At 63.1% G+C, this 53,936-nt stretch carries 61 protein-coding genes (2 of these 61 cut by a window edge); 12 read left to right on the forward strand and 49 right to left on the reverse strand.

Annotated elements, in window-relative coordinates:
- The 9 genes from O7A05_RS08795 to O7A05_RS08835 form a co-directional block, all read right to left on the reverse strand.
- Positions 1 to 21: the 5' end (the start) of an SDR family NAD(P)-dependent oxidoreductase gene (locus tag O7A05_RS08795; RefSeq protein WP_337092597.1), read on the reverse strand. 753 nt of this gene lie to the left of the window's left edge; the window shows 21 of its 774 coding nt (coding positions 1-21); the start codon lies at positions 19 to 21; its stop codon lies beyond the left edge, outside the window.
- The gene (locus tag O7A05_RS08800) at positions 18 to 2,312 is read right to left on the reverse strand and encodes a bifunctional salicylyl-CoA 5-hydroxylase/oxidoreductase (RefSeq protein WP_337092598.1); all 2,295 of its coding nucleotides are present in this window, start codon (positions 2,310 to 2,312) and stop codon (positions 18 to 20) included. Before O7A05_RS08800 ends, O7A05_RS08795 begins: the two co-directional genes overlap by 4 nt.
- A 193-nt stretch (positions 2,313 to 2,505) precedes the next feature.
- Entirely contained in the window at positions 2,506 to 3,105 is a 600-nt protein-coding gene (locus O7A05_RS08805; protein WP_337092599.1) for a VOC family protein, read from the reverse strand.
- Positions 3,106 to 3,180: 75 nt separating this feature from the next.
- On the reverse strand, positions 3,181 to 4,011 hold the full coding sequence (locus tag O7A05_RS08810) for an ATP-binding cassette domain-containing protein (RefSeq protein ID WP_337092600.1): 831 nt from the start codon (positions 4,009 to 4,011) through the stop codon (positions 3,181 to 3,183).
- A complete protein-coding gene (locus O7A05_RS08815) occupies positions 4,004 to 4,882 on the reverse strand; it encodes an ABC transporter ATP-binding protein (protein WP_337092601.1) in 879 nt (292 codons plus the stop codon). The genes O7A05_RS08810 and O7A05_RS08815 overlap by 8 nt, the downstream gene beginning before the upstream one ends.
- Positions 4,879 to 5,727, reverse strand: coding sequence for an ABC transporter permease (locus O7A05_RS08820; protein WP_337092602.1), 849 nt, complete (start codon positions 5,725 to 5,727; stop codon positions 4,879 to 4,881). Before O7A05_RS08820 ends, O7A05_RS08815 begins: the two co-directional genes overlap by 4 nt.
- Complete coding sequence (locus O7A05_RS08825) at positions 5,720 to 6,727, reverse strand: ABC transporter permease (protein WP_337092603.1); 1,008 nt, start codon at positions 6,725 to 6,727, stop codon at positions 5,720 to 5,722. The genes O7A05_RS08820 and O7A05_RS08825 overlap by 8 nt, the downstream gene beginning before the upstream one ends.
- 68 nt (positions 6,728 to 6,795) lie before the next feature.
- The gene (locus O7A05_RS08830; RefSeq protein ID WP_337092605.1) at positions 6,796 to 8,325 is read right to left on the reverse strand and encodes an ABC transporter substrate-binding protein; all 1,530 of its coding nucleotides are present in this window, start codon (positions 8,323 to 8,325) and stop codon (positions 6,796 to 6,798) included.
- A 91-nt stretch (positions 8,326 to 8,416) separates the two neighbouring features.
- Positions 8,417 to 9,991, reverse strand: coding sequence for a phytoene desaturase family protein (locus O7A05_RS08835; RefSeq protein ID WP_337092606.1), 1,575 nt, complete (start codon positions 9,989 to 9,991; stop codon positions 8,417 to 8,419).
- A 120-nt stretch (positions 9,992 to 10,111) separates the two neighbouring features.
- Here O7A05_RS08835 and O7A05_RS08840 point away from each other — a divergent pair, with 120 nt between their 5' ends.
- The 6 genes from O7A05_RS08840 (at position 10,112) to O7A05_RS08865 (ending at position 17,100) form a co-directional block, all read left to right on the forward strand.
- Positions 10,112 to 10,903: a cyclase family protein gene (locus tag O7A05_RS08840; protein ID WP_337092607.1), complete on the forward strand. Its 792-nt coding sequence runs from the start codon at positions 10,112 to 10,114 to the stop codon at positions 10,901 to 10,903.
- A 16-nt stretch (positions 10,904 to 10,919) separates the two neighbouring features.
- Positions 10,920 to 12,491: a phytoene desaturase family protein gene (locus O7A05_RS08845; protein WP_337092608.1), complete on the forward strand. Its 1,572-nt coding sequence runs from the start codon at positions 10,920 to 10,922 to the stop codon at positions 12,489 to 12,491.
- Positions 12,491 to 12,973 carry a MarR family winged helix-turn-helix transcriptional regulator gene (locus O7A05_RS08850; protein WP_224514196.1) on the forward strand — a complete coding sequence of 161 codons (483 nt, stop codon included), beginning with the start codon at positions 12,491 to 12,493 and terminating at the stop codon, positions 12,971 to 12,973. The genes O7A05_RS08845 and O7A05_RS08850 overlap by 1 nt, the downstream gene beginning before the upstream one ends.
- A gap of 48 nt (positions 12,974 to 13,021) precedes the next feature.
- A complete protein-coding gene (locus O7A05_RS08855) occupies positions 13,022 to 15,175 on the forward strand; it encodes an indolepyruvate ferredoxin oxidoreductase subunit alpha (RefSeq protein ID WP_337092609.1) in 2,154 nt (717 codons plus the stop codon).
- The gene (locus O7A05_RS08860; protein WP_337092610.1) at positions 15,168 to 16,751 is read left to right on the forward strand and encodes an indolepyruvate oxidoreductase subunit beta family protein; all 1,584 of its coding nucleotides are present in this window, start codon (positions 15,168 to 15,170) and stop codon (positions 16,749 to 16,751) included. The genes O7A05_RS08855 and O7A05_RS08860 overlap by 8 nt, the downstream gene beginning before the upstream one ends.
- 82 nt (positions 16,752 to 16,833) lie before the next feature.
- Positions 16,834 to 17,100, forward strand: a complete 267-nt coding sequence (locus O7A05_RS08865) for a GCG_CRPN prefix-to-repeats domain-containing protein (RefSeq protein ID WP_337092611.1) — start codon at positions 16,834 to 16,836, stop codon at positions 17,098 to 17,100.
- A 56-nt stretch (positions 17,101 to 17,156) separates the two neighbouring features.
- Here O7A05_RS08865 and O7A05_RS08870 read toward each other — a convergent pair whose 3' ends face one another.
- The 9 genes from O7A05_RS08870 to O7A05_RS08910 form a co-directional block, all read right to left on the reverse strand.
- Positions 17,157 to 18,395, reverse strand: coding sequence for a DUF1501 domain-containing protein (locus O7A05_RS08870; RefSeq protein WP_337092612.1), 1,239 nt, complete (start codon positions 18,393 to 18,395; stop codon positions 17,157 to 17,159).
- Positions 18,396 to 18,429: 34 nt separating this feature from the next.
- Positions 18,430 to 19,938: a DUF1800 domain-containing protein gene (locus O7A05_RS08875; protein WP_415926986.1), complete on the reverse strand. Its 1,509-nt coding sequence runs from the start codon at positions 19,936 to 19,938 to the stop codon at positions 18,430 to 18,432.
- Between the two features lie 51 nt (positions 19,939 to 19,989).
- Positions 19,990 to 20,277, reverse strand: a complete 288-nt coding sequence (locus O7A05_RS08880) for a GCG_CRPN prefix-to-repeats domain-containing protein (protein WP_337092614.1) — start codon at positions 20,275 to 20,277, stop codon at positions 19,990 to 19,992.
- Between the two features lie 112 nt (positions 20,278 to 20,389).
- Positions 20,390 to 20,833, reverse strand: a complete 444-nt coding sequence (locus O7A05_RS08885) for a periplasmic heavy metal sensor (protein WP_337092615.1) — start codon at positions 20,831 to 20,833, stop codon at positions 20,390 to 20,392.
- Positions 20,830 to 21,279: a hypothetical protein gene (locus O7A05_RS08890; RefSeq protein WP_337092616.1), complete on the reverse strand. Its 450-nt coding sequence runs from the start codon at positions 21,277 to 21,279 to the stop codon at positions 20,830 to 20,832. The genes O7A05_RS08885 and O7A05_RS08890 overlap by 4 nt, the downstream gene beginning before the upstream one ends.
- A gap of 74 nt (positions 21,280 to 21,353) precedes the next feature.
- Complete coding sequence (locus O7A05_RS08895; protein ID WP_337092800.1) at positions 21,354 to 21,896, reverse strand: RNA polymerase sigma factor; 543 nt, start codon at positions 21,894 to 21,896, stop codon at positions 21,354 to 21,356.
- Positions 21,897 to 21,941: 45 nt separating this feature from the next.
- Positions 21,942 to 22,385 (reverse strand): EF-hand domain-containing protein, encoded by a 444-nt coding sequence (locus O7A05_RS08900; protein ID WP_337092617.1) that lies wholly within the window; start codon positions 22,383 to 22,385, stop codon positions 21,942 to 21,944.
- 156 nt (positions 22,386 to 22,541) lie between these two features.
- Positions 22,542 to 22,730, reverse strand: coding sequence for a YodC family protein (locus O7A05_RS08905; RefSeq protein WP_095766010.1), 189 nt, complete (start codon positions 22,728 to 22,730; stop codon positions 22,542 to 22,544).
- A 199-nt stretch (positions 22,731 to 22,929) separates the two neighbouring features.
- On the reverse strand, positions 22,930 to 23,142 hold the full coding sequence (locus tag O7A05_RS08910) for a hypothetical protein (protein WP_337092618.1): 213 nt from the start codon (positions 23,140 to 23,142) through the stop codon (positions 22,930 to 22,932).
- Positions 23,143 to 23,704: 562 nt separating this feature from the next.
- On the opposite strand from O7A05_RS08910, the gene O7A05_RS08915 reads away from it, so the two are divergent.
- The 3 genes from O7A05_RS08915 to O7A05_RS08925 all read left to right on the forward strand — a co-directional run bounded on the left by O7A05_RS08915 (position 23,705) and on the right by O7A05_RS08925 (position 25,660).
- Entirely contained in the window at positions 23,705 to 24,913 is a 1,209-nt protein-coding gene (locus tag O7A05_RS08915; RefSeq protein ID WP_337092619.1) for a site-specific integrase, read from the forward strand.
- A 31-nt stretch (positions 24,914 to 24,944) separates the two neighbouring features.
- Positions 24,945 to 25,196: a hypothetical protein gene (locus tag O7A05_RS08920; protein ID WP_337092620.1), complete on the forward strand. Its 252-nt coding sequence runs from the start codon at positions 24,945 to 24,947 to the stop codon at positions 25,194 to 25,196.
- Between the two features lie 176 nt (positions 25,197 to 25,372).
- Entirely contained in the window at positions 25,373 to 25,660 is a 288-nt protein-coding gene (locus O7A05_RS08925; protein ID WP_337092621.1) for a hypothetical protein, read from the forward strand.
- A 68-nt stretch (positions 25,661 to 25,728) separates the two neighbouring features.
- On the opposite strand, the gene O7A05_RS08930 is transcribed toward O7A05_RS08925, so the two are convergent.
- The 30 genes from O7A05_RS08930 to O7A05_RS09070 all read right to left on the reverse strand — a co-directional run bounded on the left by O7A05_RS08930 (position 25,729) and on the right by O7A05_RS09070 (position 51,855).
- Positions 25,729 to 26,052, reverse strand: a complete 324-nt coding sequence (locus tag O7A05_RS08930) for a helix-turn-helix domain-containing protein (RefSeq protein WP_337092622.1) — start codon at positions 26,050 to 26,052, stop codon at positions 25,729 to 25,731.
- 887 nt (positions 26,053 to 26,939) lie between these two features.
- Positions 26,940 to 27,290, reverse strand: a complete 351-nt coding sequence (locus O7A05_RS08935; RefSeq protein ID WP_337092623.1) for a DUF1515 family protein — start codon at positions 27,288 to 27,290, stop codon at positions 26,940 to 26,942.
- Between the two features lie 4 nt (positions 27,291 to 27,294).
- Positions 27,295 to 27,564 (reverse strand): Rz1-like lysis system protein LysC, encoded by a 270-nt coding sequence (lysC, locus tag O7A05_RS08940; RefSeq protein ID WP_337092624.1) that lies wholly within the window; start codon positions 27,562 to 27,564, stop codon positions 27,295 to 27,297.
- Positions 27,497 to 27,865: a hypothetical protein gene (locus O7A05_RS08945; protein WP_337092625.1), complete on the reverse strand. Its 369-nt coding sequence runs from the start codon at positions 27,863 to 27,865 to the stop codon at positions 27,497 to 27,499. Before O7A05_RS08945 ends, lysC begins: the two co-directional genes overlap by 68 nt.
- Positions 27,866 to 27,971: 106 nt before the next feature.
- Complete coding sequence (locus tag O7A05_RS08950; protein ID WP_463150752.1) at positions 27,972 to 28,559, reverse strand: glycoside hydrolase family protein; 588 nt, start codon at positions 28,557 to 28,559, stop codon at positions 27,972 to 27,974.
- Positions 28,484 to 28,843, reverse strand: coding sequence for a DUF7940 domain-containing protein (locus O7A05_RS34590; protein WP_463150754.1), 360 nt, complete (start codon positions 28,841 to 28,843; stop codon positions 28,484 to 28,486). The genes O7A05_RS08950 and O7A05_RS34590 overlap by 76 nt, the downstream gene beginning before the upstream one ends.
- Complete coding sequence (locus O7A05_RS08955; RefSeq protein WP_337092627.1) at positions 28,840 to 30,120, reverse strand: contractile injection system protein, VgrG/Pvc8 family; 1,281 nt, start codon at positions 30,118 to 30,120, stop codon at positions 28,840 to 28,842. Before O7A05_RS08955 ends, O7A05_RS34590 begins: the two co-directional genes overlap by 4 nt.
- A 2-nt stretch (positions 30,121 to 30,122) precedes the next feature.
- Positions 30,123 to 30,335, reverse strand: coding sequence for a tail protein X (locus O7A05_RS08960; protein WP_292291152.1), 213 nt, complete (start codon positions 30,333 to 30,335; stop codon positions 30,123 to 30,125).
- 65 nt (positions 30,336 to 30,400) lie between these two features.
- Positions 30,401 to 30,799, reverse strand: coding sequence for a phage tail protein (locus O7A05_RS08965; RefSeq protein ID WP_337092629.1), 399 nt, complete (start codon positions 30,797 to 30,799; stop codon positions 30,401 to 30,403).
- A gap of 3 nt (positions 30,800 to 30,802) precedes the next feature.
- Positions 30,803 to 32,686 (reverse strand): phage tail tape measure protein, encoded by a 1,884-nt coding sequence (locus O7A05_RS08970; RefSeq protein ID WP_337092630.1) that lies wholly within the window; start codon positions 32,684 to 32,686, stop codon positions 30,803 to 30,805.
- Entirely contained in the window at positions 32,687 to 32,806 is a 120-nt protein-coding gene (locus O7A05_RS08975; RefSeq protein ID WP_292541842.1) for a GpE family phage tail protein, read from the reverse strand. It abuts the gene before it with no gap.
- Between the two features lie 23 nt (positions 32,807 to 32,829).
- Positions 32,830 to 33,105: a phage tail assembly protein gene (locus tag O7A05_RS08980; RefSeq protein ID WP_292291162.1), complete on the reverse strand. Its 276-nt coding sequence runs from the start codon at positions 33,103 to 33,105 to the stop codon at positions 32,830 to 32,832.
- Between the two features lie 12 nt (positions 33,106 to 33,117).
- Positions 33,118 to 33,630 (reverse strand): phage major tail tube protein, encoded by a 513-nt coding sequence (locus O7A05_RS08985; RefSeq protein WP_337092631.1) that lies wholly within the window; start codon positions 33,628 to 33,630, stop codon positions 33,118 to 33,120.
- Positions 33,627 to 35,024, reverse strand: coding sequence for a phage tail sheath subtilisin-like domain-containing protein (locus O7A05_RS08990; protein WP_337092632.1), 1,398 nt, complete (start codon positions 35,022 to 35,024; stop codon positions 33,627 to 33,629). The genes O7A05_RS08985 and O7A05_RS08990 overlap by 4 nt, the downstream gene beginning before the upstream one ends.
- A gap of 90 nt (positions 35,025 to 35,114) precedes the next feature.
- Complete coding sequence (locus tag O7A05_RS08995) at positions 35,115 to 35,741, reverse strand: DUF4376 domain-containing protein (protein WP_337092633.1); 627 nt, start codon at positions 35,739 to 35,741, stop codon at positions 35,115 to 35,117.
- Between the two features lie 773 nt (positions 35,742 to 36,514).
- Positions 36,515 to 37,432, reverse strand: coding sequence for a hypothetical protein (locus O7A05_RS09000; RefSeq protein ID WP_337092634.1), 918 nt, complete (start codon positions 37,430 to 37,432; stop codon positions 36,515 to 36,517).
- Between the two features lie 9 nt (positions 37,433 to 37,441).
- Positions 37,442 to 40,666 carry a DUF4815 domain-containing protein gene (locus tag O7A05_RS09005; protein ID WP_337092635.1) on the reverse strand — a complete coding sequence of 1,075 codons (3,225 nt, stop codon included), beginning with the start codon at positions 40,664 to 40,666 and terminating at the stop codon, positions 37,442 to 37,444.
- A gap of 2 nt (positions 40,667 to 40,668) precedes the next feature.
- Positions 40,669 to 41,763, reverse strand: coding sequence for a phage tail protein (locus O7A05_RS09010; protein ID WP_337092636.1), 1,095 nt, complete (start codon positions 41,761 to 41,763; stop codon positions 40,669 to 40,671).
- Positions 41,760 to 42,608, reverse strand: coding sequence for a baseplate assembly protein (locus O7A05_RS09015; RefSeq protein WP_337092637.1), 849 nt, complete (start codon positions 42,606 to 42,608; stop codon positions 41,760 to 41,762). The genes O7A05_RS09010 and O7A05_RS09015 overlap by 4 nt, the downstream gene beginning before the upstream one ends.
- Positions 42,605 to 42,934: a GPW/gp25 family protein gene (locus O7A05_RS09020; protein WP_337092638.1), complete on the reverse strand. Its 330-nt coding sequence runs from the start codon at positions 42,932 to 42,934 to the stop codon at positions 42,605 to 42,607. The genes O7A05_RS09015 and O7A05_RS09020 overlap by 4 nt, the downstream gene beginning before the upstream one ends.
- 20 nt (positions 42,935 to 42,954) lie before the next feature.
- Complete coding sequence (locus tag O7A05_RS09025) at positions 42,955 to 43,524, reverse strand: phage baseplate assembly protein V (RefSeq protein WP_337092639.1); 570 nt, start codon at positions 43,522 to 43,524, stop codon at positions 42,955 to 42,957.
- A complete protein-coding gene (locus O7A05_RS09030; protein WP_337092640.1) occupies positions 43,517 to 44,083 on the reverse strand; it encodes a hypothetical protein in 567 nt (188 codons plus the stop codon). The genes O7A05_RS09025 and O7A05_RS09030 overlap by 8 nt, the downstream gene beginning before the upstream one ends.
- A 3-nt stretch (positions 44,084 to 44,086) precedes the next feature.
- Positions 44,087 to 44,416, reverse strand: coding sequence for a head-tail joining protein (locus O7A05_RS09035; protein WP_463150760.1), 330 nt, complete (start codon positions 44,414 to 44,416; stop codon positions 44,087 to 44,089).
- Between the two features lie 20 nt (positions 44,417 to 44,436).
- Positions 44,437 to 45,519, reverse strand: coding sequence for a major capsid protein (locus O7A05_RS09040; RefSeq protein ID WP_337092642.1), 1,083 nt, complete (start codon positions 45,517 to 45,519; stop codon positions 44,437 to 44,439).
- A 33-nt stretch (positions 45,520 to 45,552) separates the two neighbouring features.
- Positions 45,553 to 46,197 carry a head decoration protein gene (locus O7A05_RS09045; RefSeq protein ID WP_337092643.1) on the reverse strand — a complete coding sequence of 215 codons (645 nt, stop codon included), beginning with the start codon at positions 46,195 to 46,197 and terminating at the stop codon, positions 45,553 to 45,555.
- A 24-nt stretch (positions 46,198 to 46,221) separates the two neighbouring features.
- Positions 46,222 to 47,562, reverse strand: coding sequence for a S49 family peptidase (locus O7A05_RS09050; protein ID WP_337092644.1), 1,341 nt, complete (start codon positions 47,560 to 47,562; stop codon positions 46,222 to 46,224).
- Positions 47,552 to 49,087 (reverse strand): phage portal protein, encoded by a 1,536-nt coding sequence (locus O7A05_RS09055; protein WP_337092645.1) that lies wholly within the window; start codon positions 49,085 to 49,087, stop codon positions 47,552 to 47,554. Before O7A05_RS09055 ends, O7A05_RS09050 begins: the two co-directional genes overlap by 11 nt.
- Positions 49,087 to 49,302 (reverse strand): phage head-tail joining protein, encoded by a 216-nt coding sequence (locus tag O7A05_RS09060; RefSeq protein ID WP_337092646.1) that lies wholly within the window; start codon positions 49,300 to 49,302, stop codon positions 49,087 to 49,089. Before O7A05_RS09060 ends, O7A05_RS09055 begins: the two co-directional genes overlap by 1 nt.
- Before the next feature lie 4 nt (positions 49,303 to 49,306).
- Positions 49,307 to 51,298, reverse strand: coding sequence for a phage terminase large subunit family protein (locus O7A05_RS09065; protein WP_337092648.1), 1,992 nt, complete (start codon positions 51,296 to 51,298; stop codon positions 49,307 to 49,309).
- Positions 51,292 to 51,855, reverse strand: coding sequence for a hypothetical protein (locus O7A05_RS09070; protein ID WP_337092650.1), 564 nt, complete (start codon positions 51,853 to 51,855; stop codon positions 51,292 to 51,294). Before O7A05_RS09070 ends, O7A05_RS09065 begins: the two co-directional genes overlap by 7 nt.
- A gap of 90 nt (positions 51,856 to 51,945) precedes the next feature.
- Here O7A05_RS09070 and O7A05_RS09075 point away from each other — a divergent pair, with 90 nt between their 5' ends.
- Complete coding sequence (locus O7A05_RS09075; RefSeq protein WP_337092652.1) at positions 51,946 to 52,692, forward strand: DUF3489 domain-containing protein; 747 nt, start codon at positions 51,946 to 51,948, stop codon at positions 52,690 to 52,692.
- 59 nt (positions 52,693 to 52,751) lie between these two features.
- Here O7A05_RS09075 and O7A05_RS09080 read toward each other — a convergent pair whose 3' ends face one another.
- Positions 52,752 to 53,234 carry a DUF2127 domain-containing protein gene (locus O7A05_RS09080; protein WP_337092653.1) on the reverse strand — a complete coding sequence of 161 codons (483 nt, stop codon included), beginning with the start codon at positions 53,232 to 53,234 and terminating at the stop codon, positions 52,752 to 52,754.
- Between the two features lie 39 nt (positions 53,235 to 53,273).
- Here O7A05_RS09080 and O7A05_RS09085 point away from each other — a divergent pair, with 39 nt between their 5' ends.
- Complete coding sequence (locus tag O7A05_RS09085; protein WP_337092654.1) at positions 53,274 to 53,816, forward strand: phosphatase PAP2 family protein; 543 nt, start codon at positions 53,274 to 53,276, stop codon at positions 53,814 to 53,816.
- A 69-nt stretch (positions 53,817 to 53,885) separates the two neighbouring features.
- On the forward strand, positions 53,886 to 53,936 hold the 5' portion of the coding sequence (locus O7A05_RS34375; RefSeq protein WP_415926981.1) for a DUF6894 family protein. Its footprint extends 186 nt past the window's final position; only the first 51 of its 237 coding nucleotides appear in the window; the start codon lies at positions 53,886 to 53,888; the stop codon falls past the right edge of the window.

Raw genomic sequence — 53,936 nt, forward strand, 5'->3', positions numbered from 1 at the left:
AATCTCGCGCGCAGCGCTCATACCTTCAGCCCCGCCGCTGCTTCGCGCTCCGCCAACCGGTAGATCTGGTCGCGTCCCCGCAGATAAGGATCCGGCCATTTGACGCCGCGGTCGCCAAGCGTCACCGCCGCATGCAGGGTCCAGTAGGGATCGGTGAGATGCGGCCTGGCCAGTGCCACCAGGTCAGCGCGGCCGGCCATTAGGATCGAGTTGGCATGGTCCGGCTCATAGATGTTGCCGACCGCCATGGTCGCCATGCCGACCTCGTTGCGGATACGGTCGGAGAACGGCGTCTGGAACATGCGGCCGTAGACCGGCTTGGCGGCGATGGTAGTCTGCCCGGCCGAGACGTCGCAGAGGTCGACGCCGGCCTGACGCAGCAACCTGGCGATCTCGACCGCGTCGGCCGGGGTCACACCTTCGATGCCGACCCAGTCATTGGCCGAAATGCGCATCGAGATTGGCTTCTCGGCCGGCCACACGGCGCGCACCGCGTGGAAGATCTCCAGCGGATAGCGCATGCGGTTCGCAAGCGAGCCGCCATACTCGTCGGTGCGCCGGTTGGTCAACGGCGTGATGAAGGCCGACAGCAGGTAGCCATGCGCGGCATGGATCTCCAGCATGTCGAAGCCGCAGCGCTCGGCCATCTCCGCCGAGGCGACGAACTGGTCGCGCACCATGTCCATGTCGGCGCGGTCCATCGCCTTCGGCACCTGGTTCTTCGGCGACCACGGCACGGCCGACGGCGCCATCACAGGCCAGTTGCCGGAAGGCAGCGGCTCGTCCGTTCCTTCCCAGCCGAGGCGGGTCGAACCCTTGGCGCCGGAATGGCCGATCTGGGCGCAGATCTTTGCCTCGGTCTCGGCATGGACAAAATCGACCAGCCGCTTCCAGGCAATCTCGTGTTCAGGCTTGTAGAAACCGGTGCATCCAGGCGTGATGCGCCCTTCCGGGCTGACGCAGGTCATCTCGACATAGACGAGCCCCGCGCCGCCCTTGGCGCGCTCGGCATAGTGGGCGAAATGCCAGTCGGTCGGGCAGCCGTCGACCGCCTTGTACTGCGCCATCGGCGAGACGACGATGCGGTTGGTGAGTGCCATGTCGCGCAGCTTGAACGGCGCGAACATCGGCGCGCGGCGCAGCATGTTGCCGCCGGCGCCGGCCTTGCGCTGGAACCATTCCTCGGCGCCCGCCAGCCATTCGGCATCGCGCAGGCGAAGGTTCTCGTGGCTGATGCGCTGCGAGCGGGTCAGCAGCGAATAGTTGAACTGAACTGGATCCAACCCGAGATATCGTTCGACTTCCTCGAACCATTCCAGCGAATTGCGCGCCGCCGATTGCAGCTTCAGCACCTCGGTGCGCCGCGCATCCTCATATTTGCGGAAGGCTGCCTCGAGGTCCGGCTCGGAGTCGATGTAGTCGGCGAGCGCCACCGCGCTTTCCAGCGCGAGCTTGGTGCCGGAGCCGATCGAGAAATGCGCTGAAGCCGCAGCGTCGCCCATCAGCGCCAGGTTCTTGTACGACCAGCGCTCACATAGCACCCGCGGGAAATTGATCCAGGCCGAACCTCTGATGTGGTTGGCGTTCGTCATCAGCGGATTACCGCCGAGATGCTTTGCAAAAATGCGCTCGCAGACCGCGATCGATTCCTGCTGCGTCATCTGGCCGAAGCCGAATGCAGCCCAGGTCTGCTCGCTGCATTCGACGATGAAGGTCGCGGTCTCGCTGTCGAACTGGTAGGCATGCGCCCACACCCAGCCATGCTCCGTCTTCTCGAAGATGAAGGTGAAGGCGTCGTCGAATTTCTGCGTGGTGCCGAGCCACACGAACTTGCATTTGCGGGTGTCGATATCGGGCTTGAATACATCGGCGAAGGCGGCCCGGGATTTCGAGTTCAGCCCATCGGCCGCAACCACCAGGTCATGCGTTTCCATGAACGGTTTGGGATCGGATATCTCAGTCTCGAACATCATCTTGATGCCGAGCTCGCGCGCGCGGCGCTGCAGCAGGACCAAGAGCCGCTTGCGGCCGATGCCGCAGAAGCCGTGGCCGGAGGATACGGTGCGCACGGCGTCATGGATAACGGCGATGTCGTCCCAATAGGCGAAATGCTTCTTGATCCAGACGGCGCTGACCGGATCGTTCCTGGTCAGGTTTTCCAGCGTCTCCGCCGACAGCACCACGCCCCAGCCGAACGTGTCGTCCGGTCGGTTGCGTTCATAGACCGTCACCTCATGCGCGGCGTCGCGCAGCTTGAACGAAATGGCAAAATAGAGCCCGGCTGGTCCGCCGCCGAGAACCGCAACCTTCATGTCTTGCGATCTCCTCTAGAGCAATTCCAGGAAAAGTGCGTAGCGGTTTTCCGTCCGGAATTGCGTGAACGCTCTAAGGCATTGGGAACCGCCGGCAAGGCAGGCGATTCCAAAAGTCACTATCGCGCTGCCGGGCAACTATTTCAAGCTTAAAGTTTCACAATTGAACGATCGCCCGTTCGCGAGCATCGGCTCACTTGCTCGGATCCTTCGGACTCCATAGCACCGTCTCGGCACCCTTCTCATACGCCATGCCTTCGGGGTAGCTGATGGCCTCGAGCTGCAGGCCCCAGGGCGCCTGGAAATAGAGGATAGTCTGGCCCGCGGCCGGCCCTTCGTTGACCGGCAGCGGCCCCATGCGTGTCTTCACACCCTTGCCCTCGAGATAGGTCTTCGCCGCGGCGACGTCGTCGACATAGAAGGCGATGTGGAAGCCGCCGATATCGCTGTTCTTCGGCGTCAAATCCTTCTGGTCGGGCGCCGTGTATTTGAACAGCTCGATGTTCGATCCATAGCCGCAGCGCACCAAGGTGATCTCCTCGATCACCGCCTTCGGATCGACGCCAAGCAGATCCTGCATGAAGGTGCCCTTGTCGTCGGCGAACGGCCCGAAGGACATCGCCTTCTTGCAGCCGACGACATTGGTGAAGAAATCGACGGCCTGCTTCATGTCCGGCACGGTGATGCCGGTGTGATCGTGGCCGCGCATGCCGGGGATCGAATCCGCGGAAGCCACTCCCATTGCGCCGAACAAAGAGGCCGCGAGGATCGCCGCCTGGATTGCGTATTTCATGTCACCCTCCGTTGGCGGGCTGACTTGTTCTTGCGCACATCCGAGGCCCGCTGGTCGGCGTGCGAATGGATCATTTCACTCGGGCGCCTTTGCTGCCGGCCGCAGCCAGTCCGGATCGATTTCCGGCAGCGGAATGGCGGCGAGCAGGTCGCGCGTGTAAGTCTCCTTCGGATTGTCGAACAGGGCGTCGGTGACGCTGGCCTCGACGATCCTGCCCTCGCGCATGACGATGACCTGCCGGCAGAGCCGCCGGATCACCGACAGGTCATGGCTGATGAAGGCGACCGTCAGCCCCATCTCGGCCGCCAGCTTTTCCAGCAGCGTCAGGATCTGCGCCTGCGTCGAGACGTCGAGGCCGGAGACGATCTCGTCGGCCAGCACGAATTTCGGCGACAGCGCCAGTGCTCGTGCGATGCCGACGCGCTGCCGCTGTCCGCCTGATAATTCGTGACGATAGCGGCTGGCAAAATTCTGCGGCAGGCCGACGCGCTGCAGTGCCTCCGCGACGCGCTCCTTCAGCCTGACGCCAAGCCCGTTCTGCCGCAAGGGGGCGGCGATGATGTTGAAGATCGTGTGCCGCGGATTGAGTGATGACATCGGATCCTGGAAGATCATCTGCAGGTCGCGGCGCAGCGGTCTCAGCTCGGCTTCCGAAAGACGGCTGATGTCGCGCCCCTCGAAGCCGATGGAACCCGCGCTAGGTTCGAGCAGCCGGACCAGCGCGCGCCCGAGCGTCGATTTGCCCGAACCGGATTCGCCGACGATGCCGGTCACCGATCCTTTGGGCAGGTCGAAGTCGAGCCCTTTCAGGATCTCGGCCAACGGCGCGCGGCCGATCAGCGGCTTGCGCGTCATGTCGGGCAGCGCCACCTTCAGCCCGCGCACGGAGAACAGCGGCTCAGCCATGGCCGGGCCTCCAGGCCTGGTCGGCGATGGCGATCTCGGCCGTGAGCCCGGCAAGCACGCTTTCGTCCACCGGCTTCAGCGAAGCAAACGGGTCGGTGTAGCGCGGTGTCGCCGCCATCAGCGCGCGCGTATAGGGGTGTTGCGGTGCCGCAAACAGCGCCTGGGTCTCGGCTTCCTCGACCACCTTGCCGGCATAGAGCACCGACACTTTCTGGCTGATCTTGGCGACCACGCCGAGGTCGTGGGTGACGAACAGGATCGCCGTGCCGTGATCGCGCTGCAGTTGCGCGATCAGCCGCAGGATCTGTTTCTGCACTGTCACGTCCAGCGCCGTCGTCGGCTCGTCGGCGACAATCAATCGGGGCTCCGCCGCGAACGCCGCCGCGATCAGCACACGTTGGCGCATACCGCCGGACAATTCATGCGGATAACTTTTCAGCACGCGCTCGGGATCGCGGATCTGCACCTCGTCGAGCAACTGCCGGATGCGCTGGTCCGCCCTCTCGCCGCTCCAGCCGAGGATGCGCACCAGCCGGTCGGTCATTTGCGGGCCGATGCGGCGCGACGGGTTGAGCGCGGTGAGCGGATCCTGCGGGATCAGCGCCGTGCGCGCGCCGATCAGGGTCCGCCGAGCCTTCGGATCGAGGCGGCCGAGGTCCTCGCCCTCGATCAGCATCTCGCCTTCGACGATGCGCACGCTTTTCGGCAGTACGCCGAGCACCGCCTTGCCGATCATCGTCTTGCCGGCGCCGCTTTCGCCGACAAGCGCGCACACCTCGCCCGGCTGGACGGCGAGCGACACGGAGCGCAGCACGCGCTGGCCGTTGGGCAGCACGGCGCTTAAGCCGCGAATGTCGAGGCACGCGCTCATCGCAGCACCGGATCGAAGCGCGCCTTCAGCGCTTCCCCCAACTGGCTGAAGGAAAGCACGGTGAGGATCAGCGTGATGAGCGGGAACACCAGCACCCACCAAGCCTGGTGGATCGACAGCCGTCCCTCGGCGATGATGCTGCCCCAGGTCGGGTCGTCGGTCGAGATCGACAGATTGACGAAGGAGAGGATCGCCTCGACGATGACGGCGATGCCCATCTCCAGGGACAGCAGCGCCACCACCGACGGCAGCACATTGGGCAGCACTTCGCGCAGCATGATGCCGATGCGGCCATAGCCGGCGATGCGCGCGCTTTCGACATAATCCATGCGCGCCTGGCTCATCGCCTCGGCGCGGATCACCCGGCAGAAGCGCGTCCAGTCGATGATCGCGATGGCGAGGATGACGGAGCTCAGGCCGGTGCCCAGCACCGCCACCAGCAGGATCGCGAACAGCACCGGCGGGAAGGCCATCCAGACATCGACGATTCGCGAGATGATGCGGTCGGGCCAGCCGCCGAAATAGCCGGCGATCAGGCCGAGCGCGGAGCCGAGCAGGCAGGCGGACGTCGCCGCCGCGAAGGCGACGATGAAGGCGATGCGGCCGCCGAAGATCAGCCGCGACAACAGATCACGTCCAAGGCTGTCGGTGCCGAGCCAGTAGCCAGGTTCGGCCCCGTCCAGCCAGAAGGGCGGCAGGCGCTCCAGCATCAAATCCTGCGCCAGCGGGTCCTGCGGTGCGATCAATGGCGCGAATAGGGCCGCGAGCAGCGCCAGCAGAAGCCAGCCGCCGGCCAGCCACAGCCTCGGGCTCAAACCTCGCCTGGCGACACTTGCCTCATCCATGGCGCAGCCTCGGATTGAGCAACGCATACATCATGTCGACGGCGAGGTTGATCAGCACGAAGAGCAGCGCGAACACCAGCACGATGCCCTGGATCAGCGGCAGGTCGCGGTTGATGACCGCGTCGATCGCCATGTTGCCGAGCCCCTCATAGGAGAACAGCCGCTCGACGATGACCGTGCCGCCGATGAGGAAGGTGAACTGCACGCCGACCAGCGTCAACGTCGGCAGCGCGGCATTCTTCAGCGCCTCGCGCAGGATGACCTGTGTCTCGGAAAAACCTTTGACCCGTGCCAGCACCACATAGTCGAGGTCGAGCACTTCCTTCAGCGACTGTTTCAAGAGCTGCGCGATGATCGCCGCCAGCGGCAGCGCCAGCGCGACTGCCGGCATCAGCATATGCTTGAGCAGGTCCCAGGTGAGGTCGAAGCGGAGCCTGAGAATGCTCTCGACGAGATAGAACTGGGTGACGAAGGGCAGATCGAGCTGCGGCGACACCCGGCCCGAAATGTCGAAGACGGGCACCAGCACGCCGAACAGCAGGATCAGCACCAGGCCCCACAGGAAATCGGGGATGGAGAGCGTCGCGCCGCTGGCGATGTCGATGCCGGCCTCTATCGCCGTGCCGCGTGAGCGCGCGCCGAGGATCGCGGCGGTAGTGCCGATCGCGATCGCCATCAGCAGCGCGACCGTCGCAAGCTCCAGCGTCGCCGGCAGCCGGTTGAACACCAGGCCGAGCACGTCCTGGCGCAATGATATCGACGTGCCGAAATTCCCATGCAGCACGCCGCCGAGCCAGATGAGGAATTGCTGCACGATGCTCTTGTCGAGCCCATAGAGCGCGCGCAGCCGCGCAATGTCGTCATTGCTGGCGCCGGGCGGCAGCATCATCGCGATCGGGTCGCCGGGCGCGACACGGATGACGACGAAGACGACGATGGCGACGCCGACCAGCGTCACCAGCATCGTCAAAAGACGAACGAGGAATCTTTGCAGCAGCATGCGCCCATATGTCCGGATGAAAATGCGCGCCGTCTTGCGGACGGCGCGCGGCAATCCAGAACCGACGATCAGGCGGCCGGGGTCATAAGCGCCGGCAGCAGCGCGCCGGACACATGCTGCACGACATTGACCTTCTTCGAATGCACGATCGGTTGCGCATATTGGATCAGCGGCAGCACATAGGCCTGCTCGGCAATGTATTTGTCGACAGCCTTCCAGCCGGCGACGCGCTTGGCCTCGTCCTTCTCGCCCCAGAGCGGGTTGATCATGTCGACAAGGTCCTTGCTGTCCCAAACCGAATGCGGGCTCGGGCCATACATGGCGAAGCCGGTCGAGGTGGTCGGGTCGCCGATGGAGTTGCCCCAATTGTAGAAGGCGGCCGGAGCCAGCTTGTCGGCTGCGCGCAGTTCGTAATGCTTTGCGATCTCATAAACCTCGATCTTGGCCTCGATGCCGACCTTGCGCCACATGCCGACGATCGCCTGGATCATCTCATAGTCCTTGGGCTTGAAGCCCTTGGTCGTCTGGATGGTAAACTTGACCGGCTTCTTGGGCGAATAGCCGGAGGCGGCGAGCAGCTCCTTGGCCTTCTCCGGATTGTGCTCGACCTTGATCGATGGATCGAAGGCCGTGTATTCCGGCGTCTCCAGCGTGGCGATCGGCTGGCCGTAGCCGCGCAGCAGCCGCTTGACCAAAAGCTCCTTGTCCACCGCCATCACGGCGGCCTGGCGGACATTCTTGTCCAGCATCGCCTCGATGTCGTTGAAGAAGATCATGCCGATGTCGGAGACGTTCTTGATCGAGCCGGCAAGCCCGTCCTTGGCGATCAGCCGGTCATATTCCTCATAGGGGATTTCAAGCGTCACCTGCGAGGAGCCGGATTCGATCTCGGCGACGCGGCTTGCGGCGTCTGTGACGAACTTGATCGTCACATTCTCGAAGGCGGGCTTGGTGCCCCAATAGTGCGGGTTGGCCTTGAGCCGCAGGAACGCATTGCGCTCGAACTTGTCGACCATATAGGGACCGGTGCCGATCGGCGCCTTCTCGAAGCCTTCCGCGCCGACCTTCTCGTAATAGGCCTTCGGCATGATGTAGCCGGTCAGGAACGACATCCATTTGAAATAGACCGGGTCGAACTGCACGACGTCGCCGGTGATCTTGTTACCGTCGATCTTGAAATTGTTGACGTTCTTCCAGACGAACTGGATCGGATTGCCGGTCTTCTCGTCGCCAGCCCGCTGCAGCGACCACACGACGTCTTCCGGTGTGAAGGGCGATCCGTCATGCCATTTCACGCCGTCGCGCACCGTCATCGTCACCTTGGTGCGGTCGTCGTTCCAGCCCCATTCGGTGAGCAGGCCCGGCGTGAAGGAAAGATCGGGCTTCTGGCCGATGATCTGATCGAACACCGACTGGTACAGGCCCTGGATGGTCGGGTTGACGGCCGAGGGTCCGGTCGTCGGGTCCCAGGAAGGCAGGTTGACGTTGTAGGCGATGGTGAGCTCGTCCGCTGCCTTTGCCGCCCTTGGCAAGCCGAGCGTCGCAGCACCGATCGCCGCGGCGCCGTACCCAAGCAAGTCACGTCTGTTGATGGCCATGGTCGTTCCCCTTGTTGGTTGTCATTTGTCCGCGCGGCGTTTTCATTCGGGGGTGGGCAACCGCGCCTTGTCCATCCCGGATTTCTTCGGCTCAACTTCCTCCCAGCTGTTGGGCGAGCATATAGCCCGAGCCCGCGCCCGTGCCGGCGCCGGGCCATGTCGCGGCGCCGGTGAGGTAAAGATTGGCGACCGGCGTGTTCCAGCGCGCGAAGCCGCGCGCCGGGCGGAAGAGAAAATTCTGCGCCAGGTGATGGCTGCCGCAGATCTGGTCGCCGCCGACGAGGTTCGGATTCTCGCGCTCGAGGTCGAGCGGCGAGAAGACTGCGCGGCCGAGGATTTTTTTGCTCAATCCCGGCGCATAGCTCTCGATGATGTCGAGCACGCGCTCGGCATAGGCGTCCTTGACCGCATCCCAGTGCGCAGGCGCGATCTTGCCCGCGGCATCGCCAAAGATCTCCGCCGGCAGCATGCGCACTTGCACCCACAGCACATGCTTGCCTGGCGGTGCGCGCGACGGATCGACCGCCGTCGGCTGGCCGACGACCAGCACCGGCTGGTCGGGCAGCAGGCCGGCGATCGCCTGCTGGTAGACGCGCGACATGGCGTCGAGCGACGGCGCGAGATGCACATAGGCGAACTGGCGGAGCTCGGCGCCGGCGCTCCAGTCGGGCAGGTCGTCCAGCGCTAGGTGGATCATCATCGTGCCCGGCGCGTGGCGGAATGTCTTCATCGCCGCATCGAAGCCGGCGTCACCGGAACCGTTGGGCAGCAGCTTGCCCGGCAGCGCTTTCGGCGCGACCCCGGCAATCACGGCCTTGATCGCGGAATGGGTCTCGCCGGATGCCAGCCGCACGCCGGTCGCCTTGCCGCCGGAAATCGTGATCTCGGCAACGTCGGCACCGGTCGTGATCTGACCGCCGGCCGCCTTGAGCATGCCGGCAAGCGCGCGAATGATGGTATCGGCGCCGCCTTTGCCGAGCACCATGCCGAAACTCTGGTTGGCCATCGATTCCAGGTAAGGGAACACGGCGCCCCCGGCGATGTCGGGCGCGAAGTCGAGATGCATGCCCCAAGCCGCGAGTGTCGTGCGCACATGTGGCGTTTCGAAATTGTCCTCGAGCCACGCGCGCGGCGACGACAACAGCAGTCGAGCCGTATCGATCGCGCCGGCCAGACCCTTCTTGCGCCAGATGTTCCACGCGCTGCCGGCCAGCGCCCTTGCGCTCATCGGGGAACCCAGCAGGCGGAACAGATGCTCGGCCTCGCCTGGAAAAGCACCGACCAGCCGGCGCCATGTAGCTGCATCCGCCGCCGAGAAGGCGGCCAGCCGCGATGCCGTCTTTTCGAGATCGTTGCTGACGCCGAACCATTTCCCATCCGGGAAGGCGCTGGCGAAACAATCGGCCACCGGCGCGAACTCCAGGCCGTGGCTTTTCAATTCATTTGCATATTTCCGGTGGAAGGCGGAGCCGGCGAAGAGGCTCAAATTCATCGCGCCGAAATCGTGCCGGAAGCCGGGGAGCGTGTACTCGGCGGTCCGCACCGCGCCGCCGATCGTCTCGCTGCGCTCGAAAACCGCTATTTTCCAGCCATTGAACGCCAAATGCGCGGCGCATGCCAGACTGTTGTGGCCCGCCCCGACAAAGATGGCGTCGAACTCGCTCACGCCCCGCCCCAAAATGCTTTATGCTTAAAGATAATTGCAGATGCATATGTTTTCGTCTAGTAGGTATATTAAGGGCCGCAACGAGCCTTGATGATCACGGATAAGAGGGAACGAAAGACCATGGACACGCAGAAACTCCTCGGGGAGGTCGCCAGCCAGCTGCTTTCAGGAGGAATCAAGGTGGTCGACCTGACGGCGCCGCTCGGGCCGAACACACCCCTGATCAAGCTGCCGCCGGAACTCGCTGTCGACACCCCGAAGGTCGAGATCCACGCCATCTCCAAATATGACAAGAACGGTCCGTGGTGGGCCTGGAACTGGCTGAAGCTCGGCGAGCATTCGGGCACGCATTTCGACGCGCCGCAGCACTGGATCACCGGCAAGGATTATCCGGACGGCGCCACCGACACCATCCCCGCGCAGAACTTCATCGGCCCGGTCAACGTCATCGATTGCTCGCAAGAAGCGGCCGCGGACCACGACTTCCTGCTTACCGTCGATCACATCAAGGCCTGGGAAGCGAGGCACGGCGCGATCAATCCCGGCGAGTGGGTGGTGATGCGCACCGACTGGTACAAGCGCAACGGCTCCGAGGCCGAGTTCCTCAACGCCAACGAAACCGGCCCGCATACGCCCGGCCCGACGGCGGAAGCCATCCAGTTCCTGATAGCAAAGGACATCAAGGGCTGGGGCTCGGAGACGATCGGCACCGATGCCGGCAAGGCCGGCGGCATGGAGCCGCCGTTCCCGGCGCACACGCTGATGCACAAGGCCAACCGTTATGGCCTGGCCAGCCTGTGCAACCTCGACCAATTGCCGCCGAAAGGCGCGATCCTGATTGCCGCCCCGCTCAAGATCGAGCACGGCACCGGCAGCCCGATCCGCGCACTGGCGCTGGTGCCGCGGGGTTAAAGCCAAGGCCACGACGATGAGCGACGTCGATCACATCATCGTCGGCAGCGGCATCAACGCCCTGGTCTGCGCGGCGATGCTTGGGGCCAAGGGCGCCAAGGTGCTCGTGCTTGAGCGCAACGACCGCGTCGGCGGCTGCATGCGCACCGAGGAGATCACGGCGCCCGGCTTCGTCCATGACGTGATGGCCACGACCTTCGTGCTGTTCATCACCTCGCCGGCCTTTGCCGCGCTCGGCAAGGACCTTGCGCGGCATGGGCTGGAGTTCTGCCACACCGCCACTCCGACAGGCGTGCTCACCCCCGACGGCAGCCATGTCGTGCTCACCACCGACCGTGCCGCGAACATTGCGGCGCTGAACCGGATCGCTATCGGCGACGGCGACCGCCACGAGGATGATATCGGCGGCGTCGAGCGCAATGCCGGGCTGCTGTTCGGCCTGCTCGGCGGCGCGCTCTGGTCCTATCCGACGACGAAGCTCATCGCCGGCGAGGCCTGGCGGCGCGGCCCGCGCAACCTTGCCGCCTTCATGGGCGAGGCGTTGGTGCCCGCGCGAGGCTGGCTGGAAACGACCTACACCTCCGACGTCGTCCGCGCGCTGTGGGCGCCGTGGGTGTTGCATGCCGGGCTCGGCCCGGAAGACGCCTTCTCCGGCCAGATCGCCAGGGTCATCGCCTTCGCGCTGGAGGCGGCCGGCGCACCGATCGTCAGGGGCGGCGCCAGGAACCTGCTTGGCGCCTTCGAGGCGCTGATCAAGGAGCGCGGCGGCGAGATCCGCGTCAACGCCGACGTCGCTTCGATCGTCCAGAGCGGCGGCCGCGTCTCCGGCGTGCGGCTCGCTTCCGGCGAGACATTGAACGCCGAGAAGAGCGTCATCTGCTCGGTCACGCCGACGCAACTCTATGGTCGTCTGCTCGGCAGGGATGCGCCGGAGGCGGCGACTAAAGCTGCGCAGTCCTATCGTTACGGCAAGGGCAATTTCCAGATCCACTACGCGCTTGACAAGCCGCCCGCCTGGCGCGGCGAGGGCCTCGACAAGGTGGCGCTGCTGCATCTGACGCCGGGTTTGGATGGCGTCTCGAAAGCCTGCAACGAGGCGGTGCGCGGCCTGCTGCCGGAAGTGCCGACTATCTGCGTCGGTCAGCCGCATGCGCTCGACCCGTCGCGCTGCCCGGATGGCAAGGCAATCCTCTGGCTGCAATTGCCCGAGGCGCCGCGCCACATCAGGGGTGATGCTGCCGGTAAGCTTGAAGCGCCCGCCGACGGCCGCTGGACCGAAGCGCTGCGCGAAGCCCATGCCGACCGCGTCGAGGCGATCCTCGCCAACCACATCGACGGTTTCCGCGAGAGCATGATCGCGCGCCGCGCCTATTCGCCGGCCGACCTCGAAGCGATGAACATCAACCTTGTCGGCGGCGATCCCTATGGCGGCTCGTCGACCATCGACCAGTCCTTCCTGTGGCGGCCGTTCAAGGCGAGCCGCAACCATGAGACCGGCATCAAAGGCCTCTACCATATCGGCGCTTCCACGCATCCCGGCGCCGGCCTCGGCGGTGGTTCCGGCTTCCTTCTGGCGGGGAGGCTGTGATGGAACAGAAGCTTCCGGAAAAGCGCCAGCGCATCTCGACCCTCGGCCAGATCGGCCTGCAGCAATTCGCGCCCTATCTGATGAACCGCATCATGGGCCGCTACAACGCCACTTTGCGTGACGACTTCCGCAAGCAGGGCCTGACCATTCAGCAGGTGCGAACGCTCGCCGTGCTCTCGGTCACCGATGGCGTCACCGTCAACGACCTCTCGGTCTACACCGTCATCGAGCAGTCGACCTTGAGCCGCACGCTCGACACGCTGGAAGGCCAGGGCCTGGTGCGGCGCGAGCAGGGCGTCACCGACAGCCGCATCCGCCATGTATTCCTGACCGATGAGGGCCGCGCGCTGTTCACCCGCGCCTGGCCGGCCATGCATGATGCGTTCGAGGCGATGTTCGACGGTGTCGACGATGCCGAATATGCAGCACTGATCGCGATCCTGCAGAAGATGCTGAAGAACATCCGCAAGCACGACATCTGAGTTGACATACGCGCCGCCTGATTTTTGCGGCAACGGAAGGAGGCAGAGATGGCCGAACGGTCTTTTGCCAAGGAAGTCGAAAAGCTGAGGCTTGGCGCCGGCGAGGAATTCGCCGGCGAGGGCATCCTCGCCATCACCAAGGCGCTGCTGCAGTGCGGTGTCGGCTATGTCGGCGGCTATCAGGGCGCGCCGATCAGCCATCTGATGGACGTGCTGGCCGATGCGCAGGATATTTTGGGCGAACTCGGCGTGCATTTCGAGGCAAGCGCCTCGGAAGCGACAGCCACCGCCATGCTCGCCGCCTCCGTGCATTATCCGATCCGCGGTGCCGCCACCTTCAAGTCGACGGTCGGCACCAACGTCGCTTCCGATGCGCTGGCCAATCTGGCGTCCGGCGGCGTCACCGGCGGCGCGCTGATCATCGTCGGTGAGGACTATGGCGAGGGCTCCTCCATCATGCAGGAGCGCAGCCACGCCTTCGCCATGAAGAGCCAGGTCTGGCTGCTCGACCCGCGCCCGAACCTGCCCTCGATCGTCAAGGCGGTCGAGGACGGCTTCGAGCTGTCGGAGGTGTCCAACACGCCGGTGATGCTGCAGGTGCGCATCCGCTGCTGCCACGTCCACGGCCACTTCACCGCCAAGGATAACAAGCGCCCGCCAATGTCTGTCGCCGATGCGCTGTCTGCGCCGCGCCGCGACACCGGCCGCATCGTGCTGCCGCCCGCTTCCTTCCTGCATGAGAAGGAGAAGGTCGCCAAGCGCTGGCCGGCGGCGGTGGATTTCATCAAGAGCCGCAAGATCAACGAGATGTTCGGGCCGGACCACGGCTCGGTCGGCATCGTCATGCAGGGCGGCATGTATAATTCGGTCATCCGCGCGCTGCAGCGGCTCGGCCTTGCCGACACCTATGGCGACACCGACGTGCCGCTTTATGTGCTGAACGCCGTCTACCCGCTGGTCGACGACGAGTTCCTCGCCTTCTGCGAAGGCAAGCAGGCGGTGCTGGTCGTCGAGGAAGGCCAGCCCAATTATATCGAGCAGGCCTTTGCCGCGATGCTGCACAAGGCCGGCCGCGGCACGAAGCTGGTCGGCAAGGAGCATCTGCCGATGGCCGGCGAATATACCGGGCAGGTCATGCTCGACGGCATCGGCTCCTTCCTGCGCGCCAACGCTCCGCATCTCCTGCCGGGCGAAGTCCGCGCGCCGAACAAGCTGGGCGAAGGAGTCGACACGGCCGATCTCATCAATGTCGTTCCCGGACGTCCGCCGGGCTTCTGCATCGGCTGCCCGGAGCGGCCGATCTTCGCGGCGACGAAGCTGGTCGAGCAGGAGCTCGGCAAGCACCACATCGCCTCCGATATCGGCTGCCATCTGTTCTCGATCATGCCGCCCTTCGAGCTCGGCGCCACCACCATGGGCTATGGGCTGGGGCCGGCCTCGGCCTCCGCCTTCAACTCGCCCGAGGCCAAACGCCGCTCGATCTCCTTCGTCGGTGATGGCGGCTTCTGGCACAACGGCCTGACCTCCTCGATCGGCAACGCCGTCTTCAACAAAAATGACGGCGTCATCGTCATTGTCGACAATTTCTACTCGGCCGCCACCGGCGGCCAGGACATCCTGTCCTCACGCGCCAACAACCGGACCAAGTCGACCAAGCATCCGATCGACGAAGCGGTGAAGGGCATGGGCGTCAAATGGCTGCGCCACATCGACCGCACCTATGATGTCGGCAAGATGCAAGCCGCGCTGCGCGACGCGCTGACGACCGAGGAGAAGGGGCCGAAGGTCATCGTCGCCTCGTCCGAATGCATGCTCAACCGCCAGCGCCGCGAGAAGCCGCCGGTCGACAAGGCGATCAAAGGCGGCGACCGCGTGGTGAAGCCGAAATTCGGCGTCGACGAGGATATCTGCACGGGCGACCACGCCTGCATGCGGCTCTCCGGCTGCCCGTCGCTGTCGGTTAAGTCGCTCGATGATCCGCTGCGCGACGATCCGGTCGCCGCGATCGACCAGAATTGCGTCGGCTGCGGCAATTGCGGCGAGGTGGCCGATGCGGCCGTGCTCTGCCCGTCCTTCTACCGCGCCGATGTCGTCCACAACCCCGGCCGCTGGGATCGTTTCCTGGAAAGCGCGCGCCGCGCCATGATCGGCCTGTTGCAGCGCCGCCGCGAGAGCCGCCGCTTGATGTTCGCCGATGCTTGACCAGGCTTCTCCCCTGCGCCCGAAACCGGGCGCCCCAGACGACGAGCGGGTGATAAAACTCGCCGTGCTCGCGGTCGGCGGCCAGGGCGGCGGCGTGCTTGCCGACTGGATCACCGATGTCGCCGAGCGCAACGGCTACATCGCGCAATCGACCTCCGTGGCCGGCGTCGCGCAGCGCACCGGCGCCACGATCTATTACATCGAGATGGCCCGCGACACCGGCCGGCTGCCGGTATTCGCGCTGTCGCCCTCGCAGGGTGACGTCGACATATTGATCGCGGCCGAACTGATGGAGGCCGGCCGCGCCATCATCCGCGGTTTCGTTACGCCTGAGCGCACGACGCTGATTACGTCCTCGCACCGCATCGCCGCCGTCTCGGAAAAGATCGAGCCGGGCGACGGCCGCGCCTCGTCGGAAAAAGTGCATGCGACGGCGCAAGCCGCGGCCAAGCGCTTCATTGCGTTCGACATGGAAAAGATCGCCGCCGACAACGGCTCCATGATCTCGGCCAGCCTGCTCGGGGCGCTGGCCGGTTCGGACGCGCTGCCCTTCAGGCGCGAAAGCTATGAGCAGGCGATCGGCGCCGGCGGCCGCGGCGTGAAAGCCAGCCTCGCCGCGTTCGGCGCCGCCTGTGACCGCGCGCGCGGGATCGCGGCCGCGCCGACGGGCGAGCAGGCAGCGAAGCCTGCTGTGGCCGAACCCAGGTCGGGGGCGAAGGTCAGCGGACCGGAAACCTTGCTGAAAGGCTGGCAGGAGCTTGCCGCCCGCGTCGCGGCGTTGCCGGAACCGTCGCGCGACATGGCCGAGCGCGGGCTGAAGAAGGTGGTCGATTATCAGGACATCGCCTATGGCGGCGAATATCTCGACCGGCTGGACAAGGCCGTCGCGCTCGACAATGCGGAGCGCGGCTACACGCTGTCGATCGCCGCGGCAAAGCACCTCGCCAACGCAATGTGCTACGACGACATGATCCGCGTCGCGGATTTGAAGACACGCTCGGCGCGCGACAAGCGTGTGCGCAAGGAGGTCGGCGTCAAGGAAGGCTCGGTCCTGCAGGTCACCGAATATTTCCATCCGCGCATCGAGGAGTTCTGCGGCACGCTGCCGGCGGGGCTCGGCAGCTACATCGAGAACCGCCCAAAGCTCGCCGCCTTCCTCGACCGCCGCATTAATCGCGGCCGACACATCCGCACCGACAGTTTCACCGGCTTCGCTATGCTGTGGTTCATCGGCGGCCTGCGCCGCTGGCGCCGCCGCCTGCTGCGCCACAGGGTCGAGGTCGAGCATCTCGAGCGCTGGTACGGCCTGGCGCTTAGCCATGCTCACGAAGACTACGCTTTGGCCACCGAAATCCTCAACTGTCGCCGGCTGATCAAGGGCTACAGCGACACCCATGCCCGCGCCCAGTCGAAATTCGACCGCGTGCTCTCGGCGCTCCTCATGCTCAAAGGGCGCGAAGACGCCGCCGACTGGATCCGCCGCCTGCGCGAAGCAGCGCTGAAGGACGAGAAAGGCGACATGCTGGACGGCGCGCTGAAGACCGTGGCGACGCTGGGCGAAGGCGTCGCCCGCTAACGAAGACGTGATCCATCGCGCTCCGACGGAATTCGGCCGTGTCCTCCGTTTCACGGAGGTAGGGACTTTACGGAGACAACGCATGTTCACAAAATACTTTCTGCCTCTCGCCATGACTGCCGGTACGTTGATGCTGTCCAGTGTCGGCTCGCAGGCTATGCCGATGGCCAAGCCCGATGCTGCGCCGCTGCCCATCGAAACCGTCGGCTGGCGCTGCGGTCCCGGCTGGCACGCGAGCCGTTGGGGTAATTGCGTGCCGAACGGCCGCCGGTTCATCCGGCCGGTGCGCCATTGGCATCCCGGCTTCTGGGCGCATCACCGCTGGCACCCCGGCTATTGGAGGTGGTGACCGCTTTCAGAAAAGCGTGGACGCCCGCGCCCGAAAACGGCGCGGGCGTATTTCGTTCAAACAACCAAGTCCCGCATCGGCTTCACCGCCGCCGACTCCGGAAACACCTTGTCGCCAAGCACCGCAGCGGAAAGCCCGAACTGGTCGGCAAGCAGCCCCTTCAGTACCGCGCGCACATCGCTGGTCGGCGCCAGGTCGCGGCCTTCGTAGAGCTGCGCCGGCTTCAGTCCTGGCCAGTCGGCGATGACGCGACCGCCCTTGATCGCGCCGCCGGCGAGCAGCACCACCGTGCCGGTGCCGTGATCGGTGCCGACAGTGCCGTTGATGCGCGCTGTGCGGCCGAACTCGGTGATGGCGACGACCGCCGTGTCCTTCCAGCGCGCGCGGAGCCCTTTCTCGAACTCCTCGAAGGCGCCGTCCAGGCCGCCGAGCAGATTGGCGAGCCGGCCGGTGGCGCCGCCTTCGTTGACATGCGTGTCCCAGCCGTCGAAGGCGAGTGCTGCAATGCGCGGCCCGTCATCGGCCGCCATCAGCCGCGCCGCGCCTTGCGCCGACTGACGCATGCCGGCGGCGTTGTCGAGGCCACCCTTAGGCTTCATCGTCTTGCCGTCGAGTTGGTCGCCCAGCGCCATGCGGTCGGCGTCGAGCCCTTTCTGTAGCGCGGCCGCCAACACAGGATCGCGATGGTTGTAGAGGTCGAGCACGCGCTCGGCCAAGGCGTCGCCGGGCGTCGGCAGCGCCTGAGGCGCCCAGCCGAGCACAGGGGCGGCACCGCGGATCACCAGCGGCGTCGAAGGCCCGACCGCCAGCCCGCCGAGCTTCGCCACGCGCTCGCCCGCCGGCAGGCTGGCCAACGCCCGGTTGAGCCAGCCGGTCGTGGCGTTGCCGGGGCCCGGCAGGCCGCTTTCCAGCACGTCCTGGCCGTCGAAATGCGAGCGGTCGCGGTAGCCGGTCGCCGCCGCATGCACGACCGCTGCCTGGCCCGCCTTGAACAGGCGCGCAAACACCGGCATCGCCGGATTGACGGCGAAGAAACCGTCAAGCGGCAATGCCGGGTTGGCGCCTGAGAGCGAAAGCGCGATATCGCCGTGCAGGCCGGCATAGTCTGGATCGCCGACCGGGCCGACCGTCGACAACCCGTCCAGCGCGCCGCGCAGCACGATGACGATCAGGCGCGGATCGCGATTGTCGGCAGCGCGCGCGAAGCGCGGCAGATAGGCCCAGGCAAACAGCGCGCCGCCGGTCATCAGCACCGCGCGGCGGGACAGGCTGGGGGTTTCGCAAAGAAGGCTCATGGCCGCATCTCCATCACTGTTACCGGCGCTGGAATTACCGTCGCTGGAATTCCGGCGCCATCAACAGCAGCGCCAGGCCCTGCTGCTTGGACTCCGCGCGCGAAATCGCCTGTCGTGTTTCGGCCGAGACGGACGTGCCGATCAGCGACGCCAGCATCTCGTCGGGATCGCCGATGTCGTCCGCCTGCTTCGCTGCCTGCCAGGCGATGTCCAGCCGCGTCTTGAGGCCCTCGGCGGAAGCCCATGCGTCCGTCCGATCGGAAAAGCCGTTCGGCCCCGGCGGTCGCCACAACGGTTCGCCGAGCACGCTCAGCCAGCGGAGCGATCGTTGCGGTTCCTTGCCGGCGGTGGCGCCGACCGCCCGGCGCAGCGCCACGACATAGTCCAAGGGCGAACGCAGCTTCGTGAGCGGCGTCGACCAGGTTTCGGGCATGTCGATCAGCGTCAACGCGATCGCTCGCAGGTCGCCATCGGTCTTGCTGAAAACCGTGCCCAGGCGAGCGACCGCCGCTTGGGGTGGATCGTCCGCGATGAAATGGCGGACAAGCTTGGTGGCGATGTGCCGCGCGGTGGCCGGATGGCGGGCAATGTCGTTGAGCGCCGCCTCCGCCTGGCCCATGCCGTCGTCAGGATAGGTCTTGCCGAGCAGCACGGCCTGGCCCGGCTGATGCGCATTGGCGTTGAAGACGAAGCTTCCTGGCTCGCCCAACCGCCCCTCGCGCCCGGCCATCGTCCAGCCGGTCAGCATGGCGGCGAAACTGGTGACATCGGCCTGGGTATAGCCGCTGCCGACGCCCAGCGTGTGCAGCTCCAGGATCTCGCGGGCGAGATTCTCGTTGAGGCCGCGTCCGCGCCGCTTGCCGGCGGGGGAATCGGGGCCGATGGACTGCCGGTTGTCGAGATAAAACAGCATGGCCGGATGGTGCTCGACGGCCAGAAGCATATCGGCGAAGCGGCCGAGCACGAAGGGCCGGATCGCCTCGCGTTCGAAGGCCCCGGCGCAGGCCCGCACGACCGGCGCCTTGGCGACGGAAACGCAAAAATGGTTCGACCAAAAGCTGACCAGGCGCTCCGCGAAGCCGGGCGCCGCAGTGAGCGCCTTGTCGAACCGGGCCTGCGCCTCGTCGCGATAGATATCGGCTTCGACACGCGGCACCGCGGATTTGGCTTTTGTCACCGCCGGGCCGGCTGGATCATCCGCTGCCATCGGCTGCATGACGGCGGCCGCCCTCTCGGCCCGCGCCGCCTTGCGCTCCATGGCTGCCGCCATGCTGGCCTGTATCGCCGCGGTGCTGTCCAGCAGCCCGGCATTCCCTGGGTCGTCGGGGGAAATGAGCGCGATGTCCTGCTGCTTGAGCTCGGCCTTGAGATAGTCGCGCGGATCGGCGGCGATCTTTCCGAAATCGTCTCCGGGTTTTGCGCCAAGGCCGAAGCGGTGGAGCGCCACCAACGCCGGATCAGGCGACACGGACTTTGAAACCGGTGTAGCCAACGAAGCCTCCGTCCGAGCCCGGCGCAGATCGCGCCGGGCGACATGTTGCATGATCGCAAGAGCGCTCACGACGCCGGCCGCAGCACCGGCGTCAGCATGTCATCACCAGCGGCGCCAGTGGTGCCAGCGGTGATAAGGATGCCAGGCCGGGCCGATATAGACGCGCGGCCCGCCCCAGTAATAATAACCGGGATAGACCACGCGGCGGTTGGGGACGCAGCGGCCCCAATAGTTGGGATGCCAGCCCGGGCCACAGCCCCAGGCGACATGCTCGATAAGCGCCGGCGAGGGTGCAACCGCTGCGATCGGCATCGCCGAAGCGGCGCTTGCGGCGGCCGTTCCGCCGATGGCGAGCGCGGCTGCGAGCGAATATTTCGGCAGACTGTCCATCGGATACTCCCGAGAGTTTCGAGGTTGAAGAGAACCTGCCCGCCGCCGAAGGTGGTCACAGGCCTGTCCCTCTTTCCCTTGAATGGAGCGCGGTCGCCCTTTCCGTCGCCGCCTATGGCAATTTTTTTGCAGGCGGCGGCTGTCGGCCGGCGCGTCGCAACAAGCCATCCGCCAGCAGCCGGCGGTCCTCCGGCGAGCCCGATGCGGCAAATTCGATGATGCGCTGTTCCAGCCTGGTGCGAACGGCAAGATCGGCATTGCGCGCGCGCTCCAGGGCGGCGGCAAGCGCATTGGTGTCGAGAGCCGGCTGTTGCAGAAGGTTCGCCGCCTCGCGCCGCGCGGCCTGTCCGTCGAGGATCACGTCCCGCGACTCCCGGCGCACCTCGCGCAACGCCTGGCGGAAGACCTTGCGGTCGGCGGCCGGCAACCTGCCGCCGGCTGATTCCAGCGAATAGCCCGAATTGGACTTGCCGATCAGCCAGCCCGCTCCGCCCGCAAGCGCGCCGATCAGAAAGACGTTGAGCACCAGGGATGCCGCGACAAGACGGGGGTTCATAGATCCTCCTCGGTTTGATCGGCATCGGGTCCAGCGTCGCCGAAAGACGTCGCATTGGCGTCCATCACATAATGATCGGGCTGTATATCCGGGCTGACGACGGTCACCAGCGCCAGCCCTGCCACGGCGCCGGCCAGGCCAACACCCGCTAGCCCGAAGCCCAGCCACCAGACCCGTCGGCGGCGCTCCTGCCTGACCTCGGTCGCGGCGCGGGCGACGATCGTGCGATGCAGTGTCGGGCTGGGTGCCGCGACCCGATGCCGGTCGAGCATGGCGTCGAGCTTGCCGGCGCGCGCCAAGATGGCTCGGCCTTGCTCGGTTTCGGCAAACAGCATCGCTGCGGCCTGATCGGCCGGCGGCCAGCGGTGCAAGGCGCTGCCATAGGCATCCGCCAGCGCGGCGAAGCGCTTGGCATCCATCGGCCCTTGCGTTCTCTTCTCAGCCATCCCGTTCCCCCTTCCGCCGTTCCGACGTGGCCCCCCACGTCCTTCTCCGCGAAGCCGGCAATGCCTTTGCTGTCTCAGTCATCGCCATCGTCTCCAACGAGCATCGCCTGCAAAGCGCGGCGGCCCCGCGCGAGCAGGCTTTCCAGCGCATCGACGCTGACCTGCATGGCGCCGGCGGCCTCGATGTTGGACAGCTCCTGATAATACACCAGCACGATCGCCTCGCGCTGGCGGGGCGCGATGCGCTGCAGCGCCTTGTTGACTTTGAGCTCTTCGTCGCCCGGCATGGCATCGGGAAGCGGCGCCTCGTCCGCCACCTCCGTCAGCTCGTCCGTCGTCCATTCGCGCCGGCGCCGCAGCCGGTCGTAGCAGAGGTTCAGCGCCACCCGGTGGATCCAGGTGTCGAAGCGTGCGTGCCCCTGGCGCCAGCCCGAGGCGTGGCGCCAGATGCGCACGAAAGTCTCCTGGGCGACGTCCTCGGCCTCCGCCGGGTCGCCGAGCATCCTTGTGGCCAGGGCCAGGATACGCTGCAGCTTGCGCGCCACCATCGCTTGCACGGCGGCAGGGTCGCCGGCGCCGATGCGGCGTACCAGTTCCTCGTCCGGATCGGCGCCCATCAACAGGGGCGCTCCCATGTGTCATTGCGCGGCATAGCCTCTTGGTCATTGCTCCTGCTTGGGAGCGGATTTGTGGCCCGGCCGCTCGTCGGCGCTGAGCACGCCGTCGCTGTCCTTGTCGAGCCTGGCGAAGCGCTTGGCGAGGAAGGCGTCGAGCTCGCCCTTGTCGACGAAGCCGTCCTTGTTGGTGTCCATGCGCGCGAAGGATTTGGCCGGATCGGCCTTGGCTTTGCGCGCGGTCTGGAAAGCGGTCCATTCGGCGAGGCTGACCTTGCCGTCATCGTCGGCGTCGGCCCGCATGAACGCCCTTTCCCGGCGCGCCTCGAACTTTTCCAGAGTGAGGCCGGATTTGGTTTGGTCAGACTTGGCGGCCGGAGCCGAGGTGCTCGGCGCCGTCTGGGCCGGGGCAGGGGCCGGCGCCGTTGTCTGGGCAACCGTGGCAGCGGTCTGCAGGCCAAGGGCAACGACGAATAGGGTGGGGCGGATCATGCTCTCGTCTCCGGTTGGACGCGGCCATTGGCGGCCGCGCTTCAGCCATTGAACGCGAGGCAGAGCAAAATCCGTCGGTCCTTTTTCGACCGGACGACAAACCCACCGGATCCGACGCAGCCGGATCGAAGGATTCCTGAGGGCAGAAGGCGACGACTATCTCGGCTGGTCGACCGCCACCAGCTGGTCCTGTTTGAAGCCTGCATGTTGCGGCGTCCAGACATCGCCCTCGCGGTTGAACCAGTGGCACAGATACGTGCCGGAAGCCGCTCCGTCGCTGACGGTCATTTCCGGGCCTCCGGATTTCAGCCTGACGACGTCTCCGGTCTTGAAACTATTGGGCATTTCGACCTCCCATGCTGACAAAGGGAGTTTCCCACCAACGGCTACTCCCGACAATGGCCGAGAAGCGCCGATGACGTGGCGCAGGGCTGGGAAGGCATGAAATGATGCCGCTTGTGTGACACACCGGGCAGCAGGGAAGGCGTGGCCGGATCATGTCGGGGCTTTGGAGCCGAAGCGAGCGGTCTGATCGCTCCTTGGTTCAATCGGTGTCGCGCTGTGGGGCCGGCGGCGGTGCCGATTGGCTGTCTTCTCCGGCCGGGCGGACGGTCATGGACCTTTCATCCGGCCACAAAGCTTGGGCCTTCATCACCGCTGCCAAAAGATTGTCGGCTTCAACGCTTCCGATTTCAGTTAGAAGCGGGCTGTTGCCCTCTGCTCCGAAATCGACGTGGTAGACCGTCCAACTCCTCATGGCGTTTCCGACAAATTATGTCTCGGCACGGGCACGCAGATGGAAGCCCGGCTCGCTTTTGTGGTTAGGATTTTGAGGTCCGCAAGCCGGGCAGGCACCGACCGATAGGGCGGGGGGCTTGGGGTTATCAGCCGGTGCGATCGCGAGACTGTCTGATTTGCCTGCAACCCCACAATCGACCGAGGTCCGTCCCGCCGAGCGCATTGGTCCGAAAGTAGAAAAGATATAGCCCCTTATTCCGTTGGGGCAGATTGCCTCCGCCGGCGATCTTTTATCGCCTGCCCCACTGCCTATGGCTCGCGGGCAGACCGCTCACCGCCCGGCCTCCGGTAACTGTTTGGTTCTCGTGGAGAAATTTTGGTGCCGCTTGCGTGACTCGAACACGCGACCCCATCATTACGAAACAGCTTTCCGGCTCTTCCAGGCGTTATTAGCACCGCGCAAACCGTATTAATCGCGCGGTTTGCTCTTCGCATCCTTTGTCATCAAAGCGCGTCCGTTCGCTGAAATTTGATGGCAATATGTTGGCAGACGTTGACACGTCGCAAACGCGCCACTATTCATGACGCATATCGATAGTTTGCGGTTTGTCAACAAGGTGAGGGTCAGCATGGCGGGTGATAAGAGCGGGCCGGCCGCCTCGGGCGAGCCAGGCACAGCATGGAACGACCCGAAGGTGCCAGGTCTTCGCCTCCGCTACCTGGCGACCAAGTCGGTCTATTACCTATCCTACCGGAACAAGGTCGGAAAGCAGCGGGCGTATAAGATTGGTGATTCCCGTTTCGTCACGCTCACGGAAGCCCGGACCCAGGCGAAAGACGTTCTGGCTCGAGTGGCCAGGGGCGAAGACCCCGCCGGGGAGAAGGCCGAGCTTGAGGCGCGGCCGACGATGGCCGAGCTTCGCGACAAGCATCTGGAATATTCCGAGGGCCGCAACAAAGCAGGCTATCGGAAAGACAATGAGGGGTTTTGGAATAACCATATCCTGCCGCATTTCGGGCCAGGCAAGGCCGTGGCGGACGTGACCGACGCCGAGGTCGAGGCGCTGCACTTCAAAATGCGGAAGACGCCGAGCGCGGCGAACCGCGTTGCCGCCCTGCTTTCCAAGGCCTTCAACCTGTCCGAAAAATGGGGCTGGCGCCCGCGCAAATCTAACCCGGTTCATGTTGAGCGCTACAAAGAGCACAAGCGCAAGAGGGTTCCCCAGGCCGACGAAGCGTTCCGCTTGCTACAGGCTATCAATGACCTATGGGAACCAAACCCGTTCTTTGCGGGGCTGGTCGAGCTTCTGTGTTTCACCGGCGCTCGCCGGAACGAAATCCAAGCGTCAAAACGCGAGTGGATCAAGGCGGACGGCCTGCACCTTCCGGACTCCAAAACCGGCGAGAAAATCGTGCCGCTGTCCGCTCTGGCCCGCGAGGTCATCGCGAAGATTCCCGAGGTGAAGGGGAACCCGTACTTGATCCCTGGCCGTCACGGTCACGGGCACCTCGTCAACGTAACGAAGCCGTGGAAAGCGCTTATGAAAGCCGCCGGCATCACGGAAAAGCTTGTGCCCCACGACCTTCGCCGGTTCTTTGCCTCGGCCGGTCTTTCCGCCGGTTTGGAGCTTTCCCAGGTTGGCGGCCTACTCGGCCATATGGATACGCAAACGACCAAGCGCTATGCCTACCTTCTCACCGGCGCGGCTCAACAGTTGGCGAACACGGCGGCGGAATCGGTCAAAGAGATCATGACCGGCGGCGGCAAGGTTGCGGTATTGCGGCGTTGAATGGACGATATGCAAAATGTATACTGAGCCTATGGAAAACAGCGCCGACGATAAACGCGAATTCGCAATGCTCTTCGAGAAATCGGGGCTGGAACAGAAACAGCTTGCCGGGCTTCTCGGCAAGACGACCGTGCAAGTCAATCGCTGGCTTACGGACCGCGCGGACAGTGGTGCCGCGCCCTTCTATGCGATCAATTTTTTGCGGGCCTATCTGATGCTTCCGCCCTCGGCTCGTGCCCATCTGCCGGCGCGAGTGATCGCTTACCCCAAGAAAGCGGCGTAGGCTCCGTTAGGGGGCCGTCCAAGAGTGAATCCGAGCCCGCTTCATTCGGGCTTTCCCCTAGGAATCAGTCCAAAAGCTAATTGACTCGTTTCTGACTCGCCTGAAGCGGCGTTTGGAACCTCTCTCGGTACGCGCACGTTTTCCTTCTAGGATTATTATCTCAAGGAGGTAGTTCGATGAATATCAAGATGCTCACAATGGGCGCCCTTGCGCTCGCAATGATGAGTGGTGCAGCAATGGCTGGGTCCAGTACAGGTACGTCCGCGCTCGATGATCCGGCCAAGATGTCGCCGTTCTTCACTGACGCCGGAATGAAGACACTGAAGTCGGAAACCGATTTCAAAACGGCATGGATGGCGATGAAGCCTGATGAACGAACTGCGGTGCTGAAAGACTGCGGTGATGCCACGCTCAACAAGGCGCACGCCGATTTCTGCGCTATGGCCAAGAAGACGGGGGGCTAACTCGTTCTCTGGCCGATACCAGACGAAGGCGGACCATGTGTCCGCCTTTCTTATGCGCCGCGTCAAGCCTATGGCCCCCGTGGCGGCTTTGTCCGCCGCTGCCGGATTCTATTGTTGTTGGCACCACAAGCATCATCATTCGGGCCTCCAGAGCCTTCCAGGGAGGGGCTACCGTTGGTAAAGATAATTCCCGCATCCTCCAGAGCCCGCCGAATAGCGGCGACATTAGCTGGTCTCAGTTCCCTAATCCCGTTTTCAAATTCGCCGATGGTCATTTCACTAAGACTGGCCTTGGCACCAAGCCGCACGCGTGACCAGTTCAACAGAGCTCGTGCGGCTCTTAATTGTTCCGGAGAAAGTTGGCCCCTTGGCCGTCCATAAGGTTGGAACATTCAACTTCCCTAAAATGTTCCGGCTAAGGGTGGGAGTGCCGCGCCGCCGGGCGCGACGACCGGATGCTGCAATTTGCAAATCATGTGATGACGCCGGAGATGCGCAAGGGTGTCGATGAAAGCCCGTCGGCCTCTAATCTCTCCGTGTGGCGGGCTTTTTCGTGTTTTCGCAGATTACAGACCCGATGGTGAATTGATTGACCTGCTCTTCTGGATCAGATCCAGCTTATCCGAATAGCCAAGTCGTATCTTGGTCTTGCAGGCTTCGCACTTAAAGCTGCTGACGGATTTGAACCAGGAACCATTCTTGACAATTTGATGGCCGCACGCCGGACACTCGAACGTTAAGGCGACGTCGCGAAACTCATTGGATATGGGCACCTGCCCCGCCTAATCTGTCCCCAATGGATGCCCGCCATGGAGGCGGCAGCGGACATCCATGAACTGACGATAGGGATCATTGCTCGCCAGTCAACTAACGAGGCAGGTCGAGGATATGTTTCCCGCGATGGGACCATTGCGCCGGACAGTCAGACGTCAGTCGCAGCGGCTATTTGATTCGTCGCTGACACATTTGAGTGTATCAATTCCACGTCGCCGGCGCCTTGTACGGCAAACGGGTGCTCGGAAGCGAACTCAGGTGCTCCCGCCCAATAAACGCGGGAGGACCCATGGCCCGATCTCATGGACGCGATTCCACTTCTGCCTTCGATTGCGAAACCATTCGGGAAGTCCTCAAAAAGTGGGTCATCGAAGAGAACGTCCCGATGTCAATGGTGCGACCAAGCCTTGGTGCTGATCCGTTCCATGAGCGACATCCAAGATGTTGACGATTTTGCGGAAATAGCAGGCAGCGCTTAGCTTAGACATCTCAGCCAGACGGCAGGCTAAGCCGAGCGCAACACGCGCATGATGGCTTCCCACCAATAGATAACGAAGGCCATAGCGGTGCCGCCTATGGCGGTGCCGGCGATCCCAGACACGAATAGCGCTCCGATGCCGCGTTGCTTCCATTGCTTCACCTCGTCGGTGATCGCCTTGGAGTCCTTTACGTCGGCCTTCATGGTGGCCACCTCGGCGCGAAGGTCGCCGACCTCGCCCACCATCGTGTCAAGGCGCCAGTGCACGGTTGCGCGGTGCGTGGCGGCTTGATCGTCCGCCTGCGCTATCGCCTTCTCTATCCCCTCAAGCTTGCCAAGCAATATGCCAAGGGTGCGCTCTACCCCGTCTTGCGACATCGCCCTACGGCTCCCCGTTCCATTTTCGCGTGCCGTCCACCTGGGCGGTGCACACCTTGAGCGCGGATTCGTTGACGTCGCCGCGCGCGACGAAATCTTCCGTCTTCGCCGGGCCGCCGGCCTTGCGCCAGGCGGGCGGAACCGGGGCGATCAGGTCCGCCGGCACCTTCTCTTTGACGTAAACCGTTTGGACGACGACTTGCGGCTTAGTGGTCGTACATCCGACGCAAATCGTCAGGAACAGTAGTATCGAGGTAAGAGCGAACGGTTTCATTGTTGCCTTTCAGGTCGGCCCGAGCCGTGGTTTTTTCCGTCAATGCGGTGTTCGCGGCGGCGAGCTTCTGTATGAGTTCCGCCGAGATCCTGTCGTTGAGCGCGTCTTGCTTCTGCATGCGGTCTATGGTGTCCGCGCTCACCTTGTTGGCGTCCACCGCCTTGTCGAGATTCGCTTGCACACGGGCGGTTTCCGCCTTGGCCGCGATGGCGTCGCCTCGATACCAAGCGGCGGCGCCGAAGAGCGCCAGGAAGGCGAACGACACCAAGACGGCGAACGCGAGTTTGATCTTGGCAATCATGACAGCCACCAAATCAGGAAGACCGCGATCACGGCTAAGGACGCGGCGCCCACGATGCGAAGCACACGGTCGATGATGGGGGCGAGAACGGCGCCGAGGTTTTCCATTAGTTCGGCCTCACGGGCAGGCCGGTGGCCGGCATCGACTCGCAAAGCTCGGCCTCGCCGATGCGCGTCGCGTCCCCGTTCTTGCGGCGGTTGTCCAAGCCCTGCACGAATTGGCCGCCGGACTTGTTGAAGGCGGTTTGCGCCTCACATGCCGCGTAATAGTTGCGAGCGCGCGCGAACCTGGCGGCGCTCGACCCGCAAATGCCGGTGTGCTTCTCGGTCGAGCCCGGACCCACGTTATAGGCGCCGGAAATCATGGAAGCCTGAAGCGAAACCGGCAGGCTATCGAAGCCGGCAATGCAGCGCGTCAGCGGCTTGTAATAATCTTCAACGAGCCGCTTTATCAGGATGTCGTAGCACTCTTCCTTCGTGAAGCGCATGCCGGCGGTGACGGGCTTGCCGTTGATGAGCGTATCGCCATGGCAGATATCCCACCGCTTCGAAAAGCGGTCCCAATGCGAGGAAAGCACAAGGCCTTCCCACGGAATGATATTTGCGTCGACCGCGAGCCTTACCGCCGCCGGGATCGGCTCTTCGCCGGGCGCGGAAACCATGTACCGGCCGCCGACCAGAGACGCCACGGCCATGACTGCCGCGATTGCGTTGCGCGCGCGCGCGCTCGCCCTGCTTTTCGCCATTGCTTTCGTGCTCCTGAAATCTTCTGTTGAGGGATGAGGCGGGCCACACCGGCGGCCAGCGAAAGCGCCGCCATGATTGAGGCGAACGCGGGTGTGGAAATCGGCACGTAACCGTAGAGGAACGGCCAGGCCTGTTCGGCGGCGTAGAGCACAACGGACAGCAAGGCGAAGCCGTTGAGTCGGATAGCCCAAGAGTGCCGGGCGATCTTGCGCCAGTTATCGACGAGCCTCATTGCGCGGCCCGGTCGCTCGGGACATCGATAATGAAGCCATCGGTCGGCGCCGTGGGCTCAACGGGCTCGGCCGGCGCGTCCGGGTCAATCTTGTCGTCGTCCGTGGGCTTGGTTTTCTTGACGCCGGCCGGAACGTCTTTCTGCTTTTCGGCGAATAGCTCGGCGTCAATCGAGGTCGTGTAACCCTCGCCGGACCCATAGCGGTGCGTCGCGGTCTTGATCCGCCATTCCGCCGGAATGTAGGGCCGGAAGCTGGACAGAATAAGCTTTGCCTCGGCCTGCACGGTCGGGTCGCCGCCGATGTCACAAGAGAACGAAGCCTTGCCGCGAGCGCTCTTGTTCTTGTAGGCGTCCGCCGCCGCCTGGGCCTCGGCTTCATTGTGATAGCTGTAGCGGAGGTCGTGGTAAGGCTCTTGCCCGGACGTGGACTCCTTCGTCTCGCCGGTGCGAATGTCCGTCCAGTAGGCCCGGACGCCGCCCTTATCGCCTTCGCCGCTGTCTTCGTCATCCGGCAGGTCGATGATGGACTCGCCTTCGGTTTGCCCGCTGGCGGTGTCCCCGGCATCCCCTGCAGCGCCTTGCGCCGAGGTGCCGCCGCCGCCTTCGTCCAGGCCGCCGGCCTCGCCCGCTTCGTCTCGGGCTGAATACTTGAACGACCACTTGCTGCAATCGGCTTCGGTAAGCGTGACCGTGGGAAGCGATTCCCCGGTGACGCTTTTGCCGGTCCCGCGCTTCGCAACCGCGAGCTTGCCGGCCACGGGCCTGGCGACGCCGTCATGCATGCCCGCGAGCCGCGTCGCAAAGGACATGTCCGACTCGTTGCGCTGATCGATGTGGCGAATGACGATGCCAGACAGCGCCGGGTCAATCTTGGCCTCATAGCCGTTCCGGCCGGCGATTTCCTGCATGATCGCGCCGACCGTCTTCTGATGATAGCTTTCGGTCTTCGGGGTGCGGAACGACTTCGGCATCTTCGCCGAGCGGCCGGTTACGCGAAGTGTCCGGGGCGGTGAAGACACTTCCAAATCGTCAATGAGGTACGGCCCGAATTCGGTCGCCTGGCCCTCGCGGTAGCCGAGGGTTACGGTGATGGTGGACCCGATGAGCGGCAGCGCGGCCACGGCGCCGTCGCTCCACCTGGCGCGGTCGTCAAGCTCGATTGTCACGCGGTCCGACTTGTCTTCGGCTTCGTCATGGCACTCGACCGAGAGAAGCCGGTCGGCCAGGCCACCGGTGATGTCAGCGCCATCGGAAGAGAAGGAAGCAAACGGGGTCATAGCTAACCCCAAATCCGAATGATCGGGGTAGTCTGCGGGCGCGGAAGGTCCGGCAGCTTGACGATGGTTCCCGCCGGCAGAACCGGCCCGAGCTTCGCCAAGCCTTGGTTCGCGTCATACACCCGTTCGACGGCAAGCGGCTGTTGGCCCTTCTCATAGAAGCGCCAGCAAATTTCATCGACCATGTCGCCATCGCTGGCGCGGTAAATGTTCATCTGCCACCTGTTTGCAATTAGCAAACACCATAGCCGACCCGGCAACCGCGCCGAACCCAGGATAATTAGAAAAGGCCGCCGTCCGCGCCGTAGCTCTTAAGACCAAGGTTAAATTCTTGCTTTCGAGGCGCGCCGTTATCCCAAAAGATGGTTTGCGTTTCGCCCACGTTTTCGATGTAGAAGAGCCCGAAGATTCGCCCGAGGCCGGAAACCAGCATTTGCGGCGCCCCGGTCTTGCCAACGGCGCGCATGGCCTCGACCTGGCCCCATCCGCCCCGGAAGTGCGGGTAAATGGTCCCGCTCAAGGTGAACGTGGTCTGACCTGGCCCGATGAACTGCGCTGCGGGCTCGCGCCCGATGCGCTCTTGTGCAGCCCATCGGAATTCATCGCCCCGCTCAAGCGATTGGTAGGCCGCCGTTGAGAGGCTGAAACGGAACGGCCCGAGGCCCATCATTGTAGACATCGATCAATCCGAAAGGCTCGATTGCAGATTTGCTTGGTGCTTGGCTTGCGCGGCGCCGATGGCCCGCGTGACCATCAATTGCGCCTCGCCTGGCGTCATGCCCTGCACGTTCACGGTGATGCCGCCCACGTTGAGCGGCGCATTGATCTGTTGCGGCTCATGGGCAATGAGCGGTTCCGCTATCTGTATGCTTGCCGCCTTGACGGTGCCGGCGTCGACTTCGTCCGCCTTCATGGGCGAGCCCTGCTTAGTCACCTCGCTCAACGGCTTCATGAGGTCGCGAATGGTGGCGGACAGCGAACCCATGTCCGCCGGTTTCGCGCCCGACACGAAGCCAGGCGAGGGCGGCGGGGGCGTTTCCACCTTCGGCGGCACAAGAGCGCCCACGGCGGCCCCAGCGCGCGCTGCAGGGGCGTTCGGACCCTCGGGCAGCTTGGCGGTGTTTATGTCAATGCCGAGCTTGGTTTTGATGACATCGGGAAGCCAGCCGACGAGGTCATTGACGGCGCCTTTCAGCCAGGCCACCACGTCCGCCCACTTCGATTTAAGGCCGTCCCAAATGGATTGCACCATGGCGACGCCGGCATCGTACAGCTTGCCCGCAATCCCTTGGATATAGGCCACCGCCGAGGCGAACAGGCCTTTGACGTAATCCCAAAAGTCGCCGAACCACTTCGCGATTTTATCCCAGTTCTGATAGATCAAGTACGCGGCGGCGGCGATGGCGGCCACGGCCGCAAGTATCCAGCCCACGGGCGTCGCCATGATGGTGATACCCAGGGTGACGAACGCGGCTGTAACCGCCGTCAATGCGGTGATGAGAGGGGCCGCCGTCCAAGCCCCGAGCACTAGCAGCGTGGCGTTCATAGGCCCGCCCACGAAGTCCACAACGGGTTTGATGGCGTTTAGGAATGACGTTACGCCCTCGGCCATGCCGGCCATTTTCTGCCGGATCTCCGAAGCGGGATTCATGAGGTCACGAAGCACTTTGGCGAACGCGCCTACCCATTCCGTGATTGACTGCCGGACAAGGCCGGCGTTGGCGTCAAACCATTTCGTGGTCGCTTCGATAACCTCATTGAGCACCGGCAGAAGCTGGACCCCGATAAACAGCTTCAGGCCTTCGAAACGGATCAAGAGGGCGTCAAGATTGTCGCCGAATTCATCGGCGGCAGCGGCGGCCCGCGCGCTCATGACGCTACCCGTAAGCCGGGCCTGATGCCTCATTTCGGCCAGGCCTGCCGAACCATCGGACAGCATCTTGACCAAGTCGACGCCAGACTTGCCGAAAAGCTTGAACGCCAGGGCGTTGCGGCGAAGCGGGTCTTTGATCTTTGCTAGCGCGGTGAAGGTGTCATTAAGCACGGCCTCGGTTGACCGCATTTTGCCCTTGGTATCCTTCAAGGGTACGCCTAGGGCGCCGAAGCTCTTCGCCATCTGCTTATTGCCCTTGACGGCTTCCGAGGCGTTGATTCCGAGCTTCTGAATACCCTTGGTGAGGGTTTCATTTTCAATGCCGCTCATTTTCGCGGCGAACCGGTATTCCTGTAAGGCCTCGACCCCGATGCCGAGTTTGAACGAGGCTTCGCCTATCTCGCTGCCGAGGTCCGACGCACTCTTCGCCAAGGCGAAGGCGCCAGCAACGGCACCCGAGGCGCCGAGGCCGAGAAGGGCCACGAATGAAGACAGGCGGGCGGTCGTCCGCGTCAATCCGTTCCCGAGCCCTATAATGCTCTTGCCGAGGCGGTTGACGGATGCGCCGATGCGGTCAAAGCCTAGCCGGGTGCCGAGCGCGGAGAGGCGCGCCGAAATACGCTTTAGCGGCCCGGTGATGCGGTCGATCAGCGATAGCTTTACGGTGGCTTCCGCCGTGGGCTTTCCGGCCATTTACGTTTTCGCTTTGCCAGCGCGAGCGGCGGCGAGGCCCCGCCACATCGCGAGTTCCGAAAGGTCTAGTTCCCAAAGTTCGGACGGCGGCCAGTGAAAGATCACGGCGATATCCGCCATGAGGTTAGAGACGGATTCGAGCGTTAGGCCGCCCGCTTCCGCCTCCCCATAAAACCCTCAATGATCTTGCCGAGCGCGTCGATATCCTCGGCGTCCAGTTCATCGAACGCCTCGGGCGGCCAGCCGGCGAGGCGGCAAATGATGAACGCGGTTTTGTCCAGGTCCGAATCGTGCCGTTCCATGTCCCGAATGTCTTTGCCCTTGATGCGGCGCAAGACGGCTTCGGTGACTTCGCGGCCTTCAATGGTGATGGCTTCCACCAAGGGGTGCCGCTTTTGCTTGCGAATATCGGTCGTCATTGTCATGCATCCTTAGAGGCCGATTGCGGCTCGCTGAGTGGCAAGCTGGTCGACGCCGCCAATCTTCCGAACCATGTTGATGATGTCTATTTCCACGTACTCGACGTCGACCTGGCGATACCGGAAGTAATCGAGTTCATAGGTAAGCGTTTTGGTGGACTTGCCGCCGGGCTTCCACTCGCTGAATTCGGTTTCGGTCAGCATGCCGCGCATGTTGACGACCACGGCCTCGGCGGCGGCGCCTTGCCGCTGCACGGCACCGCGAGCAACCAAGGCGATGCCATCCACGCCGATAAGGCTGATGATGGCGGGGTCGTAATCGGAAAGGGTGATGGACGCGGTAAGCGCTTCCATACCCAATTCCAATTTCTTCGGGGCATCCATGCCGCCGGCCCGGTGATCCTCGGTCGTGAGGGCAATCTTGGGTAGCGTGATGCTGTCACAGCGGCCGGCGTAGCTGTTGCCGTCAAAGTACAGGTTGAACGCCTTAAGCTGGCGCGGCAGCGCGAAAGTGGGAGTGCTCATTGCACAAGATCCTCAAGGAAGTCGTTGACGATGCGCGACCGGAAAATGACGTGCTCGGCCGGGTAAGGCGGCGTGAATTCGATGTTGAACCACACCTTGCCTTCCGAAATGGACGCGGGCGAATTGAGGTCCGGGTCGGCGTAGCAACGGCCGCCGATAAGAGCGCCCATCGCAACAAGGCTGCGAATGTAGGCGTTCACGGACTCTTCAACGTCATCAATGTACGTCTTGGTGATGTTGCGATCCACGGCCCAAAGGTGAGCGCGAAGGATGGAGTCATTGATGATATCCGCCGTGCGAACCACGGACAGGAAAGCGAATTTCTGATCGCTGGACAGGGTGCGGTTGCCCCAAAGGCGGAAACCGTCTTCGCGGATGATGGTAGCGACGTTACCTTCGTTGAGAAGGTTTGCGCGGCTGTTCGCGTCACCCAGGGCGAAGTCGATAGCCCGGTCGGTGCCCACAATGCCGTTGATATTCTGGTTTGACGGCGACCACCAGAATCCGCGGTCATTATCGATCTTGGCGATGAGTCCAGCAACCGCCGAGGAAGCGGGTTCGCTGTTGACGTTGGCCCCGCGCGGAACCTTCACGCCAGGGTCGACCACGTAAACTCGTTTCGAGCCGAAGTCGTCGGCATAGGTGAGCGCGGCGGCGTCATTGGTGTTCGGGCCGTCCGCGATGATGACGGCCTTAAGCCGTTCCGCGATGCCGATAAGCTCGGCCACAACGGCGTTCGCGGTGGCGCCGAGCGTAACGGGCGAAGCGGCACCCGCGAGGCCGGCCGAGGCGGCGAACGAGAACGCCGGGGCCACGGTGTAGCGGCCGGCCTTGGTGATGGTGATCGCGGTGAGTTGGCCGCCGGCAACGGTAAAGGTGCCCTCGGCGCCCGAGCCGGTTCCGCCGGTGAAGGCCAGGGCGAACGTGCCATTGGCGCCGCCGTTGCCGGGGGTGATGGCGCCATGGCCGGAAATACCGACCGGACGCTCGCCGGTGAAGCCGGGGGCGATCAGGATACGCGGGGTGACGCCCACGGCCGATTGCGCCTCAAGGGCCTTGTAACAGCCCTCAAGCACGTTCGCGAGCGTTTCGCCATCGTTCGCGCCCACGTCAACGCGGCAAACCACGATGACGGCGCCAATCTGTTGCAGGATGAGGTCGACCGCGTTCGGCAGGGTGCCGAGTCGGGTCTTGCCGACCGAGGTGTCCAGCTTCGCGGCCTCGGCGCGGCTACCGGCGATCAGCACCGGCGTATTTAGCGGGAACGCCAGCGCGTCCGCGTCCGGGGCGGTGCCGACCACGAAAATGACCGAAGAGCGGACGGTGCGAATGGGGCGGGGGCCGTCATCGATTTCGATAATTTCGACGCCGTGCAGAAATTGAGTGCCAGCCATAATTGCGATCTCCGAATGTCAACGCTTTCATAGGCCAGCGTTGACGTTTCGCAAACGAAGGATGTTGCGTTTACCGCCGAGGTGGCGGCTTCACTGGCCTGGCCAACCCGCCTCGATGTCGACGGCGTCAAGAGCTTCGATGTCAGCCGCCGCCATAATATCCGCCGACAATGCCCTGGCGCGGCTGAAACAGGTTTGCACATGGCGGCCAACCGCGACGCCTATTACCTTCATGGTTGGCGCGTCCAGCGTTACCCAAACGCCCGGCTGAGCTTCCCAGTCGATGGCTTCCAAGGATGGGTCGTTCTGGAAAAGCGAAACCGCGCCGGTAATCTTGGCCTGGCTGTTCGCGTCCGTTCGAACTGGGGCGCCGTTGATGGCGATACCTCCCGTCTCAACGCTCCACCGCTTGTCAGCTAGCGCGGCGAGCTTGAGGGCGCGGACAGTTTCAAAAGGCAGATCGGTGACAAGGTACTTTACCGTAGCCGTGGTTTCCGTGACTTCCCATTGATCAATCGGCGCGACCGCGCACGCCTGCTTACCGGCATCAAAGGTCGGCGGTTCATCGATCAGTTTAAGCCCATAGCCGGCGGCGACGAGTTCGTCAGCCGTCAACCGACGAGCGGTTTCCGGCGTGTCACCTGTTAGCCAGCCAGGATGACCTAGTGTATACCCTAGTCCAGCCTCGTTAGTTACGAGGAAGATGTCGTTGCTCATAGTAATCCTTTCTTATGTAAAGTTCATGCCCATAAACACGGACTGGTTACTACCACTTAGAGTAACGGTCTCCGTGTATGAGCCAGGGGTGTTATACCCTAAGAGGGCTAGTGCAAAGCTGCGTCCACCGGTGGGTCCAAGAACGTATTGGTTTTCCGTAGCCAGTGACCACGTCCTAGTTGGGTTGCCACTCAGCAGAAGTGCCCATATGGTTGCACTGTCATTTGGCGCAGACAGAGTTGCAGAAGCAAACGTAGCAGTACCGGTAGCTTTCTGGGTCACAGGTATGCTGTTTCTGTACCTTGTAACTGCCCAAAACGCCATAATAGCATCTGCCACACCGCTCTGACCGTTACCACCACTAAGGCTCATAGTAACGCTACGAGTACCGGCTGAAACAGCCTTGTACCCCATACTACCCTTGTAGGTATTCGAGGTCGTGGCAACAGCAAGTGTGCCTGCCACGCCGTCCACCGTCATACTAGTAGGGGTCTGAGCCACTGGGCCGTACGCCAGCAGTGTAGCTACCAGAATACAATCCTCAGGTACTGTGACATTAGCCACAGTGAAGTCCTGATTACCTGGGTTCGGGAATAGAGTGTACCCTAGATACTGTATATACGGAGGAAACAACGGTTTCCATACACCGACGTCCTTTGCCCATCCCTGCTTAGGCAGCTTCCAGACCCCGCCGTCCTTGATATGGTTCCGGCCAGCATTGGCATTAAGCGCAGGCTTCCAGACGCCGGCATCTTTCACGTATGACGACATGATTACACCTGAAACCAGAGGTCGCCGTTCGCGCCGCCCGAGGGGGCGGCGGTGGAAATCGTGGTGACGCGGTAGGCCGCGTATCGAGTATCGAGCAAGGTCGCAACGTTGCCCATGTGCACGATTTCATAGGCTACGGCGCCCATTGACCAGCCGCCAACCTTCAGCTTGTTGTCGGTATCCAGGCCGAAGTTGACGGCATAGGCGCCGGTTCGGTTGAGCGAAATGAAAGCCGCCGCGCCAGTGGCAGGGTTAGGCGTGCCAATGGACAAGCCCGCCCCGGCGCCCGATCCATTCTGCCCGATTATCCCCGCCGTTCCTGGTGCGATGGATTGCGGACCCGTGAAGGCGTTTCCGCCCGCGAGATTCGCTTTGGTTGCAAGCGCGGCCGCTATTTCGGACAGCGTGTCGAAGGCGGCGGACACACCGCCGAGTACAACGTCGACAGCCGCTTTGACGAACCCGGTTGTCGCAACTTGAGTCGTGTTCGTGCCTGGAGCCGCCGTGGGCGCCGTGGGCACGCCTGTTAGAGCAGGGCTCGCAAGCGGCGCCTTGAGGCCGACCGAGGTCAGAATTTGCGTGATTATGTCCGGGTTATTCTGTAGCGCCGCCGCCAGTTCTGCGATGGTGTCCAAGGCCGCCGGTGCGGCTCCGATGAAGTCTGCAAAGTTCGCTCGCACCCATTGCGTGGTTGCGATGCGGGTAGAGTTGTCGGTGCTGCCCGGAGTCGGGGCCGTAGGCGCCCCGGAAAGCGCTGCGTTGAGCAATGGGGCCTTCTGCACCAAGGCGGTGAGAATGGCCGCGACGTCCACATCTACGGCCTGAAGCGCGGCAATCAACCGACTCACGTCATGAGAGAGGTTGTTACCGCCGCTCGGCAGCGGATAGTTCCGGTTCGGGGTTGCGGTGTCGATGGTCATTGGTCAACCTCAAATCGAGAAGGCGCGAAGGTCGGAAACCGCCGGGCGAGCCGCCGGTGAACCGGTGAGCGTGAGACGGATACGGCCCTGAATCGCGGTCAGGCCGGTCGTGCGGAAAGTCCGCTCAAAGGTGCCATCCGCCAGCACCGTGGCCGACGCCTGCGGCAGCAGTTGCCAATTATCGTCAGCCTTGTCGTAATGAACGGTAAGGGCCGAGCCTGCCGGCAGCTTGGTTTTCATCACCGCGTCGAGGCGGATCAGGTTCCCCATCGTGAACGCGTCGCTGACATAAACGCCGTTGGCCTGCATCGTGCCTTTGATCGCAAGCACGTCACGGCCCATGATTGGCGAAACCTTGTCGGTGCCCGTCAGGATGGCGCGCAAAGCGGCGTTGCCGGTGAAGAACGATTGCCGCTCCCACACCTGGCCGGGCTCGATGCGCACCGGGGTCTCGCCCACGGGCTCGATTTCGAACACGACGCGGGTGTCGCCGGTCGGCAAGAACACCTGTGCTTCCGCGATGAAATCGGAAAGCGAAATCGCGGTGACGGTGCCGAGGGCGATTGTCTTGGATACCGGATCGAACTTCGCCGCGTTGAGGCGGAAAGTCAGGTCTTCGTCTTGGTGCGCTGTCCAGGTCGAGGCATTCGAGGAACTGAAACGAACGCCGATGGTGTAGGGCTGCGCGCCAATCCATTCCTGCCGGGCCGCGTCGAAGCCGCCGCGCGCCGCATAGGAAACCGAATGGTTCGGGTCATTCGTCTTGAGAACGAAGGCGGTTTCAACACCGGCCGGAATGAAGACGGGGGGATCAAAGGTGAATTTGTGCCAGGTTCCGATGATCGCGGAATGCATATCGGTTTCGGTCTGCGCGATGACATCGGTCGTCGGGTAGCCGTTATCCATCGTGACGATTTCGCAAAGCACGGGCTGCGAGGCGTCGCCGATGGCGCAAAACTTCACCTCGATAGAGGCGATGTGCCGGCCCTCGGCGAACATGAAAGATTGCGCCACCGGGTCGGTGCGGCTCCCGCCGTTACCCCCTTGGCCGTTTCCGCTGCCGCCGCCCGTGTTGCGCGGTGGCGGATCACGGAAACGCTGTACGGTCGTGATCTGTTGGCTAGTGCTGATCTCAATGCGGCCCTGGCCGGTGAACTCGGCGGCGGCGCTATCGCCGCCAGCGCCCACGGCGGCGACGTGCTTGGTGCCAGAGGGGACATTCGCCGGAATAGTGAAGGTGCCCACGACCTTGCCGTTGACATCGGCCGCGAGAGGGCCGGCCGGCGTAACGTCGATGCCGTCAAATGTGAGCTTTTGCAGGATTTCGCCGGGGCCGAAGCCGTCGATTTCGAATGCGACATTGATCTGGCGAAGGAAATAGGCCGTTACATCGCGCGTGGACGTGATGACCTCGACATTAGTGACGCGGGAACGATTGCCCTGGCCGAACACCTGGGTAATCGGCGAAAGCGACTCGTCTTGCGTTTCCGTCCAGAAATCTTGAGTAGGCGTCAGGTACATTTTCGCCGGCAGCGGCGCGAATGACTGATAAGGATTGATTTTCGTGCAACCCGTCACCGCCTCTTGCAAGATAAGCGGCTCTTCCGTGTAGGTGAGGCAAGCCGGGGCCGCCATCGAAAAGGCTTGGAAGCTCGGGATGATCGGAATCTGGAATGATCCGTTGAATACCGCCCCGTTCTGCGCCTCGCCAGCATCGCGGTAGCGGTCGTCATTGAGCGGGTCCACGAACACGCCCTTTTTCGCCACAGGCTCACGCGCTGAAATATCCATTTGCAGGCGGGCCAGTGCTATCAGGTCGATGGCGTCGACAAGGCGGTCATACATGCGTTGGAGTTGCCAGAACGGAAGCGACCGCGTGCCGTTGTTGATGATGGCAGGCGTTCCGAACCAATCGTTTTCGACCACGCAAAGCGCCAGCAGCGTGGCAGGCGGGGCCGGCGGCTGCGGTTGCTCAACGGCGGGAATGCCCTTGAGGTAAACGATATTCCCGTCCCTATCGAGACAGATGAGGTCGTGACGCGGCAGATTGAAGTTGTAGCTCACGAACACGTTGCCGCCCGTGACACCGCCGGAAATGGTGATGCCGGTAGGCGTGACAACCGAGGGCACCACGGCGTCGAGGTAACGATAGGTGATATCGAAGGAAGAGCCGGGCGCCGGTTCCGGGCCGCCTGGCGACCAATCGATACGGTCGCCGTTGCGCGTGTAGCTGGCGGGCGAGACATAGGTCGTCGCGCCCTGTTTCACCAGTGAGATAGAAACGACGCCGGTATGGCCGAGAAGGTCAGTCGTGTTCGCCACCGCGCCGCGAACGATGGTTTCGGTAACTTCCTTCGTCACGATGACTTGCGCGACCGAATTGATCGGCGAGCGGTTGAGCGCGATGGTCGCGGTCCCGGTGCCGCCATCGTCAAACGTATGCGGTTCCGAGGCGATGTTGAGAATATCCGGCTCTTCGGGCTGGCCGAAGCGAGTCGCGGTGTTCCGGGTCCGCTTGTATCCGAGGATATTGGCGGTGCCTTCCTCGATAGAGAACCATTGTTTTCCGCCGGACAGGCCGAGGGCCGTTACCCGGCAACCGCGAGCGACATAGTTTTCGTGCGCGTCATAGTCTTGAGCCGCCATTGCGGCGTTAAACCCGGACAGCGAGGGCGGCGGGGTTTGGTCGACAACGAAGCCGTCGCGGATCTGGTAGACGCGATAAAGAGCGCCGGCCTGGCCGTCGCCATTCCAACCCCACACAAGCGAAAGCTCTTCGCGTGCCGCGCCAGGTTCGCCGTAAGAAACAATCGCTTCCTCGTGCAGGCCGAGCAAGGACTCGTCTTCCTCATGTGTCACAACCGTTTGCAAAACGCGAACGCCGACGACGACATCGCCCACAATCGGCAGGCCCGCAAAGCTGGCCTCGTCAACCGGGCGGATATCGCCTCGCACGTACACCTCACCGGCCGCCAGAGTGGTGTCGCCGCTGAACGGGTCCACAATGATTTCGCAACCCTTGCGGCGGTCGCCGTCACTGGCAACCATGTTGCCGATGTTGGTTCGCTTCCTCGCCTCGATAGAAAACGCCTCGTTGAATTCGGCGCCTTGCGCAAATTTGCGCTCGCGCATCAACACCCGCTCGCGCGGCGGGCTAGCCTGCGAACGGTCATAGATATCGGCCAGGTCGGGACGAGTCGCCTTGTCGAAGATCAGATATTGTTCGTTCGCCATTTTCAGATTTCCAATTCGATGGTGACGTGCTGGCGGACTGTCCGCCGGAAGGTGAAGTCGACCGGGACGGCGCCGATCTTCATATCGGCGGGGTCAAAGCCGGGCTCAAAGGCGATTTCTTGCGGCTCGAGCCAAAGCTTGCCAGGCTTCGCGGCGTTAGCGTTGTGAGCGCGGAAAACCAGCCCCACGGAAGCGCATTGCTCGCCCTCGCTATCGCCGAAGTCGGTTCGCGCCTCGACCTGAAAGAACACCTGGCCCGGCGCCGAGTCATGGTTCGCGGTCACGTCCCGAACGGCTACGGGACGGCGGTAGCCGATGACCTGGCCGGCGGCGTCATAGAAGGCCACGTAAACGGACAGGCTGGACAGCAGAAACGACTTGAAGGCCCCGGCATCAGTAACGCCGTTCCATGAAATGCCCGGCGCCGTCCACGGGAACGCACCCCATTGCAGCACGTCGCCGACCGAGACGTTAACCCCGAGGGCTTCGCGCTCTTCCGAGGTTGCTACAATGCTGGCAGTGAGGTCTTCGCCGTGGCTCCACTTCACCGTTCCGCCGTCAAGACGAATGCCGCTGTCGTCACCCCAAAGGGATTCGCCCCATTTCTGTTCGCTCCATTCGAGAGCGCGGACGTTGTAGCCGTGCCAGCCGCGTATGAACGCCGAGCGCGCCGGGTCCGAAATGCCGACGAGATATTCGGCGTCGCGAAGCACTGGCAATTCAGCTTCAGGCACCAAGCCCATGGCGACCTGATAGCGGTTCCACTTCCGGCGCCGTTCGTTCTGATCCTCGATATGGGGCGCGGTGTAGCCGAGCCAGGACAGCGCCGCGAGCACGGCGGCCGGGGTGCCCCGGACACGCTGCCACGGGATGCCGGCGGCAATCACTTCGGCGTCTGTGTCGAAATACTCGGATATCGGGCCAAGGCCGTATTCCGCCACTACCCAGGGCGAGAAGGCGGCGGGGATGACGCCGTATTTCAGGCCAGCGATACCGTCAATGATCGCGCCGAAATCGGGCGTCCTATCCAGTGACATGGATAGCGCGCGCTCAAAGGGCGAAGCGTTCTTTGGGAGAAGGTGAAGCGCCGTCGTCATCGGGAGCGCCCCGCCAGGTTCACGGTGACGGTGCCGAGCGTCGCCGCTTGGTTGTCATTTTCGATGACTGGAGCCGCCGGGGTGACGACCTCGACCCTGGCGACGCCGGGGATATGGACGCGGGCCGAAATCCAAGACGGATTCAGGTCAAAGCCGATTCCGCCTTCGTCAAAGAACGCGGACCGAATGAGCGTTTCCATGCTGTCAAGGATCGCGGCCGGCGCGTTCGGCAGAAGCCACACGTTCAAGACGATGTTTTGCGGCGCCTGGGTAGCCGACACGACCTCGATAACGTCATTGATGGAACGGGCATCGGGCGCCGTCACGGCGGCCGTAACAGCGGCCAGCATGGGCGCATCTGGCACGCCGCCGTTGACCAGCGAAAGCAGGGCGACGCGAAGCTTCGGCCCGCCGTCCACCTGATAAACGGCGACGTCTTTTACCCGGACATCAGCGGTACGGGCGAGGAACTTGTAGCGTTCTTCCGGCCCGCCGGTCGACCGGCCTTGTATCGCCAGGATGGTGCGGCTACGCAATGCGGCGTCCGTCTCACCCACAAGCCGAAGCACGTCATAGAACGCGGCGAGGTGGTCGAGGTCCGAACCAGCGGCGAAGAACAGAAGGTTGGCTTTTGCGGCATCGTTGACGCGCTCGCGCAACACAAGGTCTTGATACGACGACGCCTCAATTACTTTGATCGCGGGATCGCTTTCGAGCAACGCCGAATAGTCCGGGTCCAGCGCCACAAGCTTATTGATCGTAGCTTGCCGAATTTCTTCGTAGGAAAGGGTCGCAATAACCGCCGGGACCGGAAGCCCTTCTAGCGTATATTGCGCCTGGGTCATTTGATGACGATTCCGTTTAAGCTGATGATCTTTCCTTCCGGCAGATATTCGCCGGTTAGACCGAATTCTATAACGCCGTCGCCGAGGGGATTAAACGAAGCTTCCCGCAATCGTAGACGCGGCTCCCACCGGGTGATTGCCTCGGCGAGCGCCATGTAAAGGTCGACCGCGAAATCGGAGTTGATGGGATTGTCTACAAGGTTCGGAAGATCCGAACCGTAGTCGCGGCGCATCACCCGGGTGCCGATGCGGGTTGAAAGTATGTCCGTGATTGATTGCTTGAGGTGCGCGAGGCCTTCAAGCGGCTTGCCGGTGACGGCGTCCATTCCGAGCATAGCGGTTCCCCTTACGCCACCGGGCCGGTGTTGCTGCCGCCAGGCTCAACGCCGGTGTGTTCGTGCATGTTGGAAATGTCTTTGCCGTTGTGGGTAAGCGTGGCGGACTCAATGGCGATGCCGCCTGGCGCCTTGATCTTGATATCGCCGCCGGTGGCATGGATCGAGGCCCCGCCCTCGATGTTGAGGGCGTAGCTGCCGCCCTCGGCGACGTCCATCTTGTAGGCCTTCGCATCGTGGTCGTACTCAACGACCGTGCCGTCCGGGTAAATGGTGCGGTGAATGTTGCCCTTGTCCGCCGCTTGCTTCGCCTGGGTAGCGATAGAGCCCACAATGACGCCCTGTGAGGGGTCGCCCGAGGGCGAGACGATAACCACCTGTTCGCCCACGTCGAGGCTGTCATAGGACCGCGTTTCGCCAGCCCGAGCGCTGGTAAAGGGTAGCCAGTCGCTTTCGAAGCGGCCGGCCTTCACGCGGTAGCGCGCTTTCGCGTGGTCGACCTGCGAAACCTTGCCCACAATGACCGAATTGGACACGCGGCGCTCAAGGTCCGTGATGTCCTTTTCGCGGCGCTCAAGCATCGGGCATCGCTCCCGTTACATCGGTGTAATCGGGCTCATGGCCTATGCCGGTTTCAGGATCATAGCCGAGCATGACGGTCGTCGGGCGCCGGCCCTCGACCTCTATCAGTTGCGTGTAATAGACCACGTCGAAGGTTAGGACCGAGGTCCACAACGCAACCTCGGCCGTTTCGGCGAAGGCTGTAACCGTTGAATTGATCGTGCACCACTCGACAAGATTGCCGAGCGTCGGGTTTGCGTGAAGCCAGTTTTCAACCTCAAAGGCGCAAGCGTCCACCGCCTCGGCGCCGTCATCGCCGACCGCGTAGCACTCGACCATGAGCTTGAGAAACCGGCGCCTAACGCCGCCGTCATGGCGATAGTCCGGGTCGATGACATCGTCGCCGGTGTAGACCACTACCACGGGCATGATGCGCGCGTCGGCGGGAAAGTCTCGGCTGTCATAGACGCGGGCTTTGGCCGCCGTAGGGAACACCGGCGGCGTGCTGGCATCGGGCGCCGCAAGCAAGGCGGCGGCGGCGGCACGGATGAGCTTTCGCGGGTGCGGTGCCGAGGCCATCGCCTATTTCTTTCGCAGATGCAGCTTTGTGTTTTTGGACGAGTCCGCAAAGGTGTCGATGACGCGGAAAACGCCCTGGCCGGAAATCGTCACTTCGTCATCGGGCAGCGGGTCGAATCCGAGGTCAGCGTTGCGCACGTCCAGCACCGGAATTCGGGACGTGGTGGACACCTTGCCGCCGGCCTGAAGCTCGGCGTGTTCGTAATCGAAGATTGCGATCAAGTCCGGCTTTACTTCGCCAGTCTCGGTACGCCTGTAGATGACGGCCACGGCCTCGCCGAACGTATCCCGAACTATGCCGGTCATATCGTCTAGGAGGCCGTGCCAATCCATGGGAGTAAGCCGCCGCCGGATTAACCGGCGGCCGTGGCCTTCGCGGTGAGCAGCATTTCCGGCCGCGTGCAGATGTACAGCGGATAGGAATAGACCTCGGGGCGAACCCAAAAGTTGCGCTTCTCGTCGCGGATCATCATCGCGTAGAGCGGGCGGCCGAGGGTGTTGACCATGTCGAAGGCCTCACCCGGCGCAAATGCCTTCTGAAAGACATCGGGCGCGTTCATCGGGAAGAACTTGCACTTGGTCGACTTGATACCCAGGCCGGCCTTGGTGCCCGGCGTGCCGGCATCGCTGAACGAGTCGCTGCCGCGATAGTTGATGAACAGAATACCGCCGTAGTCGAACACCGCATAAGAGCCGGCGTTGAACACGCTCTGAGTGGCAACGCCGAAGGCGCGGGAAAGGGTCTGCGCTTGCGAGGTGTTCAAGTAGATCTCGCGAACGGACTTGTGGCCGGTGAGCTTGTCGAAGAACGCGTCGCCGGCCAGGCCGATAACGCGGGTGCCCATCGTCCAGGCGCCCCGGCTGGCTTCCATCATCGTGCGGATGATGGCGCGGCACTTCTGTTCGACGTCCGTGGTGGCGGTGTCCAGCGCGAAGTCGATTTCATCGGGAACCGCGATTCCCCACTCGGAGAACCAATCAACGATCACGGTGCCGTCAGCGTCCAGAACCTTGCCCTGCAGCGCGCCAAGCTGCATGTTTTCCCAGGTCAGTTCCACGTCGCCGATAAGGCGCTGTTCGTAGCGGCCCACGTAACCAATCATGGTTTCGAGTTCCGACTCGGTGCCGAACGCGCGCATGTTCTGAATTTCGGATGCGCGGATGGTGTGGCCCTTGGCGATACGGCTGGTATCGTACTTGCGGATCGAGCGACCATCCCGCTTGCCCTCTTCCAGCGGCGAGCCGCGTTCCGAGGTCTGAATGATGCTCAAGACGTTGCCGGCGCGGCGCTCGACCGAGACGTGTTCCGTCGAAATCGGAACGTCCGTGAACAGGTTCATGGACCCGATCAGGTTCGGCTTGAATTCGTAGTCTTCAAGCGCCACGGTCATAGAGACGGCGGAAAACGCGTCGTCGTTGAAGATGTCCATATGCATAGGTGCGGTTCCTCGTTTTCCCCGTCGCTGTTCTTAGCGAACGATGATTCCCTTTTTGCCGAGCGCGGCGATTGCGGCGGCCTTGTTCGTGTCCGAAATGCCCACCGGCCAGACGAGTTCGAAGTCGCTGACTTCGGATTCGCGGACGGTAAGAACCGCCTTCTGATCGGCGGTGGTGGCGTCAACGTCACCGAACAGAATGGCGGCGGCATTCTGCGAACCATCACCGGCGGCCGGATCAAGCTTCTTGAACTTCTTGGTGCCGGCGGCGACCGTGATGGTGAAGCCGTCACCCGCAACCATCGGGGTCGCGCCGGCCGTGATGGTGAAGCCGAGGTCGTCGGCATAGGCCGCGCCGGTGGCGCCGGACTTGATCTTGAAGCCGTCCGGGTCGGTCACGTCGAACTTGGTAGCGGCGGTAAAGTCCACCTTGTAGACGCCGGACTTTGCGCCAGCGCCGGTCGTCACCGCCGAAATCGTGGCGTTGCCGGTGTTGCCGCCATTGGCAGCGGCTACGGCGGCGCCGACCCCGACCTGGCCGAGCACGGTTCCATTCAAGAACTTGACGTTGCCGGTGAGCACGCCAACCTCACGCGAGCGCATGCCGCCGGTTTCGCCGGCCGACTCGCTGATGATGTGGGCGCCGATGCGGCGGCCTTCGGTGAGAACGGTAGACATTGCGAAATTCTCCTGTTGCCGCGCTTACTTGCGCTTCATTGCCTTTGCCCACGCGCTGGCCTTGCCGGCCGCGTCGAGAACCTTGCTCGTTTCGGCCTTGGCCTTCGGGGCCGCGATGGGCGAAATGTTTTCGCCGTCGCCTGCCGCTGCCGCGTCCAGAACCTTGGAGCGGGCGTCGGCCACGCTCATTTTCGCCTTGATGGCCTCGCCCACGTTGAACGTGACGCCGAGGCGGTCGGCCTGGGCGGCGATGGCGGCGAGGCCTTCGCAACGCGCCGTCTCGGCGGACAGAAGCCTTTCCATTTCCTGGGCGGCTGCGGTGGTATCAACCGCTGCAGGGGCCGCCGGGGCGGGTGCCACGGGGGCCGGCGCCGGGGCCGGGGCGGGCTCGGGCTCCACAACGGGGGCCGGGGGAGTCTGTGCAAGAACCTTGGTCATAAGCCCTACCTTCAATCTCGATTTTGACGACGCTTGAGGCGTAACCGTTTGCATTTCGTCAACGCTATTCGCGAACGCTTCCAAGGCTTCGTCGAATGTGCCGGACTTATCAGCCAGGCCAGACTCAACCGCTTCGGCACCGCGAAACATGCCTGCTTCCGTAGCACGGATCTTATCCGCGTCGATTCCACGATGTTGCGAAACAAGCTGCACAAACATTTCGCCGAGGGCGTCAACATCGGCCTGCAATGATGCCCTGGCGCGGTCGCTCAACGGCTCATGCGGGTTGCCGTCCGCTTTCTCGGCGCCGAAGAAAATGTAATTCCAGCGAACGCCGGCCATCTTGTCCGCTTCGCTCACGTCCACATGCGCGGCCAGACAGCCAATTGAACCGACCTCGCCCGTGGTCGGCACCCATATTTGCGAGGCCGAGCTAGCGATTGCGTAGCCGGCCGAGGCCGCCACTTCGTTGACATGGCACCACACCGGTATGCCGGTGGCTTCGCTGGCGCTGCGAATGAAGCGCGCCAGGTCAAAGCATCCGTTCGCCTCACCGCCGGGGGAATCAAGCTCAAGCATGAGCCCGCGCGTCGCGGGGTCGTGCATGATTTCAGTGACCGCATCGGACAGCGCGGAATAGCTGGTAAGGCCGGACTCGGAGTCCAGCCAGGAACCGCGCCGTATCAGCGTTCCGAGCACCGGCAGAACGGCGATACCGTTGTCGGCCATATAGCCGCCGCTTCGGAAGGCTCGCCCTACGCCGCCTCGGGCCTCGCGTTGCGGGCGCGGGATATCGCTGACACTCACCGCCATGCCGTCAAGGATGCGGGGGCCAATCGCGGTCAGGATGGTGTTCGCCTTGCCGCGATGGATGAGCAAGGGCGTATCGAAAAGCAAACTGGCGACTAGCGGAAGGTCACGCGGCATTTGGGATATCCTCCGGCGGGTCGTCTTCGTTGTCAGCGGGGTCGTCGTTCGCGGGCGGCGGCGGCGCGCTCGGCGCGGCTGGCGGCGCGGTTCCGTCCGTATCGAATACAAGCGGGGTCTTCCGCCCCGCCGCCTCGGCGCGCTCTTCCTCGATCTCGTCGTCCACGTCTTCGCGGTCATAGCCACGTTCGGCAATGGATTGCGTGCGGCTCTTCAAGCCGCCCTTGATCGCTTCCCTCTCGGCCGCGATGTCCTTAGCCGGGTCAATCCATTCCTGGCGCGGCGGAAGGTGGTCGCATGCCCAATATTCGGTCGGGTCTTCGTCATAGCCGGGAAGCTCGATAAGACCGGCCATCACGGCGCGCTCAACGAAGGCAACCCACACCGGGCGGCAAAGCTGAAAGATCAGCGTGTTGTTCTGCCACTGCGAAACGCGGCGGCGGAACCGGATAATGTCGGTGCGGACGTTGGCGAAATTGCCCTTGGTCATATCGCCGGTGACGTAGGAATATGGCACCCCGAGGCCGGCGCAAATCTTCAAGATGGTGCGATACTGGAACGCCTCATAAGACCCACCCACCTCGGCCGGCGCCGAAAATTTGATGTCCTTATCGTCGCCGAGGTCGATGATTGCGCCGGGTTCCATGCCGGCAATCGGCGTTTCGTCTTCGTCTTCGTCTTCGTTCACAGACATGGGGTTTTCACCCCGGCCGATCAGGAACGCGGTAAAGAGCGCGGCGTTTTTCTTGCGGTCGATTTCGGCGTCGTCGTAGATCTCAAGACCGAAGATTTTGACCAGCGCGCGGGCGATTCGGGGGACACCGCGGATTTGCCCGCCCTGGCGCCCGTCAAAGACGTGGAACACCTCGGAAGCCGGCACGCGGACGCGGTCGCGTGCGTTCGCGGAGTTCGGCGGCCGTTCATCGGTCGGGTGATAGCGCCAGAAATGATAAGCGACGCGGGCGCCGAGCAAGTTGAATTCGATGCCGGCGACCACGAAATTGCCGCCAGGTAGCGAGGCGCTGAATCCCATGTCCAGCATTTCGGTCGTCAGAATCTGCAACTGAAAAGGTACGGTCCACATATCGCCAAGCCGGCGATTGCGAAGGCGCACGAAGCACTCGCCCGCTAGATAGGCCTCGCGGGCGACCTTCTCTTGGATGCCGAAATAATCGGTATTGCCCTCGGCGTCCGCTTCGTCCGTCCACTTCAAGAACAGGTTGAGCAGCGCCGCCTTTGCGGCCTTCTTTCCCTTGAAGCGGGGGCGGGGCTTGATGCCATCGCCAACGGCCTGCGAGGCCCATTCGTCCACGGCGTTGCCGGCGTAACCATCGTTTTCGTAAAGCCAGCGGCCACGGGCGACCAAGGTCGGGCCGGCGGCTCGGATGGCAACATTGATATGGTTGCGGGACGGGTTGAAGCCGCGCAAGCGCCGGCCGTTGCCGGCCGCCTCAAATGAGTTCGTGCCGCCGCCCGCCACGCGGAAAGCATGAGCTACCCGCCGGATGCCTGTAAAAATGCCCATCAGTAGCCCCGCCGAACGTCAAGGTAGAACACGCGCTTTCGAGGCCGGCCCTCGGCGGTGGCAATCTCGTCGTTGATGCCAGCCAGGGCCGACCTCAAATCCTCAATGCTGCGATACTGCACGCGCTTGTCGCCGTGCTGGACGATAAGCGCGCCCGAGCGCATCGCCTTAAGCAGCGCCGCCTTGGTGGCAATGAGAATTTCCAAATCGGTCATGACATCACATGTACGGGCTAGCGACGACGCGACGCCGTTTCCGGTGCACTTTACCACTCGCCCGAGGCGGCTGAATTCCAGCATGTTGCGATTCGTCCGCCGGCTCGGCCGTGGGCGGGGCCTCGGGCGCGGGCGCCGGTGCTTCCGGGGCCGGCGGCAGCAGCGCCGGTGCGGGCTCGGCGGGGGCTAGCCTGCCCTCGACCTTGGTGGCCTCGCGGTTCAAAACGATGCCGGCCGCGATCAACCCTTGCAATGCGGCATAGGCGTAGACGCGGCAGTCCAACGCCTCATTCCTGGCGTTGTCCGGCTTCCACCAATACACGTCTTTGAAGCCTTTGACGTACCGGGTTTTCTTCACCTCGGCCGTCATCTGATCGAAGTATTCTTTATCGCGTTCCATCGGGAAGTGACAGGCGCCGGCCCCGCTCACACCTGGCCCCGTCTTCTCGAGCCGCTTGGTTATGGTTTCCTTCGCGCTGTCCACGCCGATGGGGAAAAGGTTGATCCGGCCTTTGTTGTTTCGCGTCGGCTTTTTCGGCCACACCGGGCGCCTGCCGGCGTAACCCTTGATACCCCAAATGCGGCGGCCCTCGCGCGGCTTGACGAAGCGGTAAACGTCTTGCGTGTTCGCGCCACCGGTGTCGACCGAGGTGGCAGAAATCGCCATGCCACTCGGGAAGGCGGGGTGCGGGAAGCGCTCGCGCAAATAATCGTCAAGCTGATCCCAAACCTCTTGTTGAGACGGGTCGCCGTGGAAGACCTTGTAATCAAGCGACCACGATTCCTCGTCGCGTCCCCATCCCACGGTTTCGCATTCGAGGCGGTCGGGCTGCACGTCAACGCCGGAAGTGATGAGGGCGACGCGAGCGGGGCAGCCCGTGAAATCTTCGCGCTTCGAAAGCAGGGCCTCGGGGTCCGCCTTCTCGCCGCTGAGGTCTTCCCATGAATCGCCTAGAACGGTGTTGACGAAAATCTGTAGCAGCGCGGGGTCGTCTTTCGCCGCCAAGAATTCCGAGACGCATTCGGACCATTTGAACCAAGGCGAGTAGAGCGCGGAAAGGTGATAGCTTCGGACGTTCGGCCGGATCGGCGTCGCGGTAGGAACCCATTCGGCGCCGCAGTCTTCGGACAGCAGGAACTTTTTGCGGGCTTCGGTGTGGCGGTGCTCGCAAAGCTCGCCGGTGTCCGGGTCCGCCGCCTGGCAAACGAAGGCCGCCGTTTCCGGTCGCCCCTTCTCCCATTTGATCGCGGCCCACATGATGGGCTGCAGGGTGCCGCACGCCTCACACTTCACGTTGTAATAGCGTTGGTCGCCGTCCTTAAAGGCTTTCTCGATACGGCTATTGATCTTGAGCTTTGGCGAAGACGTGATGAAAATTTTGCGACGCGGGAAGTTCGCCGTTCGCTTGATCGCGAGCATGGCGGGGTCGCCTTCGTCATCCGCCGATGCGGGGTAGGCGTCGACTTCGTCCAGCACCAAGCGGGACACCGGCGAGCCGCGAAGGCCGGAACCCGAGTTCGCGCCGGCCATGAACAGGGCGCCGCCGTCAAAGTCCTTTTGCTCAATCGTGTTGCCGCTATCGCGCGCCCGAGCTGGCTGTATCTTTTCGGAGAGCACGGGGCTTTCCGAAATCATCGGATCAATGCGCGTCTTGCTGAACTTTTTCGCCATGGCGATAGTCGGCAGGACGTACATAATCGGGCCGGGCGAATGGTGGATTGTGTAGCCGACGAAGTTGAAGCCAGCTTCCGAGGCGCCGATTTGCACGCCCTTCATGAGCGCCACGGTTTCAACCGCCGAATAGGTGGACAGCGAGTCCATGATTTCGCGGAGGTACGGGGTGCGCGAGGTCCGCCACTTGCCCGGTTCCGACGACGCCTTCGAACTTAGGAAACGGTGTTCGTCCGCCCATTCCGAAACGGTGAAGGGCGGGTCGGGCTCAATGGCCGCAATCCCTTCCTCAAACAGGTACTCAAAGGCGCCCTCGCTTAGCACGCGGAGTCCCCGAAGGTTCCGGCGTCCAGCGGTGCCCGCGTCTTGGCAAGCTCGGCCAGGGCGACGCGCATGTACCCTTCAAGCGCACCGGCGAGTCGCACCGGGTCCGCCTCGACCTCGGCCGCGATATCCGAGGCGTGGCGGTTTGCGAAATTCAGCATGGCGGCGCGGAAGACCAGCATAAGCGAGCGGATGGCGCGGCGCGCTTCCTCGCGGTCGACCGTGGCTTCCTTCAACCGCTCAAGGTTGATCTTGGCGGCCTCAAGATCGACGGCCATACGCTCAACCTTGAGGTCGTATTCGCTGTTTTCCTCGGCGCCCTCGGCCGCCTCGCGAAGCTTCGATGTCTTCGCCGCCGGCTTCCGGCGTTGCTGGTTTGGATTGCTATTTGCAAACCATTGGACCCGCGCTTTGACCGCGTCGACGGAACCGTCCGCCAGGATGACCCCGGCCAGGCTTCCGCGCTGTACTCTTTGCCTCACCGCGTTAGGCGTAACGCCCATTTCTCGGGCAAACGCGGCAAGGCTGACACCCTCAAGGTTTTTCCGGCCGCCCACTTTTTTTGATCCTAGCTATATACATGGCGCATATTCGACGGTATGTAATGTTTGCGAATTGCAAACACTCTAGCCGAATTGGAAACGACAATGAAGTCCTTCAATGTGAAGTCGAATGCGAAGCGGTTTGCCAAGCAACTGGCGGGCAAGTTCCCCGGCTACATCGCTGATGAGCCGGTCGCGGTGAGCCCTGGCGCCCGCGAATGGTATCCCCATGTCGCCGCCCCGTCTAAGGTGCTGGCCGAGGGTATCCCCGCCGACATCGCTGCCGCCGCTTTCGTCAACGGCCGGCCCTATGATCCCGAGACGGCCGCCGCCTCGGCGGTTGAAATGCTTGCCAGCGAAACCAGCGGCAGCGTGCCGGGCGTGCTCAACATCGAGGCCGAGGTCGCCAAGGTCGCGGACATGACGCCGACCGAGGTCGCTACCGCCACCAAGGCGAACAAGGCGAAGGTGAGCGAAGCCCGCAAGATGACGCCGGCCGACATGAAGGCCGCCGTTGAGGACCTTCCGCCGACCAAGTCCACGCCCGAGGAAATCGAGGCACGCCGTGCCGCGCGGCGCCAGCGCATCGCGACCGAGGGTCCGAAGCCGGCGAAGGCGCCCAAGCAGACGAAGGCGGCTAAGATCATTGAGCTTGTGTCGCGCGAGAACGGCGCCACCTTCGCCGAGCTTATCGAAGGCACGGAATGGCAGGCCCATACCTTGCGCGGCTACATCGCCGGCACCCTTCGCAAGAAAGGCCACAACATCGTTTGCCGGAAGATCAAGGGTGAAGAAACGCGCTACTTGATCCCGGCGCCCGAGGTGGCGGCATGTGCGCGACGTCGGTTCTGATTTGCAAGACGTGCGGCCGTCAGATGAGTTGAGCTAAGGCGAAGCTCATAGCTCCGTGATCATGCTGGCCTTTGCCGCTGCATCACCCGCCATTCGTGCCAGATCAACACCATCACCACCGCGTCAAACACGGTCAGGACCAAAAGACCGGGGGAGTGGGTGTAGGACCAGCGGTAGACTTGGTAGACCATGAACGCTCCAAGCGCTATGAGCGAGGCAGGATACGACCACAACTTGCCTCGCAGAAGCCCGACGACCAACAGCAGTTTGATCAGGCCGTGGCTGAGGAGATAGAAGGCGTAGAATTCCTTGCTGGCGACCGAGAAACTGCTCGCCATCTGCGACAGATGGCCCGCTATGAAATCGTTCGGGTCTTCGATCAACTCATCCTGTGTGAAGGCATTGACCCATGACGCAATCGCGCTCGTGGTGACGAAATAGAGCAGGACACCACCGAGACATTCGATCAGGGCGTGCGCACCCTTCAGCCAGACGCTGACTTCAAAAATCTGATGGATGCGGCGTTCGTTGACTTCTCTCACAAATCACCTCGCGGTTCACAACAACGGAAGCAACAACGAATGGATGCAACCCTCACTCACTGGATCAACGCGGCGGCCGGGCTTCACCCGGTGCTCGACAAGGCAATGATCGGTATCTCGCAAATCGGTGTTCCCTTGATGGTGCTGGCGGTGGTCCTGCAATGGTGGGTGAAGGTCGACCGCCACCACGTTAGACACGCGGCGCTGTCTTCGGGACTGGCGTTCCTGCTCGGGCTTGCGATCAACCAGTTCATCCTTTTGTTCGTTCATCGGATGAGGCCCTATGATGCCGGCGTGACGCATTTGCTGATCGCCCCCAGCGCCGACTGGTCGTTCCCGTCGGATCACGCGACCGCGACTGTAGCGATTGTCGCTGCGTTTGCGATGCAAGGTCTGCCGCGCCGGACGCTTGGCTTCGCTGTTCTGGCATTTCTGGTCTGCTGGTCGAGAGTCTACATCGGCACCCACTACCTCACTGACGTGATTGGTGGTGCTGCAACGGGCATCGCAGCTGCCAGTGTGGTCCGTTTGGCCTATCGCGAGAACTCCCGTTTGGACAGGCTGGTAACCAACATTCTTTAGAGCCGACCTTACGGATTGGTATTATTTGTACGGTGGACGTTTCTCGAAACTGCGAGAAAATGAGCCACTATGCCTACATTTTTCTTTGATGTTTCCGATGCCGGGGACGTCTATCACGAC

Source organism: Mesorhizobium argentiipisi (SeqCode), from assembly GCF_037179585.1.
Classification (GTDB): Bacteria; Pseudomonadota; Alphaproteobacteria; order Rhizobiales; family Rhizobiaceae; genus Mesorhizobium; species Mesorhizobium argentiipisi.

Bases quoted from the DNA above. Each gene is read 5' to 3' on its own strand.
- O7A05_RS08840 (WP_337092607.1), top strand. From the start codon at position 10,112: ATGGACACGCAGAAACTCCTCGGGGAGGTCGCCAGCCAGCTGCTTTCA.
- O7A05_RS09010 (WP_337092636.1), bottom strand. From the start codon at position 41,763: ATGACGACGGCGCTTCACCTTCTCCCAAAGAACGCTTCGCCCTTTGAG.
- O7A05_RS08930 (WP_337092622.1), bottom strand. From the start codon at position 26,052: ATGTTCCAACCTTATGGACGGCCAAGGGGCCAACTTTCTCCGGAACAA.
- O7A05_RS08935 (WP_337092623.1), bottom strand. From the start codon at position 27,290: ATGTCGCAAGACGGGGTAGAGCGCACCCTTGGCATATTGCTTGGCAAG.
- O7A05_RS09005 (WP_337092635.1), bottom strand. From the start codon at position 40,666: ATGGCGAACGAACAATATCTGATCTTCGACAAGGCGACTCGTCCCGAC.
- O7A05_RS08995 (WP_337092633.1), bottom strand. From the start codon at position 35,741: ATGAGCAACGACATCTTCCTCGTAACTAACGAGGCTGGACTAGGGTAT.
- O7A05_RS08875 (WP_415926986.1), bottom strand. From the start codon at position 19,938: ATGCAACATGTCGCCCGGCGCGATCTGCGCCGGGCTCGGACGGAGGCT.
- O7A05_RS08915 (WP_337092619.1), top strand. From the start codon at position 23,705: ATGACGCATATCGATAGTTTGCGGTTTGTCAACAAGGTGAGGGTCAGC.
- O7A05_RS08815 (WP_337092601.1), bottom strand. From the start codon at position 4,882: ATGAGCGCGTGCCTCGACATTCGCGGCTTAAGCGCCGTGCTGCCCAAC.
- O7A05_RS08985 (WP_337092631.1), bottom strand. From the start codon at position 33,630: ATGAGCACTCCCACTTTCGCGCTGCCGCGCCAGCTTAAGGCGTTCAAC.
- O7A05_RS08845 (WP_337092608.1), top strand. From the start codon at position 10,920: ATGAGCGACGTCGATCACATCATCGTCGGCAGCGGCATCAACGCCCTG.
- O7A05_RS08895 (WP_337092800.1), bottom strand. From the start codon at position 21,896: ATGGGCGCCGATCCGGACGAGGAACTGGTACGCCGCATCGGCGCCGGC.
- O7A05_RS08880 (WP_337092614.1), bottom strand. From the start codon at position 20,277: ATGGACAGTCTGCCGAAATATTCGCTCGCAGCCGCGCTCGCCATCGGC.
- O7A05_RS09075 (WP_337092652.1), top strand. From the start codon at position 51,946: ATGAAGTCCTTCAATGTGAAGTCGAATGCGAAGCGGTTTGCCAAGCAA.
- lysC (WP_337092624.1), bottom strand. From the start codon at position 27,564: ATGAAACCGTTCGCTCTTACCTCGATACTACTGTTCCTGACGATTTGC.
- O7A05_RS08865 (WP_337092611.1), top strand. From the start codon at position 16,834: ATGTTCACAAAATACTTTCTGCCTCTCGCCATGACTGCCGGTACGTTG.
- O7A05_RS09030 (WP_337092640.1), bottom strand. From the start codon at position 44,083: ATGGCCTCGGCACCGCACCCGCGAAAGCTCATCCGTGCCGCCGCCGCC.
- O7A05_RS09055 (WP_337092645.1), bottom strand. From the start codon at position 49,087: ATGGGCATTTTTACAGGCATCCGGCGGGTAGCTCATGCTTTCCGCGTG.
- O7A05_RS08950 (WP_463150752.1), bottom strand. From the start codon at position 28,559: ATGGCCGTGGCGTCTCTGGTCGGCGGCCGGTACATGGTTTCCGCGCCC.
- O7A05_RS08975 (WP_292541842.1), bottom strand. From the start codon at position 32,806: ATGGCGGATATCGCCGTGATCTTTCACTGGCCGCCGTCCGAACTTTGG.
- O7A05_RS09045 (WP_337092643.1), bottom strand. From the start codon at position 46,197: ATGTCTACCGTTCTCACCGAAGGCCGCCGCATCGGCGCCCACATCATC.
- O7A05_RS09015 (WP_337092637.1), bottom strand. From the start codon at position 42,608: ATGACCCAGGCGCAATATACGCTAGAAGGGCTTCCGGTCCCGGCGGTT.
- O7A05_RS08820 (WP_337092602.1), bottom strand. From the start codon at position 5,727: ATGGATGAGGCAAGTGTCGCCAGGCGAGGTTTGAGCCCGAGGCTGTGG.
- O7A05_RS08990 (WP_337092632.1), bottom strand. From the start codon at position 35,024: ATGGCTGGCACTCAATTTCTGCACGGCGTCGAAATTATCGAAATCGAT.
- O7A05_RS08970 (WP_337092630.1), bottom strand. From the start codon at position 32,686: ATGGCCGGAAAGCCCACGGCGGAAGCCACCGTAAAGCTATCGCTGATC.
- O7A05_RS08805 (WP_337092599.1), bottom strand. From the start codon at position 3,105: ATGAAATACGCAATCCAGGCGGCGATCCTCGCGGCCTCTTTGTTCGGC.
- O7A05_RS08890 (WP_337092616.1), bottom strand. From the start codon at position 21,279: ATGGCTGAGAAGAGAACGCAAGGGCCGATGGATGCCAAGCGCTTCGCC.
- O7A05_RS09050 (WP_337092644.1), bottom strand. From the start codon at position 47,562: ATGCCGCGTGACCTTCCGCTAGTCGCCAGTTTGCTTTTCGATACGCCC.
- O7A05_RS08855 (WP_337092609.1), top strand. From the start codon at position 13,022: ATGGCCGAACGGTCTTTTGCCAAGGAAGTCGAAAAGCTGAGGCTTGGC.
- O7A05_RS08925 (WP_337092621.1), top strand. From the start codon at position 25,373: ATGAATATCAAGATGCTCACAATGGGCGCCCTTGCGCTCGCAATGATG.
- O7A05_RS08960 (WP_292291152.1), bottom strand. From the start codon at position 30,335: ATGAACATTTACCGCGCCAGCGATGGCGACATGGTCGATGAAATTTGC.
- O7A05_RS08830 (WP_337092605.1), bottom strand. From the start codon at position 8,325: ATGGCCATCAACAGACGTGACTTGCTTGGGTACGGCGCCGCGGCGATC.
- O7A05_RS08945 (WP_337092625.1), bottom strand. From the start codon at position 27,865: ATGATTGCCAAGATCAAACTCGCGTTCGCCGTCTTGGTGTCGTTCGCC.
- O7A05_RS09000 (WP_337092634.1), bottom strand. From the start codon at position 37,432: ATGACCATCGACACCGCAACCCCGAACCGGAACTATCCGCTGCCGAGC.
- O7A05_RS08825 (WP_337092603.1), bottom strand. From the start codon at position 6,727: ATGCTGCTGCAAAGATTCCTCGTTCGTCTTTTGACGATGCTGGTGACG.
- O7A05_RS09035 (WP_463150760.1), bottom strand. From the start codon at position 44,416: ATGGATTGGCACGGCCTCCTAGACGATATGACCGGCATAGTTCGGGAT.
- O7A05_RS08905 (WP_095766010.1), bottom strand. From the start codon at position 22,730: ATGCCCAATAGTTTCAAGACCGGAGACGTCGTCAGGCTGAAATCCGGA.
- O7A05_RS08850 (WP_224514196.1), top strand. From the start codon at position 12,491: ATGGAACAGAAGCTTCCGGAAAAGCGCCAGCGCATCTCGACCCTCGGC.
- O7A05_RS08860 (WP_337092610.1), top strand. From the start codon at position 15,168: ATGCTTGACCAGGCTTCTCCCCTGCGCCCGAAACCGGGCGCCCCAGAC.
- O7A05_RS08980 (WP_292291162.1), bottom strand. From the start codon at position 33,105: ATGACGACCGATATTCGCAAGCAAAAGCGGCACCCCTTGGTGGAAGCC.
- O7A05_RS09025 (WP_337092639.1), bottom strand. From the start codon at position 43,524: ATGCTTGAGCGCCGCGAAAAGGACATCACGGACCTTGAGCGCCGCGTG.
- O7A05_RS08955 (WP_337092627.1), bottom strand. From the start codon at position 30,120: ATGACCCCGTTTGCTTCCTTCTCTTCCGATGGCGCTGACATCACCGGT.
- O7A05_RS08800 (WP_337092598.1), bottom strand. From the start codon at position 2,312: ATGAAGGTTGCGGTTCTCGGCGGCGGACCAGCCGGGCTCTATTTTGCC.
- O7A05_RS09085 (WP_337092654.1), top strand. From the start codon at position 53,274: ATGGATGCAACCCTCACTCACTGGATCAACGCGGCGGCCGGGCTTCAC.
- O7A05_RS08885 (WP_337092615.1), bottom strand. From the start codon at position 20,833: ATGAACCCCCGTCTTGTCGCGGCATCCCTGGTGCTCAACGTCTTTCTG.
- O7A05_RS09020 (WP_337092638.1), bottom strand. From the start codon at position 42,934: ATGGACGCCGTCACCGGCAAGCCGCTTGAAGGCCTCGCGCACCTCAAG.
- O7A05_RS08900 (WP_337092617.1), bottom strand. From the start codon at position 22,385: ATGATCCGCCCCACCCTATTCGTCGTTGCCCTTGGCCTGCAGACCGCT.
- O7A05_RS08965 (WP_337092629.1), bottom strand. From the start codon at position 30,799: ATGTCTACAATGATGGGCCTCGGGCCGTTCCGTTTCAGCCTCTCAACG.
- O7A05_RS08870 (WP_337092612.1), bottom strand. From the start codon at position 18,395: ATGAGCCTTCTTTGCGAAACCCCCAGCCTGTCCCGCCGCGCGGTGCTG.
- O7A05_RS08920 (WP_337092620.1), top strand. From the start codon at position 24,945: ATGGAAAACAGCGCCGACGATAAACGCGAATTCGCAATGCTCTTCGAG.
- O7A05_RS09040 (WP_337092642.1), bottom strand. From the start codon at position 45,519: ATGCATATGGACATCTTCAACGACGACGCGTTTTCCGCCGTCTCTATG.
- O7A05_RS09060 (WP_337092646.1), bottom strand. From the start codon at position 49,302: ATGACCGATTTGGAAATTCTCATTGCCACCAAGGCGGCGCTGCTTAAG.
- O7A05_RS08910 (WP_337092618.1), bottom strand. From the start codon at position 23,142: ATGAGGAGTTGGACGGTCTACCACGTCGATTTCGGAGCAGAGGGCAAC.
- O7A05_RS08810 (WP_337092600.1), bottom strand. From the start codon at position 4,011: ATGGCTGAGCCGCTGTTCTCCGTGCGCGGGCTGAAGGTGGCGCTGCCC.
- O7A05_RS34590 (WP_463150754.1), bottom strand. From the start codon at position 28,843: ATGAGGCTCGTCGATAACTGGCGCAAGATCGCCCGGCACTCTTGGGCT.